Here is a 54217-nt window from a genome sequence, read left to right on the forward strand (position 1 = left end):
CCGCCGCCGGCTCCGATGCCTGGCGCGCCATTGGCACCCCCGCCGCCGCCTCCTCCGGCCGACCCGTTCGCGCCGCCGCCGCCGGCTCCGATGCCTCCGGCCTGAGCGTGACCCGCGCCCGGATAGCCTCTGCGGCGTGATCGTGCTTCTTCCGCCCTCGGAGACCAAACGGGTCGGAGGCGACGGGCCCCCACTGCAGCTGGAGTCGCTCAGTTCGCCTGAGCTCGGGCCCCTGCGCGCCGAACTGCTCGACGAGCTCGTAAAACTGGCCGCCGACCGGCCCGCATGCCGGCGCGCCCTGGGGCTCTCCGCATCACAGGACGCCGAGATCGAGCGCAACGCGGAGTTGCACGTCGCGCCGACGTTGCCAGCGATGAGCCGCTACACCGGCGTCCTCTACGACGCGCTGGACGTCGGATCGCTGCGCGGGGCCGCCGCAGCGCGGGCAAGGGCACGGCTGGCCGTCGGCTCTGCCTTGTTCGGACTGCTGCGCGCCGACGATCCGGTCCCGGCCTATCGGCTCTCGGCAACGTCGAAGCTACCCGGCCGGCCGTCGTTGGCGACGCGGTGGCGCCCACTGCTGGAACCTGTGCTGGCCGACTGGGCCGTCGACGACCTGGTCGTCGACCTCCGCTCCGGTTCGTATGCGGCGCTCGGCCGGTTGCCCAATGCGGTACGGGTGGACGTGGTCGCCGAGCATCCGGACGGGCGCCGCAGCGTGGTGACCCACTTCAACAAGGCGCACAAGGGGCGACTCGCGCGCGTACTGGCGGCCTCGCGATCCGAACCTGCCGATGCGGCCGCGGTCGCAGCCGTGGCGCGGCGCGCGGGTATGCGGGTGGAACGCCGCGGCGACGAGTTGACCGTCGTCGTCGCCGCCTGAGCGCACCGCCGTCAGATCTTGACGATCATGTCGCTGGTGTAGAACTCCTTGGGGTCCTGGGAGAACGGGTCGGGCCGCGTGATCCACACCCACGCCCCCGTCGCTCCCGGTTCGATGCTGTCGTGGAGGCTGACGGTGCCGTGACCGACACCGTTGGTCTGCAACGGAGCCATGGCGACACCGGGATCGCTGCCGAGGCACGGTGCCGACGACGGCCGCGGAACCTGAATGAGCCGGACGTCGTAGCGCGTGTTGGGTACGGCCACGTCGAGCGTGACATCCGCGGACAGATTCGACCCGCTCGACCTGATGACGCTCGTGCCCCGCCCATAGCCGGTCGGGCCGTTGTAGTCGGTCTCGCTGTAATCGCAACGCCGCGACACCTGGTTCATCGGGACGAAGGTGTCATTGGCCGCCGCGATGCTGGCGGTCAGCAACCCCAGGGGTGCCGCGGTCGTGAGCGCGGCGGCCGAGGCCATCAGTCGGATCGATCGGCGCATGTCTTCGTCCCCGTTCCTCATCCGCGGTGTCTAGCCACCGGATTGACCGTCGTCGCTACCGTAAACCACCCGCCACCCGCGCCGGAACGGTTCGCCGTGTGTTCGGCGCCTGGGCGATCAGTCCCGGCACTCGACGACGTCGTAGGCGCCGTCGGCGTACCGCGCCCTGATCAACTTCTTGTCGAACTTTCCGACGCTGGTCTTGGGCACCTCCTCGACGAATGCCCAACGCTCCGGCAACCAGAATCGGGGCACGTTGTCGCTCAGATGTTTCCGCAACTCGTCGGGGGTGACGGACGCGTCCTCGTCGAGGACCACCGCCGCCAACGGCCGCTCCTGCCAACGATCGTCGGGCACCGCGACGACCGCCGCCTCGTACACGGCGGGGTGGTCCATGATGCGCAGCTCCAACTCCACCGACGAGATCCACTCCCCACCGGACTTGATTACGTCCTTGGCCCTGTCGGTCAACGTGATGAAGCCCTGAGGATCGATTTTTCCGACGTCACCGGTGCGCAACCACCCCTCGTCGAACTTGCTCGAGTCGGCGTTGAGGTAGTACGAGCCGGTGATCCACGGGCCGCGAATCTCGATCTCGCCCACGGCTTTCCCGTCGCTGGGCAGGACTGCGCCCTGGTCGTCGACGATGCGGATCTCCACACCGCACAATGCGCGGCCGGCCGCGGCCCGCAACGTCCAGTGGTCCTCGCCGGTCACTTCCGGTGGCGGGACCGCAATCGCCGCGAGCGGAGAGGTTTCGGTCATACCCCAACCTTGCCGGATGACGACGCCGAAGCGCTCCTGGTACTCCTTCATCATCGCCAGTGGGACCGCCGATCCGCCGCAGCAGACGTTGCGCAGCGACGAGATGTCCCTGTCCGGGTTGGCGTGCAAGAAGTTGAGCACGTCGTTCCATATCGTCGGCACCGCCGCCGACACCGTCGGGCGGTGACGCTCGATCATGTCGACCAGCGGGGCGGCCTGCAGAAACCGGTCGGGCAGCAGCAGATCCGCGCCGGCCATCACCGACGCATACGGCTGACCCCACGCATTGGCGTGAAACATCGGAACGACCGTCAACACGCGGTCACCGTCGGCCAGACCGATGCCGTTGGCCGAGCACACGGCCATCGAGTGCAGATACGTCGACCGGTGGCTGTAGACGACGCCCTTCGGGTTGCCGGTCGTGCCGCTGGTGTAACACATTGCGGCGGCAATCTTTTCGTCAAGTTCCGGCCAGTCGTACTCGAGCGGCTGCTCGGTGATGAGGTCGTCGTACCGGATCACCGTGGGGCCCGCGTCGGCGAGTTCGGAGATGTCGCCCTCCCCCACCACGACCACGGTGTGCACGGTCGCCAGCTGCGGCAGGATCGGTGCGAACAACGCCACGAGCGACATATCCACCAGCACAACGGAATCCTCGGCCTGGTTGGCGATGAACGCGACCTGATCGCCGCCCAGGCGGATGTTGAGTGTGTGCAGCACCGCGCCCATGCACGGCGCGGCGAAGTAGGCCTCGAGGTGTTCCTGGTTGTTCCACATGAACGTGGCGACCCGTTGCCCCTCGGTCACTCCGAGCGCACGCAGCCCGTTGGCCAACTGGGCCACCCGGCTTCCGAGCTCGCCGTAGCTGATCTCCCGCGAACCGTCGGGCGTCGCGGTGATCACCTTGCGACCGGAGTGCCACCCCGTGCCGTGTCGCAGGATCGTGGTCAGAGTCAGTGGAAAGTCCTGCATCGTGCTGTCCATCGGCACCTCCCGTGCGGCTGGCTCGATAGCGCCATGATGGTCCATGTCCTGGCGTTTCGACAGGAAACCGGGTATCGCGTCGCTAGCATCTGCGGTCATGGTCCAACCGAGCTATCCGCCCGCCTACCCGATGCCGCGGCCCCCGAAGCGGCCGGTGTCCGGCGCGGACATCGCGGCTTCGATAGTCGCCCTGGTGATGACCGCCGCGATGCTCGTCGTCGGTGCGGTGTTCGGGCTCTTCTCCCTCGCGTTCCTGGATCACTGCCCTCCCGAAAGTTGTAGCGAGGCGGGCGCGGTCGGCGCGATCATCAACGCGCTGTTGATCGCGGCTGCCATCGGTGTAGCCGGGTTGATCGTCACGGTCGTGCAGCTGGTGCGACGTGAGCGGGGCTGGCCGTTCGCTCTGGGAACCTTCGGGCTCTGCCTGGCCACGCTCATCGTCGGCGGCTTCTTCTACACCTTGGCGGTCGGCTGAAACCCCCGAGCGCCGCGGTGACTTGGCCTACCGTTGGTCGCGTGGAGACACACCCGGCAAAAGCCCGCGGCCTGGTCGCGGTCGAGGCACTGCGCTCAGGGGACCCTGTCGTCGATGTCAACGGTGGCGGTCAGCATTACACGGTGTTGGAGGCCAAGGACCTCGGCGAGGGGTGTGTCGTCCTCGAACTCGAGTCGAAGGCCCACGACGAACTGCGGGTGATCGAGATGACGTTCCCCGCCGGTTATCAGATGGAAGTATCGCCGCGCCGACTGCAGTAGACCGCCGTCGGCGTTACCTCAGATGGGAGTACGCGTGCTGCGCGATATCCGCGAGTTGTCCGATTCACCCGAGGAGTATGCCGAGGAACTGCGCAGGCGCTGGGGCGGACTGCTGAGTTATCGCTACATCGGCCGCAGTTACGCGCAGATGGACCTCGTCGAGGAGGACAACACGGTCACCGTGCGCCGCGATATGCGCGACGCGGCCGGTGGGCTGCTGTTCGCCGTGCTGGGCATCTCGGCACCCGAGAGTGGCCACATGTCCGACCTGGAGGCGGTGCCGAACCCGGTCATCCATTCCTGCCAGATCCTCGATCCGGGCCTGGGCGTGCGACGCTTCGAGGTGGTATCCGAGGAACTGAGGGTCGGCCGCCAGATGGGCTACAGCCGCGCAAAGATCGTCGACGCCGACAAGCCGGACCGCGTGCTCGCGCTGATCGAGGGTCAGGGGGTCAGCATCGGCATCCCGCCCGAGGGACTGGAACGAATGGAGGCCAACCCCCTCGAGATCGTCGACTCCCCCGACCTGCCGCCGCTGTGGCAGGTGTTCGGCGGCCATCGCCGGCCAGACGGCCGCTGGGGGCTGCCCGAACTGTCGGTCGAGGTCGCATCGCCCGATGCGGCCCTGCACGTCGGACCGCAGTTCGTCATCCTCGAGACCGCCGCCATCGACGCCGCGGCCGCCGCCGCGGGAACCGGCCGTCTCCACGGCGTGTCCTGCCATGTGATGTTCATGGCGCGCGGAAAGGCCGGCCCATTCCGGGTGGACACCGAAGCGCTGCGCGGGTCCGACGACACGTTCGCGGTCCGGGTGCTGATGCATGACGAGGGCGTCGACGACCGAGTCACCACCGCCGCGTCGTACGTGTTTCAGGTGGCCTGATCGGAATGATCGGCCGGGCGTCGTGAGACACTCTCGCCATGGTTGTCGCAATCGCCCGCCCGAAGCTCGAGGGCAGCGTCGCTGTCGGTGAGGATCGACGTATCGGCTTCGCCGAGTTCGGTGCCCCGCAAGGCCGCGCCATCTTCTGGCTGCACGGCACCCCGGGTGCCCGCCGTCAGATACCGATGGAAGCGCGCATCTATGCGGAGAAGGCGAACATCCGCCTGATTGGCCTCGACCGGCCCGGGATCGGATCCTCGACCCCGCACCGGTACGAGCGGGTCGTCGACTTCGCCGATGACCTGCGCACCATCGCCGACACGCTTGGTATCGACAAGATGGCCGTGGTCGGCCTCTCCGGTGGCGGCCCGTACACGCTCGGGTGCGCCGCCGCGATGCCCGACCGCGTCGTCGTCGCGGGGGTAATCGGCGGCGTCGCGCCCACGGTCGGCCCCGACGCGATCCCCGGCGGGCTGATGGGCAACCTCGGCACACGCGTCGCACCGCTGCTCCAGTACGCGGGAATCCCGGTCGGGCTGCTGGCCTCGGCACTGATCCGGTTCATCAAGCCGGTCGCCTCCCCCATCACCGATCTCTACGGTCGCGTGTCACCCGAGGGCGATCGCCGGCTTCTGGCCCGGCCGGAGATCAAGGCGATGTTCCTCGACGACCTGCTCAATGGCAGCCGCAAGCAGTTGGCGGCCCCGTTCTCCGACATCGTGGTCTTCGCCCGCGACTGGGGCTTCCGGCTCGATGAGATCGCGGTGCCCGTCCGGTGGTGGCATGGCGACGCCGACCACATCGTCCCGTTCAAGCATGGCGAGCACGTCGTCTCGAAGCTTCGCGACGCCGAGCTGTACACGATGCCCGGCGAGAGTCACCTCGCTGGCCTCGGCCGCGCCGAGGAAATCCTGCAGACGATGTTGAAGGTGTGGGACGAACAGAAGCCTCAGCGTCCCTGACCGCTCAACTCAGCGCTACAGCTCAGCGTTTGAGCCAGCCGGACACCGTGGACAGGTCCCGGCTGTAGGCCATCAGGATGTCGTCGTGGTACAGCGCACCGCCGCTGATGGCGTCGTTGCCCTGCCAGATCACGTGGATACGCACCGGGCTACGCGTGTAGTAGTCGGTACGGTCCGCCTCCCTGCGGTCCCATCCGACCTCTACGGCGCGTTCAGACATCTGCTCGCGCGCGTTCTCCGCCATCGGTACTCCTCCTGTGTCGGACCCGTACGTTAGCCGATCCGCATGGCACCGCTGCAGGAGGCTGCGGACGCGCATCTCAGCTCAGCGCCCGACGCAGCAGGTGCATGGCCACGGTGGTGGACCGCTCGCGGATGTCGGCCCGGTCACCGGGCATCCGCATCGATCTGGTCACCGCGGTGCCGTCCGCCAGCTTCAGGCTGAAACACACTGTGCCGACCGGCTTGTCCTTCGTCCCACCGCCGGGCCCGGCGATGCCCGTGATCGCGATCGCGGTGTCTGCGCCGAACCGGGTCAGCGCCCCGTCGGCCATCGCTTCGGCGACGGGCTCGGAGACCGCGCCGTGCCGTTCGATCAGCGCGGGGTCGACGCCGAGCAGTTCGGACTTGGCGTCGTTCGCGTAGGCGACCACCCCGCCCGCGACATATGCCGACGACCCGGCGAGGTCGGTCAGTCGCGCGGCCAACAGCCCGCCGGTGCACGACTCCGCGGTCGCGATACGACGCCCGGCCAGCAGCCGAGCGATCTGGTCGTCGATGCGAGAGCCGTCCTCAGAGAACACTGCATCGCCATGGCGATCGCGCAGCAGCGCCATCAGCTTCGCGTACGTCTCGGCGGCGTCGGGCTCATATCGGGTGACGACCTCGAGTTCGCCGCGCCGCAGGCAGGTGGTGATCTCGAGCCGATCAAAGCCGTCGACCTCGCGTTCAGCGTCGCGCAGCGTGTCGGCCAGCCCGGATTCCGGAAGCCCGAACATCCGCACCATCTCCTGGCGATACACCGTGCGGCCCGCGATCGCCTTCTGCACCGCGGCGGTCTGCAACGCCAACGGCCACATGGGCTGCAGCTCCCGCGGCGGGCCGGGCAGCACGACGACCGTCGGTGAGCCGGGAACCACGACACCCGGCGCGGTGCCCACCGGATCGATGACGTCAGCGCCTTCGGGGATCAGGGCCTGTTTGCGGTTGGCCACCCGGATCGCTTCGGCGTCGACGTCCGGGAAGCGTGCCATCAGCCGCGACACGATGTCGGCGATCTTCTCCTCGAGTCGGTTGTCCAACACCAACTCTCGGCCGCTGAACCGAGCCACGGTATCGACGGTCATATCGTCGGCAGTGGGCCCCAGTCCGCCGGTGGTGATGATGAGGTCCACACCCTCGTCGGCCAGGAAACGCAGCTGGGCCTCGATGTCGCCGCGCCGGTCGCCGCACATCGTGATGTGTGCCAGTTCGACACCCAACTCCAGCAGCCGGTCGGCCAGCCAGGGTCCGTTGAGGTCTTGGATCCGGCCGGTGAGGACTTCCGTACCGGTGACGACGATGCCCGCGCGTGCGCTCACGATTGACGACATTACGCACCCGACACAGCGGCGGCGCACGGCGGTAATGTCGTTACCCATGACCGCGCCCAAGTCGCTTCGCGAGTTGTTCGACCAACTCGGCCTGACGGAGGTGCCGTCGCCCGAGGGCACCGTGACGATGGAGATGCCGGTCGACGAGCGGACCATTAACACCGCGGGCGGTCTGCAGGGCGGCTTGATCGCGACGATGGCCGACGTGACGGCGGGTCAACTCGCCTCTCGAGTCACCCCGTTCGGCCACGCCATCGCCACCACCGACCTGTTCATCCGCTACCTGCGGCCCATCAAGATCGGGCCGGCGAGGGCGGTCGCGCGGATTCTGCGTACCGGGAAACGTTCGGCGGTCGTGCAGGTCGACATCTACCGCGGCAACGACGACGAAGTCGGAGCGACCGCGACGGTGAACTTCGCCGCCGTCGACTGATCTGACCCGAACCGCGCCCGCCGACGGCGGACCCACCCCTGGCCGAGTGTGGGGCTATGTCACGCTCGCGGCACGGAAGACGTGCGGGTAACCCACGTTCGGCGCCCTCGGGAGGAGGTCGGCGCGCTCGGGAGGAGGTCGGCGCGCTCGGGAGGCGGCGCCAGATCTACTTGTGCGGGACGTCGTTGGTCAGGCCGCCGTCCATGACGTACTCGGCGCCGGTCGAGTATCGGGACTCGTCGCTGGCCAGGAACACCACGAACGTGGCGACCTCCTCGGGCTGACCGGGCCGGCCCAGCGGGATCCGCAGCATGTTGTCCGGGAAGTGTTTGGTCATCGGGGTGCGGATGAAGCCGGGATGCACCGAATTCACCCGAATGTTGTGCGACCCCAGCTCGAGTGCCGCCGACTTGGTCAGCCCGCGCACCGCCCACTTGGAGGCGACGTACGGGTGCACCATCACCGCGCCGCGCAATCCCTCGATCGACGAGATGTTGATGATCGATCCGCCGCCCGCGGCCTTCATCGCCTCAACCGAATGCTGCATGCCGAGGAAGGTGCCGGTGAGGTTGACGTCGATGACCTTCTGCCACTTGGCCATGTCGAACTGACCGATCTGCCCGAGCGCGACGGTGCCCGCGTTGTTCACCAACACGTTGAGCTTGCCGAACTCGTTGACGGCGGTGGCGACGGCGGCCTCCCACTGGTCGGCCTGGGTGACGTCGAGGTGCACGTAGCGGGCGGACTCGCCGATCTCCTCGGCCAGCGCCTTACCCTTCTCGTCGAGGATGTCGCCGATCACTACCTTGGCACCCTCGGCAACCAGTGCACGGGCATCGGCCGCGCCCATCCCCTGCGCTCCGCCACTGATCAGAGCCACCTTGTCGTCCACACGTCCCATGGGGCGTCAGGCTACCGCACCCCGCGCAGAACTAGAACCTGTTCCAATTTGGCTGGCCACCACGCATACTGCTGGCCATGGCTATTCGGGTGGCGCTCATCGGAACCGGCAACTGCGGCAGCCTCGCACTGAAGCAACTCATCGACGATGCGCGGTTCGATCTCACCGGCGTCTGGGTCTCGTCGGAGGCCAAGGTGGGCAAGGACGCCGGCGAGCTGGCTGGCCTCGACGTCACCACCGGAGTGACCGCGGTCGATGATCTCGACACGATCATCGCCGGCGCACCGGAGTGCGTCGTCTACTGCGCGATGGGCGACACCCGACTGCCCGACGCGATGGCCGACGTGCGGAAAATCCTCGCGGCGGGCATCGATGTGGTCGGCTCCGGTCTCGGCGTATTGCAGTACCCGTGGCAGGTGATCCCTGACAAGTACATTCAGCGAGTCGAAGACGCTGCGCGAGACGGGAATTCGACGGTCTTCATGACGGGCGTCGACCCGGGCTTCGTGACCGACCTGCTCCCCTTCGCGCTCGCCGGAACATGTCAGAGCATCGAACAGATCCGCACGATGGAGATCGCCGACTATGCGAGCTACGACGGCGCCACGGTGATGTTCGACGTGATGGGCTTCGGGAACGAGATCGGTGACCTCCCGATGCTGTACCAGCCTGGGGTGCTGAGCATCGCCTGGGGCACCGCGATCCGGCAGCTCGCCGCGGGTCTGGGCATCGAGGTCGACGAGATCAAGGACTCCGTCGAACAAGAGCCTGCCCCCGAGGACTTCGACGTCGCGGTCGGCACGATCAAGAAGGGCACCGTGGCGGCGGTGCGCTTCTTGATCGAGGGCATGGTCGGAGGACGGCCGGCGATCGTCGTCGAGCACGTCACGCGGTTGCGCGGTGACCTGCGACCGGACTGGGCCCAACCCGCACAGCCGGGCGGTTCGTACCGCGTCGAGATCACCGGCGAGCCGTCCTACGTCATGGACATCTGCCCGACCAGCCGCAACGGTGACCACAATTACGCGGCGATCCTGGCCGCGGCCGGCCGCATCGTCAACGCGATTCCGGACGTGGTGGCGGCCGCGCCGGGGATCCGGACCACTTTGGACATGCCGCTCGTGACGGGCAAGGGACTGTATTCGGCTCAGTAGGCTGACGAGGTTATGAGCCTGCAGCCGGCGATACCCGAACGCGTGGACGCGGTAGCCGAAGTCGCCGCGAGCCCGCAGGGTCCCCGCGTCGGAGCGTTCTTCGACCTCGACGGCACGCTGGTCGACGGCTTCACGGCCACGGCACACGCCGCCGACCGCATCCGTCGCAGACAGGCGCGCATCGGCGAGGTGCTCGGTGTGGTCGAAGCGTCGCTGCGATACCGGTTGGGCCGCATGCAATTCGAGCGACTTCTCACCCGCGCGGCCGGTTATCTGCGCGGCGAGTCCCTGGCCGAACTCGACGAGCTCGGCGAGCGGCTCTTCGTCGAACGGGTGGCGGCGCGCGTGTTCCCCTACATGCACGAGATCGTCCAAGCCCACCAGCAGCGCGGTCACACCGTCGTGCTCAGCAGTTCGGCGCTGACCATCCACGCCGAGCCCGTCGCCCGGTTCACCGGGATCGACCACGTGTTGTGCAACCACTTCGAGGTCGACGAAGCCGGCCTCCTCACCGGCCGGATCGCCAAGCCCGTCATCTGGGGAGCCAACAAATCGACCGCGGTGCAGCGTTTCTGCGAGGCCAATGATGTTGAGCTGCAACGCAGCTACTTCTACGCCGACGGCGACGAGGACTCGGTGTTGATGGCTCTTGTCGGCAATCCGCGGCCGGTGAACCCGCGGCCCGGGCTCGCCGCGATGGCGGCCGAGCGCGAATGGCCGGTGTTACGCGTCGAGGGGGCGAGCAACCGCAGGCGGGTGTCGTTCCGGAGGCTGATCGGTTACGACTGACCGCATGCGTTGAGACTGTCGTTTATGACGGATTTCGCTCGAATCCCGTCATAACGCTGAATCTCGGCGAAGGATTGGGGCCGTGGCTGGGAAGTTCAACGACATCGCCGCCGTCGTCGCCACCGGCGACTTTGTGGCCGCCCGGTCCTGGTACTGCGAGGTGATGGGGCGCGGCCCCGACCTCGAGCCGATCGAGGGCGTCGCCGAGTGGCAGATCACTGCGACGGCCTGGCTGCAGCTCATGGAGGACCACGCACGGGCCGGGCGATCGGCGGTCCGGATCGGTGTCGACGACCTCGACGCGCAGACCGCCGAGTTGGCGAAGCTGGGTGTCGAGACCGGAGAGGTCGTCGTGATCGCCGGCCTGGTGAAGGTCCTCGACGTCGCCGACCCGGACGGCAACGAGGTCTCTTTCGTGCAAGACCTCGGCGCGTACTAAACTAGAACACGTTTCAATTTGAGCGGTGACACCAAGGAGCAGGCATGCGCACCCCGATCTGTAACGACCTCGGCATCGAGTACCCGATCTTCGCGTTCACCCACTGCCGCGACGTGGTGGTCGCCGTGAGCAAGGCCGGCGGATTCGGCGTGCTCGGCGCCGTCGGATACACCCCGGAACAGCTCGAGATCGAGCTCAAGTGGATCGACGAGAACATCGGAGACCACCCGTACGGCGTGGACATCGTGATCCCGAACAAGTACGAGGGCATGGACTCCGCCGATATGGACCCGGAGGTGCTCAAGAAGACGCTCAACGATCTCGTCCCGCAGGAGCACATCGACTTCGCCAAGAAGATCCTCTCCGAGCACGGCGTCCCGGTCGACCACAGCGACGACGACGCGTTGCAACTGCTCGGCTGGACCGAGGCCACCGCCACCCCGCAGGTCGAGGTCGCGCTGCGGCATCCGAAGTGCACGCTGATCGCCAACGCGCTCGGCACTCCCCCCGCCGACATGATCAAGCACATCCACGACGAAGGCCGTAAGGTCGCCGCGCTGTGCGGGTCGCCGTCGCAGGCGCGCAAACACGCCGACGCCGGGGTGGACATCATCATCGCCCAGGGCGGCGAAGCCGGCGGGCACTGCGGCGAGATCGGCTCGATCGTGCTGTGGCCGCAGGTCGTCAAGGAGGTCGCACCGGTGCCCGTGCTGGCCGCCGGCGGCATCGGCAGCGGCGAGCAGATCGCTGCCGCGCTGGCGCTCGGGACGCAAGGCGCCTGGACGGGTTCGCAGTGGGTGATGGTCGAAGAGTCGGAGAACACCCCGGTTCAGCACGCCGCGTACGTCAAGGCCACCAGCAAGGACACCGTGCGCAGCCGGTCGTTCACCGGTAAGCCCGCGCGGATGCTGCGCAACGAGTGGACCGAGGCGTGGGAGGATCCCAACAACCCCAAGCCGCTCGGAATGCCGTTGCAGTACATGGTTTCCGGAATGGCCGTGGCCGCCACCCACAAGTACCCGAACGAGTCCGTCGACGTGGCATTCAACCCGATCGGTCAGGTTGTCGGGCAGTTCAGCAAGGTCGAGAAGACCGCGACGGTAATCGAGCGCTGGGTGCAGGAGTACCTCGAGGCGACCGGCAGGCTCGACGAGATCAACGAGGCCGCCTCGGTCTGATTTCGGTGCGGTTCGCTGCGCTGAGCGCGACAAGCGACACCGAAATCACTCGGTGAGAAGTCGCTGCGTGGCCCGTTCCAGCACTTCGCGTCTGGTCAGTGCGCCGTGGTCGGCGGCGATGAAGTGACCTCCGATCGCCAGTGAGAAGGCGAGCATGGCCCGGGCCTCGACGTCGGCATCGTCGTCGACGAAAGTGCCGATGAGAGTACGCAGATACTCCATCCGTCGGTTGTCGACACGACGAAGGCGCCGAGCCACCGCGCGATCGCGGCGGGCCCAGTCACGCACCGCTAGGTCGACCGGGAGAAGTTCCTTCGAGAACGTGAGCAGGCCGGCCTTGCGGACCTTTGCCCTGGCGTCTCCACCCTCGGACTCGACACGTGCGAGCACGTCGTCGGTGCTCCGCTGCTCCCACGACTCCAACAGGGCGTCGAGGAAGTCCTGTCGATTGGTGAAGTGCCAGTAGAACCCGCCACGCGTGACGCCCAACGCTTTGGCGAGTAGATCCACCCGAACGGCATCCGGCCCACCCGCTGCCAACGCCTCGAGTCCGGCGTCGATCCACCCGTTCCGTGGTGTGCGGATCTGAGCAACCATCGGGAACCCCCGTGCTAAGGCCTTGACGGCGTGACGGATTCAAGCATACAGTTATGTATGTTTGGTGGAGAGCGACTCGCCGACGCCGAGCACCTGGCCCGGCCTTGGCGCATCCACGAAATCGCGGGCGAGTTCGAGGTTCTCGACGTCTGGGCGCTTCCCACGCCCGGCAGCCGCGACGATTTCGGCGACCTCGTCGGCCTCTGGCGCGCGTTCGACCCCGGCAGAACCTCCCCCGTCGTACGCGCGCTGTTCGCTGCCCGTTGGGCGCTCGGAAGGTGGTTCGCGCTCGACACGCCGAAAGAAGGACTGGGCGTACGCGTCGCGACGCTGCGGGACCGGCTCGCGCCGGAATTGCGGTCTACGGCATCACAACTCGGCATCGAACACGATCACTTTGAACCCCTGTACCTCACCGACGACGAATTCGCGGTGGAGATCGCCAACCGAACCGTGCACGGGGTCCTGCATGTCGGCTGGATGGCCGACGCCACGGGTGTGCACCGCGGGCAGATGGCGGTTCTTGTCCGGCCCAACGGCGCGATGGGCCGGATGTATCTGACAGCGATCGCCCTCTTCCGTCACCTGATCGTCTATCCGCTGATGCTGCGCGACATCGGCCGACTGTGGCGCAGTGGGCCGAATGTGAACCGACACCATGAAAGGTAGGCAACCATGACGAAAACCCAAGCCTCCGAACACCGCGTTCGGCAGGTACACCCGGTGGATGCGCTGCTGTCAGTGAGCACGCTCGGGCGTATCGACTACGCCGACGCCTTCGAGGTCGGCATCGAGCATCCGCTCGAGCGCAGTGCCGAAGACTGGATGCGCACGATATTGGAAGGGGCACCGGTTCACATGCGCATCCGTCTGCTCTCGGCGTGGTCGGCGATCGGACTCAAGCTGCGGCCCCCCGGGTCGAATCGGACGATCCTCGGGTGGCCCATCCGCGACACCGTCGCCGATTCCGTCCTGCTCGGTGCACACTCACGTATCGGAATGCCCGGGGAGCTGTTGTTGCGCCGCCGGGACGGCGGGTTACTGTTCGCGACGTTCGTCCGTCAGGACAACCCGATCGCGCGCAGGCTGTGGTCGACGATCGAGGATTCGCACGTGCAAACGGTGCGATCGCTGCTGGAACGAGTCCGCCGCTAGGGCGTCGGCGCCGAAGGCGCGGGAACGGGCGCCGAAGGCGCGGGAACGGGCGCCGAAGGCGCGGGAACGGGCGGCGCTGGGGGCGCCGGCGCCACCTGCGCGGGAGCTGCCGGCGCGTTCGGCACGTAGGGTCCGGGCTTCTGCTCCGGAATCGGCGTGTTCATGCCGCGCTGTGCGAGACCCATGATCAACGCTTCCTTACCGCTGATCTCCTGCCTCTGGACGGCGTGCCACAAGTCCTTCAGGTAGCTGACGTTTGGACTCTCGTTTCCTCGGCCGGTCGGGTCCAGCACGGTCCCCGGCGGCAGCGTCTCCGGGCTCGCGAGGTGCGGGACGGGCTCGGGCGGGGTGGCCGGGGTTTCGGCTTCTTCAGGCGCGGGCGGTGGTGCCGCGGGCACAGGGCGCATCAACGCCAACGGATCCGGGGCGGTTGCCGGTGGCGGGGCGGGCGCCGGCGCAGCGGCTTCCAGAACCGGCGCGCTGCTGGGCGCCGCGGGCGGCGCTGGCGAAGGAACCGGCGCGGCAGGTTCGGCGAGGGTCTGCGGCGCAGCGGCCATGAGTGCCGCTGCCAATCCCGCGCCAAGCAGCGAAAGCTTCTTCGGGTTGATGACGATCCTCACCGCTGCCCCCTTTCCGGGCTACCGCCGTAAGACCGGAGCGCGGCCTTCGACGGCGTCACTGTTGGTTCGAACAGTTTCGCAGAATTGTTACAGGAGTGCTCGTCGTGACGAAGAGGTCAATTACCGCGACGCAGAGAACACGTTCCACTTCTCTTTTCGTCGGACTTTCCCGAACCCGCCTCACCAGCCCCTGACCGTGGTGTAGCAAGGCGGTGAGGGCACTAGACGACGTCATAGAGGAATGCAGCCATGCCGACCCCGAACCTTCCGCCCGGATTCGATTTCACCGATCCAGATATCTATGCCGAACGCCTGCCGGTCGACGAACTCGCCGAGCTGCGCAAGGTGGCGCCGATCTGGTGGAACGAACAGACGAAAGGAAACCTGGCCTTCGGCGACGACGGTTTCTGGGTGGTCACCAAGCACAAGGACGTCAAGGAGATCTCGCGACGCAGCGACGTCTTCTCCAGCAACAAGAAGACCGCGCTTCCCCGCTATCGCGACGAGGCCGATCCCGAATCGCTCGAGGGCGGCAAGGTGGTCCTGCTCAATCAGGACGCCCCGCACCATACGCATCTGCGCAAGATCGTCTCGCGTGCGTTCACCCCGCGCGCGGTCGAATCCCTGCGCGCCGAACTGCGCGAGCGCGCGGCCAAGATCGTCAGGGCGGCCGCCGCCGAGGGCTCCGGCGACTTCGTCGAGCAGGTGTCGGCCGAGCTTCCACTGCAGGCGATCGCGGGGCTGATGGGTGTGCCGCAGGAAGATCGGATGAAGCTGTTCCACTGGTCGAATCAGATGGTGGGCGATCAGGATCCGGAGTACACCCGCAACGACCCCACCGCCGCCTCGGTCGAGCTGATCATGTACGGCATGCAGATGGCCGCGGAGCGCAGCAAGAACCCGGGCGAGGATCTGGTCACCAAGCTCGTGCAGGCCGACGTCGAGGGGCACAAACTCACCGACGACGAGTTCGGCTTCTTCGTCATTCTGCTGGCGGTGGCGGGCAACGAGACGACGCGGAACTCGATCACCCAAGGCATGATGGCGTTCACCGAATTCCCCGACCAGTGGGAGCTTTTCAAGCGGGAACGGCCCGTCACCGCCGCCGACGAGATCGTGCGCTGGGCCACCCCCGTCACGTCGTTTCAGCGCACCGCACTCGAGGACACCGAGCTGTCCGGTGTGAGGATCAAGAAAGGCGACCGGGTCGTCATGTTCTACCGGTCGGCCAATTTCGACGAAGAGGTCTTCGACGACCCCTACACCTTCAACATCCTGCGAGATCCCAACCCGCACGTAGGATTCGGCGGCACGGGTGCGCACTACTGCATAGGCGCGAACCTGGCCCGTATGACGATCGACCTCATCTTCAACGCGATCGCCGACGAGATGCCGAACCTGCGGCCGCTGAGCCCGCCCGAACGGCTCCGGTCCGGATGGCTCAACGGCATCAAACACTGGCAGGTCGACTACGTCGGCGCCCGCAGCGAGCCCGCGCCGTGACGGCGTCCCCCGATCGGTGGACACCCCTTTCCACCGGGGAAGGGTCCGATCGGCGGACGCGCCGGGTGGCAGCGCATCGATACCTTCACTTCGGCACCTGAAAGAGACGGGTGTCTGGTTCCACCCGGACGGGATCGACTACCAAGCCGGGTCTTGTTCGCAAGACCGGACCGTGAGTTGTCCATCGGGGGCACGCCTTATCCCACGGTCTGTCCCGTCCGGGCCCCCACCGCGTATCAGTAGTCGATGATCGAGCGCCAGTACTCCTCCGGTATCTCGCCGTTCGACTTCAGCACCATGGCCAGACCGGTCGCCATCGCGATGCCGAGCAGGCCCAGCCATAACCCGAAGACGCCGATGACGATCCAGAGCGCGGTGGTGACGGCCGGCCACGGCGACAGCATCGCCAGCGCGGGCGCGAAGAAGAAGCCGGCACCGATGTACCACGCCGACCCGGCGCGGTCGGAGATCAGCACGAAACGCAGCCACCGGGGGATCGGCGTCGTCGCGGGTATCGCCCCCATGATTGCCTCCTTCTGTTCGATGGCACTGACAACGCTGCCCTCCTGAGGTAACCAGCGCAATTACCTGCCAGGTAGTGGCCCGGGCGCCCGTGGGCGGCCACACTGGCAACATGACCTTCGCGGCTGTGCAGACCCAGACATTCGGCGCGCTGTTGAAACAGTGGCGTGGCCGCCGTCGGCTCAGCCAGCTCGATCTCGCCGTCGCCGCCGATGTGTCGCCCCGGCACGTCAGCTTCATCGAGACCGGACGATCCACCCCGAGCCGGACGATGGTACTGCGGCTGGCCGAGGTGCTCGACGTGCCGCGTCGTGAGCAGAACCAGCTGTTGATGGCGGCAGGTTTGGCGCCGGTGCACCCCGAGCGGTCCCTCGATGACCCGGACATGGCTGCAGTCCGCGCCGGAATCGATCGAGTCCTGTTCGCCTACAACCCTTTTCCGTGTGTCGTGGTGGACCGCGGATGGCAGATCGTGCGGGCCAACGAGGGTGCCGGCGTGCTGATGGACGGTGTCGCACCAGAACTGCTCGAACGCCCGAACGCGCTGCGCATCGCCTTGCATCCCAACGGTCTGGCGCCGAGGATCAGAAACCTCGCGCAGTGGCGGCACCACCTCATCGAGCGCCTCCGGCGTGAGGTCGCCGTGAGCGGCTCCGATGAGCTGTCGTCGCTCTTGGCCGAAATCGACTCCTACCCCGGCGGTTCCGCCGGCTCATCGGATCTGGGCAGCGTGGCGGTACCGCTCGAGCTCGCCACACCCGACGGGCGCCTGCTGACCTTCCTGTCCACCGTGACGACGTTCGGCACCGCGCTCGACCTCACCGCCGCCGAGCTCTCGATCGAGGCTTTCCTGCCCGCCGATGACGCCACCGCCGCCGCCTTGCGGTGAGAGCCGGCGATCATCGGATCCTGGAGGGCATCTCGATCGCCGGGTTCATCGGCGCGACCAACCGGATCGGTATCGCGCTGTCGGCCCCACCCAATCCCGAGTACACGGGTATCCCCGGCCGCTGACCGCCGGAACACGCCGCACCGGTAGTCGACCGAACCACGCATATGCGGCCGCAAACACCAATAGAGTCTGGCGTCATGGACATCCGACTCGTTGCGGCGGCCGCGGTCATTCTCGGTGCCGGGGTCGCGGGCTGCTCCACACCGCCCGCGGCACTCGGTGGGACGACCGCGAAGGTAACCATCAACGGCGAGAGCACCGGTGGACCGCACGCCGTGTCGTGCACCCAGTCCGGGTGGCTGTGGACGATCGAGACACCCGACGAGAACAAAGGCTTCACGGCCAGCGTCGGCACCGGAGACAAGGTCACCGTCGAATCGGTGGCCTTCCACGACTTCGGCGGCTTCACCGGCAACTTCTGGCAGGGGAACATCGGCGAGGCCGAGGTCGAGGGCGACGGCGGCACGTTCACCATCACCGGGTCGGCGGATGGGTCGTTCACCGACAACCCGAGTAACGCGGTGACGGCCACCTTCCGCATCGAAGCCCACTGCTGAGGGTCTGCGTCGTGCATGAGTTTCGTCGGGCGGTCGAGTCCGGGGATCTCGATGCCGTCATCGCGCTGTGCCGCGACGACATCGTGTTCCGCAGCCCCGTCGTCTTCACCCCATACGAGGGGCGCGATGCGCTGCGAACGATCCTCGCGGCGGTGATGGAGGTCTTCGAGGACTTCCGTTACGTCCGTGAGATCGGAGCGGCCGACGTCCGGGACCACGCGCTGGTGTTCCAGGCGAAAGTCGGCGACAAGGACATCGAAGGATGCGACTTCGTTCGAACCGATGAGGACGGGGCCATCAGCGAGCTCACCGTGATGGTGCGCCCGTTATCGGCGACGCTGAGCCTGGCAGAGACCATGAAGGAGCGGCTGGCGGGAGCCTGATCCACTGGTCTGACCACTTGACCTCTGGCCTGTCCGGTGGCACGCTAACCACATGGCCCTGCAACCGGTTAATCGGCGCTCCGTGCCCGAGGACGTGTTCGAACAGATCGTGTCCGAGGTGCTCAGCGGGCAGATGCAACCCGGCGAGCACCTGCCCAGCGAGCGCAGACTGGCCGAGGTCCTCGGCGTCTCCCGGCCCGCGGTTCGGGAGGCGCTCAAGCGACTCACCGCAGCAGGCCTGGTCGAGGTGCGGCAGGGTGATGCGACCACCGTGCGCGACTTTCGGCGCCACGCGGGTCTGGATCTCCTTCCGCGGCTGCTCATCCGGGCCGGCGAACTCGACCTGTCCGTCGTCAGGAGCATCCTGGAGACGCGGTTGCACAACGGGCCCAAGGTCGCCGAACTGGCCGCCGAACGCAGCGGTCCCGCTCTGGCCGAAGCGCTCGATCAGACTCTGCGAGATCTGGACACCGAGGACGATCCCGTCGCGCAGCAACGCCATGCCCTGGCATTCTGGGACCACATCGTCGACGGGGCCGACTCGATCGCGTTCCGGCTGATGTACAACACGCTGCGAGCCACCTACGAACCCGCGCTTCCCGCCCTGGCCACCGTGATGGCCGCAGAAGTCGGAAGGCCACACGCATACCGCGAGTTGGCCGACGCGATCACCGCACACGATCCGGCGCGCGCCCGGCGGGCCGCCCAGGACCTCCTCGAACCGGCGACCGCAGCGCTACTGGACGCTCTCGACAATCTGAAGGATCAACGATGACCACGACCGCACGGCGCGCACGCAAGGACTTCACGCTCACCGATGCGCTGCGCCAATTCTGGAAACACCCCTCCCCCTGGATGATCGGCGCCACCCTCGTCGCCGCGGTGATAGCCCGTATCGCTGTCGGCGACTGGCAGCCCACCGATGCGATGGTACCGGTGGTGATGCTCGCGCTGTTTCCGTTCTTCGAGTGGATCATCCACGTCTTCGTTCTGCACTGGAAGCCGAAACGGCTGGGCCCGTTGACGGTCGACCCTCTGCTGGCGCGAGAGCACCGCGCGCACCACAGCGATCCGCGCGACGTCCCGTTGATCTTCATCCCATGGAAGTCGTTGGCCACGTGGGTGTTGCCGTTGACGGTCGCGGTCGGCCTCTTGGCGTTCCCGCGGTTGGGTATAGGGCTTACATACCTCGTCTGTATCGGAACGCTCGGGCTGGTCTACGAGTGGACGCACTACCTGATCCACAGCGACTACAAACCGAAAACCGCTCTGTATCGGGCGATCTGGCGCAACCACCGGCATCATCACTTCAAGAACGAGCACTACTGGTTCACCGTGACCAGTTCGGGAACTGCCGACAGGGTGCTCGGCACCTATCCCGACCCGGCCGAGGTGCAGAACTCACCGACGGTGAAGAACCTGCATGCCGATGCGCAACCGGTCGGCGCGCCCGGCGACTAAGCCTGGACGATGACCGGGTCGCCGATGCTCACCATGTCGTAGTACCACGCCGCGTTGTCCGGACTGAGGTTGATGCAGCCGTGGCTCACGTTCTCGTATCCCTGCGATCCCGTCGACCAGGGTGCCGAGTGCACGTACACGCCGCCCCAGTTGATGCGGACGGCGTAGTAGACGGTGAGCTTGTAGCCTTCGGGATCGTCCAGCGGAATTCCGATGGTGCGGGAATCCATGATCACCGGGCTCTGCTTCTCGAGCACCGTGAACGATCCCTTGGGTGTCGCGAAGCCCGGCTTGCCCATCGATGCGGGCATCTCGCGCATGGTTTCTCCGTCGACGCTGACGGTGAAGGTATGGGCGTCGATGTCGGCGACCGCGAGCACCTCCGAGCCGGTCTGAAAGTTGGCCTTGGCATCGCCCGCCATCACGGTGATGGTGGAATGCGCCGGAAAGTACTCCTCCGGAGTCCACTGCAGCACACGGTCATCGAGCCAGGCGAAGGTTCCCTTCTGGGTACCGGGCGGCATCGCCGGCGCGGAGACGCCGAACGTGCGCTCGGCGGCCGCCCGGTCGTCGATGGGCTGCTTGAACGTCACCGTGATCGGGTGCGCCACACCGACCGTCTGGCCGGCAGGCTGAATGCTGGCTACTGCGTTCGGCGTTGCGATGCCCGCTGAACTGGTCGGGGCGGAGACCACGGTGAGCACCGCGAGGCTCGCCACCGCGAGCATATTTCGTAGCTTCAGCACACTTTTATCCTAATTCGTCTCGTGGAGTTCCCCGGGCAATCGCAAGGCGGGCTCGCGCGCGCATGTCGCAGCACGGGCGGATACCCACTCCCCACGCTTATCGAACGCGCTGCTCAGAACGTTTCACACCGGATCGGCCTCAGACGAGGTCGTGATTCGGTTGGCGGCTGGCAAATCCCCGCCGACGACGGGTCCAGTGCCCCCAGCACACCATCGGTTCGCGATTCGCCCAACCGGCGCGGGCAGTACTGCGCTGCGATCGGGCTATGCGGGTCGCGTCCCGGATTGTGCCGCAGGCGGTCGGCGAGTCACCCAGGCGGCGGCAGCGGCGCGGGTTCGGAGGCCGGGGGTGCGACGTCCACGGGCGGTGGCGTGACGGCCGCCTCGGGCGGTGGCGGCGGCAGCGGCGCCCCCGGCGGTGGAGCCAGCGCGGGATCGACGGGCGGTGGTGCCGGTGCCTGTTGGAGCGCGGGGTCGTCGCCGCCGACGTCGGAGAACCGGTCCCTGATGCGCTGCAACCAGCCTCGGCGCTCGGGCACCGGAGTGGGCTCTGCAGGCACCAGACCGGGAGCCATCGACTCCGGCGGCAGCGCGGGCGGCACCGGCGCGACGGGTCCTTGAGGTGGCGGTGCGGCGGGCAGCGGATCCTCCACCGCTGCGGGGACGTCGACGACGGCCACGGGCGGTTCCTCCGGCGGCGCCGGAATCGCGGCCGGTGGCGGTGCGGGCGGTGCCGCGGGCACAGGCGTAACGGCCGGGCGGGGCGCGGGTGCTGCCGCGATATCGGGCGACGATTTGGCGGCCGGGCTCGGCTCGGCGGGCGTGGTGTCCTTGCCCGGCGCCAGCTGCATGCTGATCGCCGCCGAGACCGATACGACGAAAGTGACCGTCCCCGCGGCCAGCATGGCCAACGGCCCGGTATGGGCGGGCTGTCGTCGAGGCCGCCTGCCTGCGCGCTCGAGCGGCTGCTCGGCGTCGAACACCGACGGACCGCTGTCGGCCGCCGCGAGCGCAGCGCCGCGCGCCAAGGCCAACCCGGCTTCGGCGGGCGCGAACACCGGCACCGACAACACGGTCTCCAGCCGGGGCATGATCGCGTCCAGATCCGCGCCCGACCCCACCAGCACCAACGCCTCGGGCCGCCAGTCGACCCTGGTGAACACCGTGTTCAACCAGCGGATCAACGATTCTTCGCTGTCGATCGAGTGGCTGACCGCGGTCTGCACCGCCCCCTCGCGGGTGTTGACGACCAGCGCAATGACCGCGTCGTACTCGATCACGCACACCGCGGTGACCTCGTTGCCGATCAACTCGGCCACACCCCACGCCAAGGCCTCCGACGCCTCGGGCAGTTGCACCGCCACCGCGTTGTCGAATCCGCATTCGCGCAGCGATCGAAGGAGCAGCGACGCTTCGGTTTGGGCGTCGTCGCTCCACGTCACACCGATGGTGTGCAACCGGTGACCGCGGCTGGCGGCAAGCGCTTCGGTGCGCAGCACCGCGGCTGCGGCCTCGTCGGAGGCGTGTCGCGGAGACGACCGGCGGGTCGGCAGGATCTCAATGGCTTCGCGGTCGACGGTTGCGCCGTCGGCGTCTTGCCCTTCGACGAGGACAAGACCGACGGCCGACGGTGTCACCGACAAGCCGAGTACGGCGTCCACTCATACCCCTTCGGACGTCCACTTACCGGGGTGACCGTAACAGTACGACGCACCGCCGCCTCCCCGGGGAGTGGGCGCTGCGGTGAAAGCTGCTGCCACGGGCCGGAATCGAAATGTGCTGTGCCGCTGAACCTCCTGTAAGAGAAGGCCGAACAGCTTTGCCGGGTCGATTGTTCGCCATCGGGCGCGGCGCACGCGTCGCCGTGGCAATGTGAAGAACCATGGCAGGAGTCCAGCAGACGGAGGGCGGGCCAAGCGGTCGCACGGTGCTCGGTCACCCGATCGGTTTGGCGAACCTGTTCGGAGTGGAGCTGTGGGAGCGGTTCTCCTTCTACGGGATGCTGACGATCCTCGGCTACTACCTCTATTACTCGGTCACCGAGGGCGGTCTCGGGCTCCCGCAGAGCACCGCGACCGGCATCGTCGGCGCGTACGGCGGACTGGTCTATCTGTCGACCGTGCTCGGCGGTTGGATCGCCGACCGGGTGTTGGGCATGGAGCGCACCGTCTTCTACGGCGGCGTCGTGGTGATGTTCGGCCACATCGCCCTGGCCGTCATCCCCGACCTGGCGGGTGTGACCGTGGGGCTGGTGCTCGTCGCTCTCGGTTCGGGAGCGCTGAAGGCCAACGCGTCGTCCCTACTCGGCACGCTCTACGCCAAGGGCGACCCGCGCTGCGACGGCGGATTCACGTTGTTCTATCTCGGTATCAACCTCGGCGCCTTCGTCGGTCCGCTCATCACCGGATTGCTGCAGACCCACGTCGGCTTCCACTACGGATTCGGCGCCGCAGCAATCGGAATGGCCCTCGGCCTGACACAGTACGTCGTCTTCCGTCGCAATCTCGGCGACCACGGACGTCACGTACCGAATCCCCTGCCACGCAGCGCAATCGGTCGGTTGGTGGCCATTGCGCTGGCGGGGGCTGTGGTCATCGGAGTGGTGTTCGCGACGGGCGTGGTGACGCTGGCGAACCTGTCGCACGTCACCACCGGTGTCCTGGTTGCGGCATCGGTGACTTATTTCGTCGTGATGCTGAGAAGCGCCAACGTCACGACCGTCGAACGCGTCAGGGTGCGCGCGTTCATCCCGCTGTTCGTGGCGAACGCCGTGTTCTGGTCGCTGTTCCAGCAGATCTTCACCGTGCTCGCCGTGTACTCCGACGAGCGGATGAACTGGTCGATCTTCGGGTGGACCGCGCCGTCGAACTGGATCGGCTCCATCGAACCGGTGTGGATCATCACGCTGTCACCGCTGTTCGCGGCGATGTGGACCAGGCTCGGCAACCGCGCCCCGACCACCCCGCGCAAGTTCGCGTACGGCGTGATCGGAATGGGTGTGGCGTTCCTGCTGTTTCTGCCGATGGCGGGCACGACCGGCCGCGCGGTGCCCGCGCTGTACATCGTCGGTGTGATGGCGGTGTTCGCGATCAGCGAGCTGATGCTGTCACCGATTGGATTGTCGGCGACCACAAAGCTTGCGCCCGAGGCGTTCCGGGCCCAGATGATGGCGCTGTACTTCTTCTCGGTCGGTATCGGAACGGCGATGTCCGGTGTGTTGGCCGGTTACTACAAGGCGACGCACGAGTTCGCTTACTTCGGGATCATCGGTGCGGTCGCGGTAGCCGCCGGTGTGGTGGTGTTCGCGCTCGCGCCGTGGATCAGCCGCCATATGGAGGGAGTGCATTGATCGCGGCCTCCCCGTACGCCTAGCCGGCCAGAATCTCCTGCAGCAGGGCGGGTTCGATGTTGCCGCCGGAGAGGACGACGACCGTTCGGCCCGCCGGGCTCGGCCCTTTACGGTAGGCGGCCAGGGCGACCGCCCCGCTGGGTTCGCTCACCAGGTGTGCACGGTGAGCGAGTTCGCGTACCGCCGAACGAATTTCGTCTTCGGTCACGGTGACGACGTCATCGAGCACCCGTTGCAGGTGGGCGAACGTCAATTCGGAAGGTTGCGAGCGCAACCCGTCGGCGATGGTGCGGTTGCGGTCCTCGATGGACCAGTCGACGCGATGTCCGACGCTCAGGCTCTGGGCGGTGTCGGCGGCCAGTTCCGGTTCGACCCCGATCACCTTGGCATTCGGGCACATCGCCTTGATCGCCGTACCGATCCCCGAGGCGAGGCCGCCGCCGCTGACGGGTATCAGGACCGTGTCGACGCTCGGCATATCCTCGGCGATCTCCAACCCGATCGTGCCCTGGCCGGCGATGATGTCGGGGTGGTCGAACGGCGGTATCAGGACACCGCCGGTCTCCTCGACGACCTCGGCGGCGACCCGTTCCCGTTGTCCCGCACCGCACAACACCACCGTCGCCCCATGGCTTCGAGTCGCCGCCACCTTCACATCCGGCGTCTCCTGCGGCATCACGATGTGGGCGGGTATGGCGTACACCGCAGCCGCGTAGGCCACCGCCTGCGCGTGGTTCCCGCTCGAATATGCCACCACTCCCCTGGTGCGTACGGATTCGTCGAGGTGGCCGATCGCATTGAACGCACCCCGCACCTTGAAAGCCCCGATCGACTGCAGGCTCTCGGGCTTGACCCACAGCGGCCGGTCGTCGTCACCGGCCCACGGGGCGGGCAGCAGCGGTGTGCGCAGCACGAAGGCCCGGATCCGAGCGGCCGCCTGTTGGATGTCGTCGAGCGTCACCAATTCCACCCCACCAGTGTGCACCGCAGGGAAACCGGAGAGACAATGGCGATATGGCCGGAACCTTGTTCTTCGACGGCAACTGCGGGATGTGCACCCGCGCCGTCTACTTCGTCCTGAAGATGAACCGAACAGGTGATCTGCGAACCGCGCCGCTGCAGGGCGAGGGCGTCGCCGAGCGGTTGGGCATCCCGCAGTCACGGATCCTCGACGTCGCGCGATGGCACGACCAGTCCGGCGCTGTGTACGACGGCGCACAGGCGGTGAACGCCGCAGTGGCGGCCGCGCTGGGAACCCGGATCCCGCTTCTCGTGTACCGGATCCCCGGAATCCGTGCGTTGCAGGACGCGGTGTACCGCTATGTCGCCAGTCATCGCCACCGCTTCCCGGGTACGACGCCGTACTGCGAATCTCATCCTGTCGGCTGTTGACCCAGTGGCGGCCCTCTCGGCCGCGTTGCGCCGGGGCCGCGGCTTCCTCGAGGCCGGCCGGCTCACCGCGGTCGGATTCAAGCACGACCGATGGCTTGACACGCTGCTCCTTCAGCGAAGCCTCCTCGACTGAGGCGACTTCGGCGGCCTCCGGATGTTTTTCGACAAGTTGGGTACTCCCTAGCCGATTGGGCCACGGTCGAGGAGGCTGCCGATGAGTTCTGGGGTGCAAACCGGCACGATCACCACGCAGGTTCCGAGCCGGTTGGATCGGTTGCCCTGGTCGCGATTCCACTGGCGCGTCGTCATCGGACTCGGCGCGGTGTGGATCCTCGACGGCCTCGAGGTCACCATGGTCGGCAACGTCGCCTCTCGGTTGACGGAGAGCGGCAGCGGGATCGAGTTGACCGCAGGTGAAATCGGCATCGCCGCGGCGATTTACATCACCGGCGCGTGCCTGGGTGCCTTGTTCTTCGGACAGCTCACCGACCGGCTCGGCCGCAAGAAGCTGTTCCTGCTCACCCTCGCGGTCTACCTCGCCGCCACGGTGGCAACGGCTTTCGCGTTCGCGCCGTGGTACTTCTACATAGCGCGGTTCTTCACCGGCGCAGGTATCGGCGGTGAATACGCCGCGATCAACTCCGCGATCGACGAGTTGATCCCCGCGCGTGTCCGTGGCCGCGTCGACCTGATCATCAACGGCTCCTACTGGCTGGGCGCCGCCGGCGGTGCGGCAGGCGCACTGGTGCTGTTGAACACCGCGATCTTCCCGGCCGACATCGGTTGGCGTATCGCGTTCGGTATCGGCGCCGTCTTCGGTCTCGTGATTCTCGTCGTGCGGCGCAACGTCCCGGAAAGCCCGCGGTGGTTGTTCATTCACGGTCGCGAGGATGAAGCCGAACGGATCGTCGGCGAGATCGAGCGCGAGGTCGAACGCGAGACCGGGCAGACCCTTGAAGAACCAGAGGGCACGCTGACCGTGCGCCAGCGCAAGGCGATTCCGTTCCGGGAGATCGCCCACGTGGCGTTCACGAAGTATCCCCGCCGGGCCGTGCTCGGCCTCGCGCTGTTCATCGGGCAGGCGTTCCTCTACAACGCCTTCACGTTCAACCTGGGCACGCTGCTGAGCGGCTTCTACGATGTTGCGTCGGGCACCGTCCCGATCTTCTACGCACTGTGGGCGCTGAGCAACTTCGCCGGCCCGATCCTGCTCGGCCGGTTCTTCGACACAATCGGCCGAAAACCCATGATCGCGTTCGCATATCTGGGTTCGGCGGCCGTGGCGGTGGCGCTGACCGTGCTGTTCGTGTCTCAGTCGGGCGGCGTGTGGGTCTTCATGACCGTGCTCGGCGTGTGCTTCTTCCTCGCCTCTTCCGGAGCCAGCGCCGCATATCTCACCGTCAGCGAGATTTTCCCCATGGAGACGCGGGCTTTGGCGATCGCGTTCTTCTACGCGGTCGGCACGGCCATCGGCGGTATCACCGGACCACTACTGTTCGGCCAACTCATCGAATCCGGCGATCGCGGGCTCGTCGCGGTCAGCTTCCTGATCGGGGCGGCGGTGATGGCCGTCGGGGGCGTCGTCGAGCTGATGTTCGGTGTGAAGGCCGAGGGCCAGAAACTCGAAGATCTGGCCATGCCGCTGACGACCGCCGACGAAGACCAGGAGAAGTCCGAAGCGCCTTCGGAGCGTGACGAGGAACGCGCGGCCCGCCAGGCGCGCATCGCCGAGCGCACCGAACGTGCGCGGGCAGCCAGCCAGGCGCGGCGCTATCGGCCCGGCCCGGCGGCGGGCTGGTACGGGGCATGGCGTGAGCCGCCGACGCCCGGTGTGCCCGAGTCGGCGCTCGACCACGAGATCGAAACCATCGCGCGCGCGGTGAGCGAGCACGAACCGATGTCCGTACGTGAGCTGCACAGGGCGGTCGGTGCGCGGTACTGGGGACCCGGCGAGTTCCGCAAGGCGATGCGGGCGGCGTTGGCGGAGAACCGAATCGCCCGACACCCCCGTGGCAAGGTCGGTATGCCACTGGGAACACCACAGCAATGACGTTGGGCTGCAGCATATTCGGGCATAATCCGACGTTCCGCGCTGATGGCCGCATCATGCGGTGGAAGTGCGATCGGTGTGGCGAGGCGCAGGGTGCCAAGGAATACGCCACCGCCGAAGACGCGCGCAGATACGCCAAAGCGTTCAACAAACGCGATACCGACGACCTCGGGAAGCGCGCGCCTCTACTCGGCCTGTTGCCGTTGCGGCTGTGGCGGGCCCTGCGTCGGCGTTAGCTCTTGGTCAGGGTGAACTGACAGACGTCGGTGTAGCCCTCGCGGAACAGGTCGGCGCAGCCGGTCAGGTACTTCATGTACCGGTCGTACACCTCTTCGGACTGGATCGTGATCGCCTCGTCCTTGTGGGCCTGGAGCGCGGCGCTCCAGTGGTCCAACGTGCGGGCGTAATGCAACCGCAACGGCTGCACCAGGCCCACCTTGAATCCTGCTTGGGTCGCGTGCTTCTTGACCGCGACGGGCTGGGGCAGATCCCCGCCGGGAAAGATCTCGTCCATGATGAATTTGAAGAACCGGAGCTTGGTCATGGTCAGCGGCAGACCGCGCTCCGCGAACTCCTCATCGTCGGGCTTGACGATGGTGTGCAGCATCATCACTCCGTCGGCGGGCAGCGCGTCGTATGCCATCTTGAAGAACTCGGGGTAGCGGTCGCGGCCGAAGTGCTCGAACGCGCCGATCGACACGATGCGATCGACCGGTTCGTGGAACTGCTCCCAACCCTGGAGCAGGACCCGCTTGCTGCGGGGGCTGTCGATGCCGTCGAGCACCTTCTGGACGTGGGCCTGCTGGTTCTTGCTGAGCGTCAGGCCCACCACGTTGACGTCGTAGCGCTCCAACGCCCGCTTGATCGTCCCGCCCCAACCGCATCCGATGTCGAGCAGCGTCATACCCGGCTGCAGGCCAAGCTTGCCCAGCGATAGATCGATCTTGGCGAGCTGGGCTTCCTCGAGGGTCATGTCGTCGCGCTCGAAGAAGGCACAACTGTAGGTCTGCGTCGGGTCCAGGAACAGCCGGTAGAACTCGTCGGACAAGTCGTAATGCGACTGCACATCCTCGAAATGCGGCGTGAGGTCCTGGGCGGTATCGGTGGTTTTTTCTGGCACGGTCAGCCCCTGGCGTCGAATTGGGTCAGGTCGAAGCTCCGCACGGTTCGAGAGCCTCCCCCGTCGCAGGCAGTTTACGCACAACGCCTGGGTGCAGCCGTCATTGCCCTGGTCAAGCGTGTGTATCGCCGCACGGCTGCCGCCCGCACTAAAGTTGGACCCCATACGGGTAACCCTCAACGAGAACGGAGACCGATCATGAGCACACCTGACGGCCTCGCGTTCGGCGATGCCATTCCCGAAGCCGACGTGGCGGACCAGCGCACCCCGGTGTACCCGGACGACCAGGACACCTGGCAGGACACCTCGGCGATCTCCCGCGAACGCACGTGGGACGCCAACGAGGCTGATCTGGTCGATCAGGCGATCGAGGTGCCGATCCCCGACGACGACCTGCCGCTGGAATAACCCACCGCGTCGCGCCTCGTCGCGAGATCCGCTGCCTCGCTCGCCTGCGGGTAGTAAGCATGACGCATGGATCTACGTGCGGAACTGCTCGAGGGCCTCGACTTCGATCCCGACGCCTCGCGCGTCTTCGGAGAGCCCTACGCGACGGCCGACGGCACCACCGTCATCCCCGTCGCCGAAGTCCGCGGCCGAGCCCGGCGCGGCGGTGAGCCGAACGTCAAGGTGACGAGCAGGCCGGCCGGTGTGTTCGTCATCAAGGACGGCGACGCGGTATGGCGACCAGCGGTCGACGCGACCCGCATCACCCTGGCCGGGATCCTGGTCGGGCTGGTGACCTCAGCGCTCGCCGGGGTGGCGATGGTGCGACGGCCGCCCTGGCCCGACCTGTACGGCGACATCTCGTCGCGATGAGGCGGTCGCGGCGACGGTCAGTTCTGCCGTGGGAGCAGCTCAACGACGAACTGGTCGACGAATTCGGCCATCGCGATGCGCCCCGCTGGACGGATGACGAATTTGGTCAGGCCGGCGTCCAGATAGGCGTCGAGTTGCCGGTGCAGCTGCGGCCAGCCGTCGGCGATCAGCTCGGAGGGGTCGACATCGGGCCGGCGCCGGCTGATCGCCGCCAGCATCTGCGGCGACGCTGCGCCGTCGGCGACGGCCAGGTTGATGCCGAAGTGGTCCGGCTCGACCTCTCGCCCGGCGTCCTCGGCCGCGCGCTGAATCGCCTCTCGGGCTCGGCGCGCCTCGGCGGGAGTGACGAAGCTGCCGAGCCAACCGTCGCCCAGACGACCGATGCGCCGGAACGCGGCGGGGGCGGACCCGCCCAGCCAGATGTCGAGCGGCTTGACGGGCCGGGGTGCCACCGCCGCCGACGAGACCGTGTAATAGGCGCCGTCGAACGAGACGTCGTCGTGTTCGAGCACCGCACGAAGCAGCCGCAGCGCCTCGTCGAACACCGCGGCGCGCGCCCCGTCGGGCACCACGAAGATCTCGCGTTCTGCGGCGATGGCGGACCGCAACCCGAAGACCGGGAGCACCCGTTTGGGCGCCAACGCCGCGAGCGAGGCCAGCTGCTTGGCGACGAGCACTGGGTGCCGTCCCGGTAGCACCGCGACCGACGTACCGACCTTCAAGCTGCGGGTGCGGGCCAGAGCGAAAGCCATTCCGACGAACGGATCGACGGCCTCGGAGTACACGAGTTCGGAAAACCACAGCGAATCGACGCCGGTGTCTTCCAGCTGGTCGACGATGTCCGGCAGCTGTTGCGGCCCGATGTCAGCGCCGAGCCCGATCCCGAATCGAATTTTCACGTCGCCGCCATCGTACTTACTCGTGCTTTCGGGGCGGCTTCGGTCCACGGGGCGCTAGGGTTCTCGAAAACGCTTGCCAGAGAGCGAGGAAACGGTGGACGGAGCGGTGACGGTGTCGATGGCGGCGCCGGCGGAGCGGATCTGGGACCTGATCGCCGATGTGCGAAACACCGGCAAGTTCTCCCCCGAAGTCATGGAGGCCGAGTGGCTCGGTGGTGCCACCGGTCCCGCGCTGGGCGCCCGGTTCCGGGGCCACGTCAAACGCAACGAGATCGGGCCCGTCTACTGGACGACGTGTGAGGTGACGGCCTGCGAACCGAACAGGGAATTCGGCTTCGCGGTGCTCATCGGAGACAAGCCCGTAAACAACTGGCATTACCGGCTCACCCCCGTCGACGGCGGTACTGATGTCACCGAGTCTTTCCGGCTCAATGACTCGCTGCTGATGAAGCTGTTCTCAGTGTTCGGAGGCCAGCTTCGGCGCAGGCGCAACATCCGCGACATGCGCAAGACGCTCGAGCGCATCAAGGCGGTGGTCGAGACGCCCGAGGGCAGCTGACAGAAACGTTGTCCGCCAGCGGATTACAGGCTGCGCAGGCGCCGGACGCGATCGCTGATCGCCCGCTGCGAGACGCCGGCGTTTCTGGCCAGGGCCTCGAACGCGTGGGGGCAACCCGGGTACACATGCAGTTCGGTGGGCACTCCTGCGTCGGCCAGACGGGCCGCACCGTGTGTCAATCCGCCCCGGTGGGGCCGACACCTTTGATAGAACACATGCCAGGTACGCCGCGAGCCGAGGAGCCTGCAATGGGTCAGTGGTCACGTGAGGAGATCGACGAGGCGTTCCGCGCCTATCAAGACGCGGTCGTCGACATCGGGAAGACGTGGAACTGGTCGAGCTATGCCGATCACTTCACCGAGGACGCGACCTACATCGAGCACGCCCTGGGCGACATGTCCGGCCGAGAGAGCATCCGCGACTGGATCGTCTCGACGATGAACACATTCCCCGGCAGCGAGATGCCCTTCTATCCGGTCGAGTGGTATTCGATCGACGTCGACAAGGGCTGGGTGATCAACCGCAACGTCAACACGATGAAGGATCCGGGCGACGGCAGCGTGCACGGCACACCGGTCATCACGGTGCTCAGGTACGCCGGTGACGGGAAGTGGAGTTACGAGGAAGACGCCTACAACCCGATGAACTTCCTGGTGATGGTGCAGGGCTACATCCAGCGCTGTCACGAGCTGGGCACCATCTCCGACGAGGCCCGCGTGTTCGCCAAGAACATGAACTGGCAGTTGTCGTAATCAATTTGGCCACGCGGGCAGATCGGCCTTCCCCGGGCGAATATCGGCCTACCCTCGGACGAGTGGACACCGCGACACCGCCCACGTTTGGCGCGCACATGATCAGGGCCAACGGCACCCCGCCGCCCGAGGTGCCGTTGTCCGAGGTCGACCTGGGTTCCTGGAAGTTCTGGGTGCAACCCGACGACTTCCGTGACGGCGCTTTCGCCACGCTGCGCCGCGAAGCGCCGGTCTCGTTTCACGCACCGCTGGAAACCCCCGGTGTGGCCGAAGGTCCCGGCCACTGGGCGATCACCAAGTTCGACGACGTTTGGTACGCCAGCAGACATCCGCATATCTTCAGCTCGAGTCCGAGCATCACCATCAACGACGCGAACCCGGAGTTGTCCGAGTATTTCGGCTCGATGATCGTGACGGACGATCCGCGTCATCTTCGGCTGCGCAACATCGTCAGCCGGGCTTTCACGCCCAGGGTGGTCGCACGCACCGAGGCCTCGGTCAGAGACCGCGCCCGGCGCCTCGTCGAAGAGATGATCGCCGAACATCCCGACGGCCACGGTGAGGTCGTCGCGGAGTTGGCCGGACCGCTGCCGCTCCAGGTGATCTGCGACATGATGGGCCTCCCCGAGGACGACCATCAGCAGATCTTCCACTGGACCAACGTGATTCTCGGCTTCGGGGACAAAGACATCGCGCAGGACTACGAGGAGTTCGTCAAGGTCGCGATGGACATCGGCGCCTACGCGACCGCACATGCCGAAGATCGTCGCGCCCACCCGCAGGAGGATCTGACGACCGCGCTGGTCGAAGCCGAAGTCGACGGGGAACGTTTGACATCGGCCGAGATCGCATCGTTCTTCATCCTGTTGGTGGTGGCCGGCAACGAGACCACCCGCAACGCGATCAGCCACGGCGTGCTCGCGCTCACCCGCTACCCGCGCGAACGCGAGCGGTGGTGGGCGGACTACGAGACCGTCGCCCCCACCGCCGTCGAGGAGATCGTTCGGTGGGCGTTCCCGGTGAACTACATGCGCCGCACCCTGACCGAAGACTGCGAACTCAGCGGCGTCACGATGTCTGCCGGAGACAAGGCCACGCTGTGGTACTGCTCGGCGAACCGCGACGAGGACAAGTTCGCCGACCCCTGGACGTTCGACGTGACACGAAGCCCCAATCCGCACGCCGGATTCGGCGGCGGTGGAGCGCATTTCTGTCTAGGCGCCAACCTCGCCCGGCGCGAGATCAGCGTCGTCTTCGAGGAACTGCACCGGCAGATACCCGACATCTCCGCCACCGAGGAACCGGCGCGGTTACTGTCGCCGTTCATCCACGGCATCAAGCGCCTGCCGGTGTCCTGGACACCGCCTCGCTGAGCTCGTCACGGCTGGGTCGCGCCGCAGGCGGTGACATGGTTCGCGGGTTGGCCGATCGCTTGTGTCGTCAGGCGCTCCATGGGTAACCAACGGCTATGCATCCCGAACACTTTCGTACCCTGCTGACTTCGAACGGCCCGTATGCGTCGGTGTATTTCGACGATTCCCACAACACCGCCGACGCGGCGGCCCAGATGGACCTGAAGTGGCGGGCGCTGCGTGAACAGCTCGAGGAGCAGGGCGCTGATCCGGCGGTGACGGAGAGCATCGAGCAGGCCATCACGGATGCGGCTCCCCCCGTCGGGCCCAGCGGTCGCGCGGTCGTGGCCAGCGCCGACGGTGTCCTGGTCAACGAACACCTCATTCGGCCCATCGAGCCTGTCGTCCGGGTGTCGGCACTGCCCTACATCGTCCCGGTCGTCGAGCACGGCCTCGACCGGCCGACGTACGCCGTGGTGATCGTGGACTACGAGGGCGGCGACATCACGCTGTATCGCGAGGGCACCGCGGTCTCGGACACCGTCGACGGGCACGCCTACCCGGTGCACAAGGCTTCGGGCGCCGACACACCGGGTTATGGCGATCCGCAGCGGACCAGCGATGAGGCGCGCCAACAGAACATCCGGGCGGTCGCAAGCCAGCTGACCACGCTGGTCGACGACGCCAGACCCGAAGTCGTATTCGTCGTCGGCGAGGTCCAGTCGCGCACCGACCTGATCGCGGAACTACCCGAGCGGGCCGCTTCGCTGGTGGTCGACGTGGGCGTCGGGGCGCGGCACAGCGGTTTCGACGACGCCGACCTGCAGGACGAGATCGACCAGGAGTTTCAGCGTCGCCGCGCGGCGGCAATCGACGACGCCGCACAACGCTTCACCGCCGAGCTCGGGCGCGGCGAGGGCATGGCGACCGAAGGGCTGGACGGCGTGACGGCGGCCTTGCGGGCGGGCGCGGTCGACACCCTGATCATCGGTGACGTCGGCGACGCGACCGTCGTGGCCGGCGATGACCTGACCACGATCGCGCCGAACGCCAACGTCCTCTCCGAGCTCGGCACGGCCCCGAGCCAGACCCTGCGGGTCGACGAGGCGCTGCCGATGGCGGCGATCAACACCGGAGCTGCGTTGATCCGCACCGACGAGCGCATCGATCCGGCCGACGGCGTCGCCGCGATCTTGCGCTACGCGCTGCCCCGCTGACGCCGGGCGAGGCTCAGCGGGCGCCGACGATGTTGGCCAGCGCGGCGATCGGTGTGTCGTCGAGATGTTGGCAGAGCTCCAGCGCGTGCCCGAAAACCCGCTGCGCTCCGGCCTTTTCGAGCTCACTGCGGGAGACTCCCCCGCTGAGCACTGCGATGCTGTCGACACCTGCGCGTTTACAGGCTTCCACGTCCCAAATGGTGTCGCCGACGAAGACGGCATGCGAGGCCGGCACCCCTGCGCGTTCGAGAGCGACCTCGACGATGTCGGGCTCGGGTTTGGCGGTGTCCACATCCTCCGAGGAGGTCACTGCATATACGAGGTGGTCGCTGTCGAGCACCTCGCGCAGCACCGACAGCTCCTCTTCCGGTGCCGAGGTCGCCAACACGACCCGGATGTCGAGCTTGTGCACCGCTTCGAGCAGTCCGCGTGCGCCCGGCAGTTGCCTCAGGTGCGGCGCCAACTCCTTGTAGTAGCGCGAATGCAAATCCTCGGCCTGGCTACGGGTCTCCTCGTCAGCCTCTGCTCCCAGCGTGTTGACCAGCGTCGTGCCATCCATCCCGATGGAGCGGTGGATGCGCCAGGCCTCGACCGGGTGACCGACCTCCTCGAACGCCCGATACCAGGCATGCACGTGCAGGTAGTTCGAGTCGACCAGCGTCCCGTCGATATCGAAGAGGACGGCCGATGCGGTCTTGGCTTCTTCGGTCACGAGCGGTGGTGCTGCTCGGGGGCCCGGTTCGGGTCGGGACGCGTGGTTCGATCGTCTCGCACACCATCGGTCTTGGTGGTCGACGGATCGGCGACCGAGTCGGACGTTCGCGTCTCCGGGTCCAGGGCGTCGGCGCGGGCGCGTTGTTCGTCGAGTTCGTCGCGCTTGGTGTTGACCGCATTGCGGTGCGTGTGGGCAGCATCCTGCAGCCGGGCCGCCTCGGCGGCTTTCGCCTCTGCTTCGGCTTGTGCGGCACGGGCGCGTGCCTCGGTTTCCTGCGCGACGGTCTCGCGCTTGCGGAGATGATGCGACTTTTCGTCGACCTCCGTGCGGAGCCGATCGGCTTCCATGCGGCGTCGCTTGTTGCGCGCGTTGCGCGCCAGGAGCGCCACCGCCACGATCGCGGCGATCAGAACGATGGCGACGATGATCCACACGATGGCGTTGTTATCCATGTCGGCTCCTCTGGTCTGTCGAGCCGGCTCGTTGACGAACCCGCTAATTCTGCGTGTGCCCGGGCAGCCATCCGGCTAAACGGCCGATGGTCAGACAGTTAGGGGCGGCCATGAAGGGAGCGCTTGCTGATTCGATGTCGGCGCGGTCGCGGATGTCTGGCAGGAAATTCGGCCTCGTCGGCCGACGAATCCACCCGTTCGGGCAACGAAAAGCGTTGTTGCGGAGCGGAACTCAGGATTCCCGTTGGGCGATGCTAGAGCGTCGCGGTCAACGGTCCGGACGGCTCGCAGACCGGCTCGGGCGGATTGCCCGACGTCGAGCAACCCCGACCCGTCGCCACGTACGTCGCGCCCGGTTGATACGGCGAGTAGTACGCTCGCGCTGTCAACAGCCCGTTGTTCTGCACACAGTTCTCCGGCCCCGCATTGCCTTGGAGCTCGACGCAGGCGATCGACTGATACGGCGTGCCGCCATCGCAGTTCGACGGCGACATCGTCACCGCCACCATGTCCGTTCCTGACACGTGCACGACGTGCGGAGCGGAAAGGGTGAAGGAGCAGGGCGGCTCGTCCGGGTCCGCGGCTGCCGTCGCGGTGACCGACGCACAGCTCAGGGCGACGGTGAAGACCCCGACCATCAGCGACCTGATCATCTCCGGATCGTAGGCCAAGGCCACACGTTCGCGTGCCCCCTTTCGGCGAGCGTGCACCATCCTCTTGCCTTACCCACCTACCCACTTACCCACTCATGCGCGAGCGTGCGGGTCTGCACACGACACGCCGCGTTCGGTCCGCACTTTGTGCACCGTCGCGGGCCGACGAGCGTGCGGTACTCGGCGCCGAGGCGATCGACCGGTGTGCGCATGCCACCCGAGCGCGGACCGTAGGAATTGGCGATCTGCACGTCGCGCGTGCGCTGAATGTGACCGTGGGCCGTGTGCTGGCGTTGACGAGTCGTTGGCGGGCAGACGAACTACCGGTGAATGTGCGGACTGTGGCGGGGTTTGCGCACACTCGTCGGCCGGCGACGGTGCGCAAACGGCTGCTTTTCCGCGGCGTGTCGTGTGCAGACGCGCACGGTCGCGGGAATGGGATCAGGCGACGTAGCGGGTGAACCAGTCCTGCACACGACGCCACGCGTCGGCAGCGGCGGTCGCGTTGTAACGCTCGCCGGTGTCGTTGAAGAACGCGTGGTTGGAGTCGGGTTCAGTGACCAACTCGAACACCAGACCGGCTTTTTCGAGTGCCGCCCGTGCGACGGGTTCGGTGGCGTTCACTCGCTGATCCTGAGCCGCGTAGATTCCCAGCACGGCAACGTCTTTCGACCCGGAGAAGTCGGGGTTGTCGGGTGTGGGTCCGTAGAACGGGACTGCTGCCGACAGCCTGGGCTCGCCGGAGGCCAGCAGCCGCCACACATACCCGCCGCCCATGCAGAAGCCGACGGCCGCGACTCTTTTCCCGGGCACTCGGCGTTGCAGTTCGTCGATGCCCGATTTCAGATCCGCGACCCCTTCCTCTGGCGGGATCTTGCCCAGCGCCGCGGTCGCCTCCGCGGGATCGGCGAACGTCGATGTCCCGCCCTGCGCCGAGAGCAGGTCGATCGCCAGCGCTGAGTAGCCGATTCCGGCGAAGCGACCCGCCACCGAACGGATGTAGTCGTTGAGTCCCTTGTTCTCGTGGATGACGAGCACGCCGCCGCGGACGTCCGGCGCCTGGGCCCAAGCGGCCTGCAATTCACCGCGAGGCCCGGCCCACGTCACCGGTGTGGTCGCCACCGCTGTCTCGCTGCCGGGCGGCGGGGCGCTGGCCGTGGCGGCGCCGCTCGACGTGGCCGGGGCGTCGGCCGTCGGCTCCCGGTTCTGGCCGCATGCGGCGAACAACGCGGTGGCGCCCGCGGTGCCGACGCCGAGCAGCGCCAGCCGGCGCAGCGCCTCCCGCCGGGACAGCAGACCGTCGACGTGGTCGGTGGCGATCTCTTCGGCGATGTACCGCTGGATGGGGGTCATCCCAGCGAGTATGCCCCGATACGGACACCGCCGGAACCCTCGCACGGGCCGCAACATCGCGGATACATGCACGTCAGCAAGCAAAGTAGACAAGTTCACGAATCTGTTCACACATTTCGTTGACATGGCAACCGCTGGGCTGTTCTATGGCGGGGTGACCTACGACACGATCATCCGCAACGGCCGCTGGTTCGACGGCACCGGCGCTCCGTCGGCGATCCGCAACCTCGGTATCCGCGCGGGTCGTGTGGTGGCGGCCAGCGAAAACGATCTCGACGCGACCGGGTGCCCGCAAGTCATTGACGCGACGGGTAAGTGGGTCCTGCCCGGCATGCTCGACATCCACACCCACTACGACGTCGAAGTGCTCAACGGTCCCGCCCTCGCGGAGTCGCTGCGGCACGGTGTGACCACTGTGATGCTCGGGTCCTGCTCGCTGTCGACGGTGCGCGTCGACGCCAGCGACGCCGGTGACATCTTCGGTCGGGTCGAGGCGATTCCCCGCGACCACGTGATCGCCGCGGTCGAAGACCACAAGACCTGGTCGAACTGCGAGCAATACATCCAGGCGCTGGAATCCCGGCCGCTCGGCCCCAACATCGCGGCATTCATCGGTCACTCCGACATGCGCGCGGCGACCATGGGACTCGACCGCGCCACGCGTAAGGACCAGCGCCCCACCAAGGCCGAGCAAGCTCAGATGGAGCGCTGGCTGTCCGAGGCGCTGGAAGCCGGATTCGTCGGAATGTCCTCGCAGCAGCTGCTTTTCGACAAGCTCGACGGTGACGTGTGCCGGTCGAGGACCCTGCCGTCGACCTACGCCAAACCACGCGAGCTGCGTAGGTTGAAGGCGTTGTTGCGACGCGCAGGCCGGGTTCTGCAGTCCGGCCCCGACATCGAGAACCCGCTCAACCTCGGCTCGCAGCTGGCGCAGTCGCTGGGCCTCATCCGCAATCCGCTCAAAACCAGCTTGTTGTCGGCCGCGGATGTGAAATCGAACCCGTACAGCATCCACGCGCTCGGTCCGGCCGCGCGGCTGGTCAACAGGCTCGGCGGCAACTTCCGTTGGCAGCATCTGCCGGTCCCTTTCGAGGTCTACGCCGACGGCATCGATCTGGTGGTCTTCGAGGAATTCGGCGCGGGCGCGGCGGCGCTGCATCTTCGCGACGAGGTCGAGCGCAACGAGCTCATGCGCGATGCGGCCTACCGGCGCCGGTTCCGCAAGGAGTACGAGAGCAAGCTCGGTATCCGGGTGTGGCAGCGTGACTTCTTCGACGCCGAGATCGTCGCGTGCCCGGACGCATCGATCGTCGGCAAGTCGTTCGGACAGGTCGGTCAAGAGCGCGGCGGCGTGCATCCCGTCGACGCCTTCCTCGACCTGGTGCTCGAACACGGCGCGGCGCTGCGTTGGCGCACCACGATTTCCAACCATCGCCCCGAGGTGCTCAGGAAGCTCGCCGGAGATTCCGGTATCCAGATGGGCTTCTCGGATGCCGGTGCGCACCTGCGCAACATGGCGTTCTACAACATGGGTCTGCGGTTGCTGCGCCACGTGTACAGCGCCGAACGCGCCGGGAAGCCGTTCATGACGGTCGAACACGCGGTGCACCGACTCACCGGTGAGCTCGCCGACTGGTATCGCCTGGACGCCGGGCACCTGCGTATCGGCGACCGCGCCGACATCGTGATCGTCGACCCCGCGCACCTCGACGACTCGCTGGACCGCTACGCCGAAGAGCGCGTCGACCATTACGGCGGGCTGTCGCGAATGGTCAACCGCAACGACGACACTGTCTCGGGTGTATTCGTCGGCGGCCGCGCGGTCTTCCTCGACGGCAAGCCGACCGATCTCGTCGGCAAACGGCGGACCGGACGGTTCCTGCGCGCAGCGCACAAGGCGCCCGCGCTCGTCGAGCAGGAAGGGGAATTGGCCAGTGTCGGTTGAGGATACGGTTCTGGGCATGTGGAAGGCGCTGTCGGCGCGTGACTGGGAGGCGGTCAAGACCTTTCTGTCGGAGGACTGCATCTACCTCGACGTGCCCGTAGGTCCGGCTGCCGCGGCGCGTGGGCCGGAGGACATCGTCAAGCGGCTCAAGATCGGCTTGGAGCCGTTGGCCTCCTACGAGAACTTCACGGGGTTGCTGGTCGACAACGGTGCGGACGTGATGTACGAGCATTCCGAGGAATGGCATTGGGCCACAGGCGAATCAGCCGTACTGAAATTCGTCAGTGTGCATCGGGTCGAGGACGGCAAGATCACGCTGTGGAAGGACTACTGGGACATGGGCGCGCTGGCCAACAACGCGCCGCCCACGTGGATGGAAGACTTCGCCAACGCCGACATGTCATGGGTGTTCGACGCGACCGGACTGGTCTGACGCAAGCCTACGGCTGCGCACAATAGCGCGCCCCGCTTGGACCTACAGCGTGATCTTGCAGCTTTGGCCGATGTCGAGCGTGCGCAGCATGCGGCCCATGCCCAGCCACATCGCGCACGACAGCGCCAGATCGGTGAGCAACTCGTCGGAGAAGTGCTCGCGGCAGCGCTGCCAGAAGTCCTCGTCGTCGCGAAGGCCGGTGTGGTCGCTGGCGAACCGTTCGGCGAACTCTGCGGCGATCCGCTCCTCCGTGGTGTAGCCCGGCCAGGTTCGCCATTCGGCGGCGTGGTTGTAGAGGTCCTCGTCGACGCCTGCCGCCAGACCTTCAGAGTCGCGGGTGTTCTGGCACACCACGCATTCGTTGTCCAGAGCGATGACCATGCGCGCGAGTTCGCGAACCCGCATCGGCAGCCGGTTCTTCGTGTAAACCGCATTGGTGAAGCCGGCCATCGCGATGCCGATATCCGGCGACATCGTCACCCAGGCGGCAGCGTCATCGTCGGCGAAATCCCCAATTCGACTCATGGCCGCATCGTACGCTCGCCGCCGTCGAATTGGAACGCGTTCTAGTTTTGGACCCGCAGAGTCAGCCGGTGGTGACCAATTGGGCGCGGTCGTCGGTCCAGTCGCGCTGCAGAAGCATTCGGTGCGCAATGCGCTCCAGTGCGGCCTCGACCTGGAACCGGTCCGGGCGCCCCTCGAAGGACGGCGAGGTGCCCAACTTCTCGACGATGCGGCCCACGATCGCCGTCGAGATGGCGTCGACCTGCCGGATCCCGTTCTGCGTCAGCCAGAGCCGTTCGTCGGTGCGAAGCGCCAGACCGCGTCGCACGAGATCGTCGAACGTCGGCTCGATGATCTCGTGCGGCACCCGGAGCCGTTCGGCGATGTCGGTCAGCGTCGCCGAGCCGAATACCTGGTTTTGCCGGTAGATCTGAAGGAGCGCCCACATCTGGCTGACGTCGAGGTTGCATCCGGGTTCCCGAGCCAGGCTGCGCAGCCGGATCTCCGGCGAGTCGCGGAACAACCGGCCGACGGCCACTTCGAGGATCTTCTCGGGCGATTCGGTGCTCGGCATCCCGAACCCCTCACCCAGATCCGAGGCCGACACCGTCTCGACCTCACGCAGCTGCGCCTCTTTGAGGAACAGCGAGACGACGAAGCCGACGACCGCCACGGGTACCGCGAACAGGAACACGCGACCCAGCGAGTCGGCGTAGGCCTCGACGATCGGCGCGGCCATCTGCGGGCTCAGCGTGTGAAGCAGCTGTGGTGACTCCGCTGCGCGCGCCGGCGCACCGCTGGTGGCCAGCGCCGGTCCGATCCGGTCGGCGAGGAAGTTGGCGAACAAGCTGCCGAAAATCGCTGCGCCGAACGAACTTCCGATGGTCCGGAAGAAGGTGACCCCAGAGGTGGCCACGCCGAGGTCGCTGAAGCTCGAGGTGTTCTGCACGACGAGGACGAGCACCTGCATGCACAGGCCGATCCCGGTGCCGAGGATGAACAGATACAGCGACTGCTGCCAGGTCGGTGTCGCCGCATCCATACCGGAGAGCAACAGGAACGCCACCGCCATGGTCGCGGTGCCAGCGATCGGGAAGATCCGGTATCTGCCGGTGCGCCCGACGATCTGGCCGCTTCCGATGGAGGTGATCAGCATCCCGGCGACCATCGGCAGCGTGCGCAGACCCGACGTCGTCGCCGAGACGCCGTTGACGAACTGCATGAAGGTCGGCAGGAACGTCAACGCGCCCAGCATCGCGAACCCGACGATGAACCCGAGGATGCAGCACACGGTGAAGACCGGGCTGGCGAACAACCGGATCGGCAGGATCGGTTCGGCGGTGTGAAGTTCGACCCACACAAAGACGGCCAGGCCCGCGAAGGAGCCAACGAACAACGCGATGATGGGCGTCGAGGACCACGGATACGTGCTGCCGCCCCAACTCGTGGCCAACGTCAACCCGGAGGCGCCCAGTCCGACGAACACGATGCCCGCATAGTCGATGACGGCCTTCCCGGATTTGGCCAGCGGCGGGATTGCCACCGCCGCGACAGCGAGCACCACGAGCGCGACCGGCACGTTGATCCAGAACGCCCACCGCCAGGTGAGGTGGTCGGTGAAGAACCCGCCGAGCAGCGGCCCGATCACGGTGGTGACACCGAACACCGCGCCGAGGGCACCCTGGTAGCGACCGCGATCGCGCAGCGGGATGACCTCGCCGATCAACGCCATCGCGGTGACCATGATGGCTCCACCGCCGACGCCCTGCAGCGCCCGGGAGGCGACGAGCATGGTCATCGAACCGGCCATCCCGCACAGCACTGAACCGGCCAAGAAGAACAGCACGGCGACGCCGAAGACGTTCTTGCGGCCGAACAGGTCGCCGAGCTTGCCGACGACGGCCGTGACGATGGTGGACGCCAGCAGGTAGCTCGTCACCACCCACGACTGGTGGCCCGCGCCGCCGAGGTCGGCGACCACGGTCGGCAGTGCGGTCGCCACGATCGTCTGGTCCAGTGCGGCCAGCAGCATCCCGAGCAGCACCGCGACGAAGATGGCGTTGCGGCGCCGCGGGCCGATCTCCGTGCCGCCGGCGGCGGGATCGGCGGCCGTTGTCGTGGCGTGCCTCGTCACTGCTTCCCTTCCGATGCGAACCCTCCAGCCATATCGTTAGGAAGGCTATGAAAGTTACGCACGGGGTGAGGGTTGCCGCCGCGAGCGTGCACAAAACGCTGCAAAAGCGCGGTGTGTCCTGTGCAGACGCGCACGTTCGCGCCATTTAGGAGACAGTGCGCGGGAGTGGGCGGGTGCGCTACAAGGCGGTCGGCGGACGCGACACACACTGGGCCGCGTAGAGCTCGTCGCCCAGCTTGTCCATCAGTTGCAGTTGGGTCTCGAGGTAGTCGATGTGCTCCTCCTCGTTGGAGAGGATCTTCTCGAGCAGCGTCGCCGAGATCGCGTCGCCCTTCTCGCGGCACATGATGATGCCCGGGCGCAGGCGCTCGAGCACCTCATACTCGATCGCGAGATCGGCCTCGAACTGCTCACGCAGGGTCTGGCCGATCCGCAGCGAGAACAGTCGCTGATAGTTGGGCAGCCCGTCGAGGAGGAGAATTCGGTTGGTTATGTCCTCCGCGTGATTCATTTCTTCGAAGGACTCTTTGCGCGTGTATTCGGCGAGTTCGGTGAAGCCCCAATTCGCCTGCATCTTGGAATGCAGGAAATACTGGTTAATGGCCGTCAGTTCGCTCGTCAATTGCTCATTGAGCAGTTTGAGGACGTCCGGATCGCCTTGCATGATCGCTCCTAGGCACTTGAGGGCTGGTCAAGACTCGCTGTCGGTCGTGCACCTTCAACGCTAGTGCAGTTACGCCGCGCAAGCGCGCTTTAAAACCTGCGCAACGCGTGTTTTTGTGTGGATTCTCAACCGCTCCGGCGACTCGAGGCGCAGATCCGGGGCCTAGTCTGGACTGCCTAGGCTAAGTAAGGTTAGACTGCGCTAACCATTGGCGAGGGTACGAGCGAGACGGGAAGAATCGATGGGTCAGATCGATCTGCACTCATTGATTTTGGCGTGCGATTTTCGCGTCGCTGATGTCGAGCGAATGTGGAAATGGCTCAAAAAGCGTCGCGATAATCTGCAGTCAATCGGCGCCCATCATGTCGTCGTATACGAGTCGATCTGGGAGCCCAACCGCGTCCTGGTGACAATTGGAATCCGCAATGCGCGATCAATTCGTGACGTTCTTCGGTCATCGGCGGTTTTCGAATGGTTCGACATCGCCGGCGTCGATGACATCCCGCCGATCTTCGGTGGCGAAGTGGTCGAGAAGATCGACCTCTACCCGCCCTCGCCCGCCGATCACGTCGGCCGGGTGGTCGTGGGCGTCATGTCGTCGGTCGAGGACGTGTCGGCCCTGATGGTCAAGATCCACGACGGCGTCGAACGCTTCAAGCGCGGCGGGGTGCGCAAGATCTGGGTCTACCGTGCCCTCGACGACGGGCAGGAAGTCATGATCCTGCAGGAGATCGAGGATGAAGCCGCCGCCCGGCAGTGGATCGATCACCCGGACGCGGCCGCGGAGTGGATGACCAACTCGGGACTGGGTCCGTATCCGAGCCACTTCATCGGTCGGTTCGCCCACCTGATGAGCATCGACGGGCAGGGGTGACGGGGGCGCGATGTTTGTCTGCCTGTGTATGGGAATCACGAGCCACGACGTGACCGAATGCGTGGCCAACGGCGCACGGACGTCGAAGCAGGTCGCCGAGGCCTGCGGCGCCGGCGGCGACTGCGGGAGGTGCCGGCGCACCCTGCGGGCGATCATCGCGGCGCACTGCGAAGCCGACGACACGGCGCCCAGAGCGGTGAATCACTAGCCTCGCGTCACTGGTCGCGTTTGCCGGTGAAGTCGGCCAGCGCACTCGCGTTCGCCGCCGCGCCCATCAACACCGCGAAATGTTCGTTCTCCCTTGCCGTCGCGGCGTCGATTCCCTCGCGGGTTGGCGCCGTCATCGTCTGCTTGACCGCCATGAGGCTGGCGATGGGCCGCGAAGCGAGGACTTCGGCGTGCCTGCGCGCCTCGGCCAACAACTCCTCGGGTGGACACACCTTCCAGGCCAGACCCATCCGGTGCGCCTCGGCCGCGTCCACCCATTCCGACGACATCAGCAGCCATGCGGCGTTCTGCCGACCGATCAGCCGCGGCAACAGAAACGACGACGCCGCCTCGGGCGCCACACCCAGGCTCGTGAACGGCGTCTTGAGCCGCGCGTCGGCCGACATGAAGACCAAGTCGGCGTAGCCGAGGATCGTCGCCCCGATGCCGACGCCGACGCCGTTGACGGCACAGATCAGCGGTTTGGGGAAATCGGCGAGCGCGTCGATCATCGTGGTGAAGTGGCTGCCCTGTTCGTTGAACGCGGGATCGGTGATGCGCCTTTGCATCTCGTTGAGATCGTTGCCCGCGCTGAACGCGCGTCCCTCCCCGGTCAGCAGGACGACCGCGACCTCGTCGTCGGCGGCCGCGTCCCTCAGCGCGGTCGCGGTCGCGAGGTACAACTCCTCGTTGAACGCGTTGAGCACGTCCGGCCGGTTCAGAGTAAGCGTGCGAATCCGGTTGTCGTCGGCGATCCGCAGGGTCGTTTCAGCCACCGCAGCAGATTAAGCGTTAGCCGTTGCTGTAGACCCGGGTGGGTGCGACGAGTACCACGGTGCGGCGCTGCTCTGCCATCACGCGGTCGTATTCCGCCCAGTCGTCGTGGGTTCCGCCCGCGGCTTGGAACACCTCCCGGAGTAGCAGTCGCAACCTGTCGGGGTCGGTGAGCCACGGTCGAGGATCGTCCGGCCCGGCGAGCTCGGCGTTGCCCTCGACGGTCGCCCACTGCCACCCGAGGCGGAAGGTGACCGCCAGCTGCGGGCGCGCGCGAAGGTTGGCCAGCTTGACCTTGCCGTAGGTGACGAAGCCGAGCACCGGTGCCCCGGTGTCCGGATGTGTCAGCTTGCCGACGTTGACCAGTGAGGCCTGAATGGTGCCGTCGGCGCGCAACGTCGACACCACGGCCAGCCCGCTCTCGCCCGCAGCCAGCGCAACGGCATCGTCGAGTGTGGTCATGACTCTCCTTGCACCGTAGAGGAGTTCGCGAAGGGCGTCCGGTACACGTAGCGGCTGGTCGGGACCGTGTCGACGTCGCGGTTCGCGCCGAATGCCGACGTGCTGGCCACCATGCGCTCCATGCGTCTGCGCAACTCGTCGTCATCGTCCGCGCCGAAGAACGCGTGCAGATCGGACAGCGCGGCGGAGGGGAACAGCTCCTCGACGATCGCCGAGACCGGCGGTGCGCCCGGCGTGAGGGCCCGCACGACGGCGTTCTGCGTATAGCCGAACGTGGACTGGGTTTCGATGGCCACGGGTGTGTGGTCGATGTGCCAGCGGGTCAACCAGGTCGCCTCGTCCAGGTCGGCGGGCCTGCGCAGCAGCGCGACGTTGGCGAATCCCTCCGTCCGCTCCCCCGGCGCGCTGTCCGGCGGGGCTATCGGGACCGATTCGGTGACCAGGTAAGCCGCCACGTCCTCGACCTCCTGCCGGAGTCTGGCCAGGGCTGCGGTGACCTGATCGCCGTAATGCTGCTGGGCCCAGAGGCTGACGAAGCCGACCACCGGTGGATCCAGCGTGGTGAGGGTCATCAGCGAGTCGCGGACCACCCCGTCGCGCACGTTCAGCGTCAGACCCGGAGGGTCAAGGCTCAGCAGATCCGGGACGACCTGGCCGTGCAGACGCGCACACCAGGCGTCGTCGGCGTTGGCCCGGCGCAGCGTGATGACGACTTTCTCCACGACGGGAACCTACCGCGTCTCAGCCGTCAGGCTTCCAACCGCTCGCGGATGCGGGTCAGTCGCTGCCTCAGCTCGTTCTCGTCGATAACACCTCGGGCGACCAGCGAGTGCGCCAGCGCCACCAGTTGGCTCTCGGGATAGGGCAACTGGGCGTAGCGCGTCGCCGTCAAGACGTCCTCTTCGTCTCGGCGCGCTTTGAAGTCGGGAATGTCGGCCTCGTATGCGGCCCGGTCGAGCGCGTCGCAGAGCCCGTCCAGGCTGGTCTTCCACGGCGGCACAGGGTTTTCCACCCCGTACTTCGCCGCCATCCGGGACCAGACCTGATTGCGTTCGACGATCTCTTCGAGCGGTGCGACCGTGGTCTGTTCGATACCGGGATCCGGTGTGCCGCTCATGCTTCCGAGGCCGGGTGGACGGCCGGACGGGTGTCCGTGATGACGTTGGTGGTGACGCCCGGCTTGGGCAGGGCGACGCCGATCAGACAGTCCCGCGTGACGATTTCGGCGAGTTGCTCCTCGGTCCAATCCTCGGTGCCCTCTGGACGCATGGGCATCACCATGAAGCGGTGCTTCTGATTGGAATCCTGCACGCGAACGGTCACCTCGTCGGGCAGATACAAACCGAACTCCGCCAGCACCTGACGCGGCCAGCGCACCATCCGTCTGCGGTAGTTGGGTGTGCGGTACCACTCCGGTGAGTTGCCCAGGATCGGGCGCGGATAGCAGGAGCACAGCGCGCACACGATCACGTTGTGCACGTCGGGTGTGTCGGCGAGGATCTCGAAAGCCGTGAAGTCGCTGGGTGTTCCGAACCCGGTCGGCTCCATCCAGTCCACTCCGACCTCCTTGCTGGCGGTCATGGGTTCGGCCAGCGCGAGCTCTTTGAACTCGGGATCCAGCCACGCCCTGGCGACGAGCGTAGCCGCGGGCGTCGGGCCGATCTGTTCGGCGAACTCGGTGAAGCGGCGATGCTCCTCGGCGGTGAAGATGCCCTTCTCGATGCACAGTTCGCGCAACGCGATCTCGAGGACCTCGAAGTCGGTGATCTCGTCGACCATCGGCGCCACGGTGCGATCGTGATCGTGATCGTGGTGTGTCATGAAGCGGCCTCCAGCCAGTGCTCGGGGATCTCGGTCTGTATGACGTCGTCGCCGGTGCCGGTGTAGCCGTGCCACAACTCCGACATGTTGAACCGCACGACGTAGAACCATTCCGGTTGGGCAGGGCGGTCCCAGGTTTCGTCCTCGGCCGCCGGACTTTCGTAGGCGACGGTCGCGATCTCACCGCGTGCGCCGCGTACGTATTCGGGTGTGCGGGTGTAGAAGATCACCGGTAATTCACGCACGACCACCGCATCGCCGACCTTGAACTTGGGTCCATCGGCCTGCCCGGCATAGACCTGCGGGTCGCCTTTGCCCACCGCGTGTTTGTGGTGGGCATTGCGCTTGACGTCTGCTCCGTCGCCTTCGAACTTCGGCTTGGCTTCCAGCTTCTTGCCCGCCAGCCCACCCTCGTAGCGGGCCTTGACCTCTGCCATCCGCTCACTTAACTCGGTCAGGCCGATGTGGTGCTTCTCGACGAGCACGCGGGCGACGGCCAACAGCCAGCGGCCGTAGTACGGCAGCCCCAAATACTCGGCTCGGCCCACATCGACGTTGCCGATGCGGCGGCGCTCCTCGGAAAGCCAGATGCCGCGCCAGGCCAGCACTTCGCAGATGACATAGGTCATGTGCTCCCAGAGTTCGTACTGCTTGTTCTCGTACTTCATGGGCGCATCCGGTTCCCCGCCGACATCGTGGACGGGTTTCAGATATGCGGTGATCCGGTTGTGATCGAGCAGATCCGGCGTCGGCGCATCCGGTAGTTCGGGATAGGCCGATTTCAACCGGGCCACCAGATCGAGTTGTGCTGCTCGCTCGGCCGCGGTGCTCATGACGATCCCCTTCGTTGCCCTGGCCGAGCCACCGTCGACGTGCACGGATCAACTCGGTGGTTCTCATGAGACGGGGTGCTCGTAATACGGAACGGCGGGCCGGCATCGGTTGTCGATTCGCGCGCGACAGCGGTATGCGCCACCGGCACCTCCGATGCTGTCGCCCCACCCCGTCGGCTGACTCTAACGCCCCACCCGCGTCGGCGCAGGCGAATCGACGACACCGACCACGTCTCGCCGGTAACGGGTTTGTGCTGTGGCACATGAGGTTTGAGCTCGCGGTGCCGGGCTGCCCGGCGGTGGCCGGTTACATCCCCGCAACATCGATAAATTGACGCGTGCGATGTCCCTGCGATGCCGCGCGGAAGCGTCAGAATGAGTACGTGAGCACCCGCAGCAGGGTCATCGATGCCCTCCGTCCGACCATGCCCGAACCGTGGGCGGTGGTCAGGAGCCTGCTCGGGGTGTTGGCGATGGCCTCGATCGCGCTGCTGTGGGACTCCGGGGCCACCGCGGTCTGGGCCGCCGGCGCGGGTGCGGTCGCCGGCGCCGTGGCCCTGCAGGACAGTCCCGGCGGGCGGATCGCCCGAGTGCTCATCGTCGCCGTGCAAATGGACGCGGCCGTTTTCTTCGGGTCCTTGCTCTCCTCGTTCGACGTCGTGTTCATCGTCGTGCTGGCGCTGTGGTGCTTCGGGGCCGGTCTGCAGTGGGCCGTCGGGAACAACGCGGGCATGGTGGCGGCCGCGGGCGGAGCGCTGTTCGTGATCGCGCCGCCGCTGTCTCCGTCGGTGTCGTCCGTCCTCGTCCCGACCGCCCTGACGATCGTCGCCGGTGCCCTGCAGGCGGGGTTGATCGCGCTCTGGCCGCCGCAGCGATGGCGCACTCAACGCGAGGCGCTCGCCGACGCATACGGCGCGTTGGCCACGGATGCGCGTCAGCTCGCCCACGATGCGGAGACACCTGCCGGTGCGACGCTGAAGCCGTCGTTGCGCGATGCGTTCATCGACACCCAGGCGGGCCGACGACCCGAGGCGTACCGAGGTGGGCACCGGTTGCCCGAACGGATCATGGCGACGCTGCGCATGCTGCGCGGCACCCCGGTCGGCGACCGCGACGACGTCTCCCGGGTGCTGGCGGCAGCGGCCGAGGTCCTCGACGCGATCGCCGATCACACCCACGTCGCGCGGCGTAACGCCGAGCACGGTCTGGTCCGGCTGGACGCCGCGGCGGCCGCACTGGACGAGCCGGAAAGCCCTGAGGTAAAACGGCTTTCCCAGCAACTGCATGAAGCGGCGGAGTTGCGGTTTCCCGATCTGTATCGGCCCGACCTGATCAGCCCCGCGCGCGGGGCGCTGACCTCCGTCCGTTCCCACATGAGCTTGACGTCACCGCTGTTCCGTCACGCCGTCCGGCTGTCCTCGGCGGTCGCACTCGCCGCGTGCGCGGACCGACTCGCTCCCGTGGCGCACGGCTACTGGATCGCGCTGACTGTGCTCATGGTGCTGCGCCCGGAGACCGCTCACACCTATACGCGCTGCATCGGTCGGCTTGCGGGCATCGCGACGGGGGTCGTCGTCGCGTCGGTGATCGTGATGGTGGCCCATCCCACCGGTCTGGTCGCCGCCGCACTTGCCACGCTGGGCCTCGCCGCGACGTATGCCGCGACCAGGACGGGATACATCGCCACCAGCGCGGCCGTGGCTGCTTCTGTCGTGTTCTTCCTCGAAATCGACGCCATCACCTCCGGTGCGACGCTCGAGGACCGGTTGTTCTCGATCGTCGTCGGCGGCGGGCTCGCGGTCCTGGCGCACGTCGCGTTGCCCGACCACGCGCTGACCCGGCTGCATCACCGCGCCGGGGAGCTCCTCAAAACCGAAATCGATTACGCCGCAACGGTGGTCAGGGCTTATGTCCATCCCCTCGATCGTCCGGCCGACGCGGTGTCATCGGCGTGGCAACACGCGTACCGCGCCCGCGCCGGCTTCGAAGCCGCGTCGGGTGCGACCCGGATGGAGTCCCGCGAGCTGCGCCGGTGGCTGCGGTCGTACCGCACCGCGCTGAACGCCGTCACCATTTCGTGCACCGCGCTGGAGGCCAACCTGCCGAACCGGCCGCCACCCACGTTGACTCCTGAGTTCGTCGCCGCTGTCGACGATTTCGTCGATGCGCTGCGAGGGGCGCCGCCCAATCCGGGGACACCGTGGACGGTGGACATCGCGGCCGTGACGGCCGCCTATCAGCAGGTCCGCGAGAAGGCCGAGGGGCTACCCGGTGACAACGGGGCCGCCCGCGTGCTGGTCGCCGAGATCGGCGCGATCACCCGTGCCTTGTCGGGGATCGCCGCTATCCGCGAGCCCACTTCGGCTCGATGAACACACCCTCGGCTTCCACTGTCACACCCTCGTCGTCGGCGAGATAGCCCGTCGCATAGGACTTGATGCCTTCGGACCTCGTGGTCGTCGCCTCGGCGTGCAACCGCCCGAGGCGCGTCGGGCGCAGATACCGCAGGGTGATGGTTCCGGTGAACCGGGGGTTGATCGAGTTGGCGGCGACCTCGCCGAGGATGTGGTCGAGGATCAGCGCCGAGATCCCGCCGTGCACATGTCCCGGCGGGCCCTCGTAGGCGGCGCCGAGTTCGAAGTCGGCGTACACGGTTCCGTCCTCAGCGTGCTCGATGGTCAACGGTGGTGCGATCGGGTTGCGCAGTCCGATCACCGGGTTCCCCCACGGCAGCCGGTCTCCGCCGGTGGTGAAGCGCACGCCGAAGGGTCCGTCGATCTGCCGTGATCGCAGAGCAGCTGTCGCGCCGTCGATCTTCTCGCGGATCGCCGCGACCGTGTCGGCGTCCATTTCGGTGCGGATCGTCGCGTCGATCAACTGTCGGACCGATTCGGCGAGCGGGCCGTAGACACCACGCAGCCGGTCGATATCCGCTGCGGACACGTCGCCGATGTCGGTGAACTCCACCACGCAAGAACTAGAACACGTTGCAGTGCGGGTTGTCGAATCACTCGTCGCCTTGCGCTGGAGCCGCAGAAGATGCTCGGGAGCTGCGCGGGTGAATTATCGTGCCGTTCATGAGCATCTCGCTCGGCGACGAGACCTACTACGACCTCGGGTCGTATCACCGGCCGATTGACACCCCGTCGCCGCAGGCGCAGGTATGGTTCGACCGCGGAATGGTATGGAGTTACGCGTTCAACCACGAGGAAGCGATCCGCTGCTTCGAGCGGGCACTCGCACTGGACCCGGGGTTGGGGATCGCCCGCTGGGGCATCGCGTACGCGGTAGGGCCGAACTACAACAAGGGTTGGGATGCCTTCGATCCCGTCGATGCGGCCGCGTCGCTGGCACGCGCGAGGATGGAGTTGCGACTGGCCGGCGACCATCGCGCATCACCGGTCGAGCGCGGGCTGATCGCCGCGCTGCAGACCCGTTTTCCCACCGACGACCCCGACGACACCCAGGCGCTCGAAGCCGGTGGCGCACAGTACGCCGACTCGATGGCGGCGCTGGCGCAGGCCCACCCCGACGACGTCGATGTGCAGGCACTGGCTGCCGACGCACTGGTGAACGTGACGGCATGGGCGTTGTGGGACACCAGAACCGGTGAGCCCGCGCCGGGCTCGCGTGTGGTGGCGGCCAAACGGATCCTCGACGGCGCGTTGGCCACCGCGGCGGGCCGTAGCCATCCTGGCGTCTTGCACCTCTACGTGCACACGATGGAGATGTCGGCGGCCCCGCAGGATGCGCTGCCCGCCGCGGACCTGCTGCGCGATCTGGTGCCTGACGCCGGCCACCTGCAGCACATGCCCAGCCACATCGACGTGCTGTGCGGCAACTACCGCGACTCGGTGGTGGCCAATCAGGCGGCCATACACGTGGACCGAAGGTTCGTCGAACACGAGGGGCCACTGAACTTCTACTCCCTGTACCGGGCGCACAACCTGCACTTCGTGGTGTATTCGGCGATGTTCGAAGGCAATTCACGCGCCGCGTTCGCCGCCGCCGATGAGCTGGCCGCCCAGCTCAGCCCCGAGCTGCTGGCGATCGAGTCTCCGCCGATGGCCGACTGGCTCGAAGCGTTCGTGCCGTTGCGCACCCATGTGATGGTGAGGTTCGGCCGCTGGGCCGACCTGATAGCCCAACCCCTGCCCGAGGACGCGCAGCTGTACTGCAGCACCGTCGCAACGATCCACTACGGACGCGGCGTCGCGCACGCCGCCACGGGCAACCTGGAACAAGCCCGCGCCGAACGCGAGGCGTTCGCCGAAGCTTACGACCGCATACCCGAGAGCCGATACCTGTTCAACAACACCGTGATCGACATCCTGGCGATCGCCGCCGAGATGCTTGACGGTGAGATCGCTTACCGCACCGAAGATTACGAGACCGCATTCGCGCATCTGCGGCGGGCGATCGAACTCGACGATGCGCTGCCGTACGACGAACCCTGGGGCTGGATGCAGCCGACCCGCCACGCCTACGGTGCGCTGCTGCTCGAACAGGGTCGCGTCGAGGAGGCCGCCGCGGTCTATGCCGCCGACCTCGGACTCGATCCCACGCTGCCCCGGCCGTGCCAGCATCCGAACAACGTGTGGAGCCTGCACGGCTATCACGAATGCCTGCAGCGGCTGGGCCGAGAGGCCGAGGCGGCGATCATCGGTCAACAGCTCACCCTCGCCGCAGGACGCGCCGACGTCGTTGTCCGCGCGTCCTGCGCCTGTCGGCTGGACGTGCCCCCGGCCTGCTGCGACTGATCCGTAGACTCCGACGTGTGGCCATCAGCGATGACGATCTCGCCCGCCTCGGCCGCTGCGTAGAGCTGGCGCGGGAAGCGCTGGAAGGCGGTGACGAGCCGTTCGGCTCCCTTCTCGTCGACGACGCAGGACGCACACTGTTCGAGGACCGCAACCGCGTCAAGGACGGGGACCGCACGCGCCATCCGGAGTTCGCGATCGCGCGCTGGGCGGCGGCCAACCTGACACCGCAGGAGCGGGCCGCCGCCACCGTCTACACCTCCGGCGAGCACTGCCCGATGTGCGCGGCGGCCCACGCCTGGGTCGGGCTCGGCCGCATCGTGTACGCCGCTTCGTCGGAGCAGTTGACCAGATGGCTGGCCGAATGGGGGGCGCCGCCACCGCCGGTGGTGTCGCTGCCGATCACCACGATCGCCCCCGACGCCGAGGTGGACGGGCCCGCCGAGCAGTTCAGCGAGGCGATGAAGACCCTCTACGAAGCGAAGTTCAAGCCATGACGGATTTCTCGCACTCCGCGGCCGTCTCCGAACCGGGCTGGGTCGAGCACGTGATCTGGTGGCATGTCTACCCGCTCGGTTTCGTCGGCGCGCATCCCGCCGACCCGCCGCCGGGGCCGGACGAGCATCGGCTGCTGCGCATCCTCGACTGGCTCGACCACGCGATCGAACTCGGCGCCTCCGGGCTCGCGCTGGGGCCGATCTTCTCCTCACGAACCCACGGCTACGACACCACCGACCACCTCCATATCGACCCGCGACTCGGCGGCGACGACGACTTCGACACGGTGGTCGAAGAGGCACGCCGCCGCGGACTTCGGATCCTGCTCGACGGCGTCTTCAACCATGTCGGAACCGATTTCGCCCACACCGAGTGGCTGCGCACGCGAGGCGACGGCGTCGACGTGTTCGAGGGACACGGCGACCTCTTGGCGCTGGACCACGACAACCCGGCGGTGGCCGACTACGTCGTCGACGTGATGACGCACTGGCTGCGGCGCGGCGCCGACGGATGGCGCCTCGACGCGGCCTACGCGGTCCCCGACCAGTTCTGGGCCGGAGTGCTCCCACGCGTTCGCGAACAGTTCCCCGACGCGTACTTCCTCGCCGAGATCATCCACGGCGACTACGCGCACCGGGTGCGTGAATCCGGCTTCGACTCGGTGACCCAGTACGAACTGTGGAAGGCCGCGTGGAGCGCGCTCAACGACGGCAACTTTCACGAGCTGGACTGGGCGCTGGTGCGGCACAACGAGTTTCTGGACACCTTCGTGCCCACGACCTTCATCGGCAACCACGATGTCACCCGGATCGCCAGCCAACTCGACGACATCCGCCACCTCGACCACGCCTTGGTGCTGCAGATGACGACCGGTGGTACGCCGAGTATCTACGCCGGGGACGAGTTCGCGT

At 66.9% G+C, this 54217-nt stretch carries 63 protein-coding genes and 1 pseudogene (1 of these 64 cut by a window edge); 37 read left to right on the forward strand and 27 right to left on the reverse strand.

Annotated elements, in window-relative coordinates; all coding sequences use genetic code 11:
- Positions 1 to 136: 136 nt before the first annotated feature.
- Positions 137 to 883, forward strand: a complete 747-nt coding sequence (yaaA, locus tag A5790_RS11260) for a peroxide stress protein YaaA (RefSeq protein ID WP_066843701.1) — start codon at positions 137 to 139, stop codon at positions 881 to 883.
- 11 nt (positions 884 to 894) lie between these two features.
- Here yaaA and A5790_RS11265 read toward each other — a convergent pair whose 3' ends face one another.
- Together A5790_RS11265 and A5790_RS11270 are read right to left on the reverse strand one after the other, a co-directional pair.
- A complete protein-coding gene (locus A5790_RS11265; RefSeq protein WP_082961682.1) occupies positions 895 to 1404 on the reverse strand; it encodes a hypothetical protein in 510 nt (169 codons plus the stop codon).
- A 96-nt stretch (positions 1405 to 1500) separates the two neighbouring features.
- Positions 1501 to 3132 (reverse strand): fatty acid--CoA ligase, encoded by a 1632-nt coding sequence (locus A5790_RS11270; RefSeq protein ID WP_066844142.1) that lies wholly within the window; start codon positions 3130 to 3132, stop codon positions 1501 to 1503.
- Between the two features lie 97 nt (positions 3133 to 3229).
- On the opposite strand from A5790_RS11270, the gene A5790_RS11275 reads away from it, so the two are divergent.
- From A5790_RS11275 to A5790_RS11290, 4 genes are read left to right on the forward strand one after another with little or no spacing between them, the layout of a single operon-like run.
- A complete protein-coding gene (locus A5790_RS11275) occupies positions 3230 to 3607 on the forward strand; it encodes a hypothetical protein (protein ID WP_082961689.1) in 378 nt (125 codons plus the stop codon).
- Positions 3608 to 3648: 41 nt separating this feature from the next.
- The gene (locus A5790_RS11280; RefSeq protein ID WP_066843704.1) at positions 3649 to 3888 is read left to right on the forward strand and encodes a hypothetical protein; all 240 of its coding nucleotides are present in this window, start codon (positions 3649 to 3651) and stop codon (positions 3886 to 3888) included.
- A gap of 34 nt (positions 3889 to 3922) precedes the next feature.
- Complete coding sequence (locus A5790_RS11285; RefSeq protein WP_066843707.1) at positions 3923 to 4771, forward strand: hypothetical protein; 849 nt, start codon at positions 3923 to 3925, stop codon at positions 4769 to 4771.
- A gap of 38 nt (positions 4772 to 4809) precedes the next feature.
- On the forward strand, positions 4810 to 5733 hold the full coding sequence (locus A5790_RS11290) for an alpha/beta fold hydrolase (RefSeq protein ID WP_066843710.1): 924 nt from the start codon (positions 4810 to 4812) through the stop codon (positions 5731 to 5733).
- Positions 5734 to 5755: 22 nt separating this feature from the next.
- Here A5790_RS11290 and A5790_RS11295 read toward each other — a convergent pair whose 3' ends face one another.
- Positions 5756 to 5977: a hypothetical protein gene (locus tag A5790_RS11295; protein ID WP_064393793.1), complete on the reverse strand. Its 222-nt coding sequence runs from the start codon at positions 5975 to 5977 to the stop codon at positions 5756 to 5758.
- A 76-nt stretch (positions 5978 to 6053) separates the two neighbouring features.
- Positions 6054 to 7313, reverse strand: coding sequence for a competence/damage-inducible protein A (locus A5790_RS11300; protein ID WP_066844153.1), 1260 nt, complete (start codon positions 7311 to 7313; stop codon positions 6054 to 6056).
- Between the two features lie 58 nt (positions 7314 to 7371).
- Here A5790_RS11300 and A5790_RS11305 point away from each other — a divergent pair, with 58 nt between their 5' ends.
- Complete coding sequence (locus A5790_RS11305) at positions 7372 to 7758, forward strand: PaaI family thioesterase (RefSeq protein WP_066843714.1); 387 nt, start codon at positions 7372 to 7374, stop codon at positions 7756 to 7758.
- 166 nt (positions 7759 to 7924) lie between these two features.
- Here A5790_RS11305 and A5790_RS11310 read toward each other — a convergent pair whose 3' ends face one another.
- The gene (locus A5790_RS11310; protein ID WP_064393791.1) at positions 7925 to 8659 is read right to left on the reverse strand and encodes a glucose 1-dehydrogenase; all 735 of its coding nucleotides are present in this window, start codon (positions 8657 to 8659) and stop codon (positions 7925 to 7927) included.
- 77 nt (positions 8660 to 8736) lie between these two features.
- Here A5790_RS11310 and A5790_RS11315 point away from each other — a divergent pair, with 77 nt between their 5' ends.
- The 4 genes from A5790_RS11315 (at position 8737) to A5790_RS11330 (ending at position 12219) form a co-directional block, all read left to right on the forward strand.
- Positions 8737 to 9813 (forward strand): diacylglycerol kinase, encoded by a 1077-nt coding sequence (locus A5790_RS11315; RefSeq protein WP_066843717.1) that lies wholly within the window; start codon positions 8737 to 8739, stop codon positions 9811 to 9813.
- 12 nt (positions 9814 to 9825) lie between these two features.
- The gene (locus A5790_RS11320) at positions 9826 to 10602 is read left to right on the forward strand and encodes an HAD family phosphatase (protein WP_066843720.1); all 777 of its coding nucleotides are present in this window, start codon (positions 9826 to 9828) and stop codon (positions 10600 to 10602) included.
- An 82-nt stretch (positions 10603 to 10684) separates the two neighbouring features.
- Positions 10685 to 11041, forward strand: coding sequence for a VOC family protein (locus A5790_RS11325; protein ID WP_231987752.1), 357 nt, complete (start codon positions 10685 to 10687; stop codon positions 11039 to 11041).
- A gap of 44 nt (positions 11042 to 11085) precedes the next feature.
- Complete coding sequence (locus A5790_RS11330; protein ID WP_064425504.1) at positions 11086 to 12219, forward strand: nitronate monooxygenase; 1134 nt, start codon at positions 11086 to 11088, stop codon at positions 12217 to 12219.
- 45 nt (positions 12220 to 12264) lie between these two features.
- On the opposite strand, the gene A5790_RS11335 is transcribed toward A5790_RS11330, so the two are convergent.
- Positions 12265 to 12816, reverse strand: coding sequence for a TetR/AcrR family transcriptional regulator (locus tag A5790_RS11335; protein WP_066843726.1), 552 nt, complete (start codon positions 12814 to 12816; stop codon positions 12265 to 12267).
- Positions 12817 to 12873: 57 nt separating this feature from the next.
- Between A5790_RS11335 and A5790_RS11340 the strand changes: the two genes are divergently transcribed.
- Together A5790_RS11340 and A5790_RS11345 are read left to right on the forward strand one after the other, a co-directional pair.
- The gene (locus A5790_RS11340) at positions 12874 to 13485 is read left to right on the forward strand and encodes a DUF2867 domain-containing protein (protein ID WP_066843729.1); all 612 of its coding nucleotides are present in this window, start codon (positions 12874 to 12876) and stop codon (positions 13483 to 13485) included.
- A gap of 6 nt (positions 13486 to 13491) precedes the next feature.
- The gene (locus tag A5790_RS11345; RefSeq protein WP_066843731.1) at positions 13492 to 13971 is read left to right on the forward strand and encodes a hypothetical protein; all 480 of its coding nucleotides are present in this window, start codon (positions 13492 to 13494) and stop codon (positions 13969 to 13971) included.
- Here A5790_RS11345 and A5790_RS11350 read toward each other — a convergent pair.
- The gene (locus tag A5790_RS11350; protein ID WP_156656365.1) at positions 13968 to 14591 is read right to left on the reverse strand and encodes a hypothetical protein; all 624 of its coding nucleotides are present in this window, start codon (positions 14589 to 14591) and stop codon (positions 13968 to 13970) included. The two genes, A5790_RS11345 and A5790_RS11350, sit on opposite strands and share 4 nt — an antisense overlap.
- Before the next feature lie 249 nt (positions 14592 to 14840).
- Between A5790_RS11350 and A5790_RS11355 the strand changes: the two genes are divergently transcribed.
- On the forward strand, positions 14841 to 16094 hold the full coding sequence (locus A5790_RS11355) for a cytochrome P450 (RefSeq protein ID WP_066843734.1): 1254 nt from the start codon (positions 14841 to 14843) through the stop codon (positions 16092 to 16094).
- A gap of 236 nt (positions 16095 to 16330) precedes the next feature.
- Here A5790_RS11355 and A5790_RS11360 read toward each other — a convergent pair whose 3' ends face one another.
- Positions 16331 to 16618 carry a hypothetical protein gene (locus A5790_RS11360; RefSeq protein WP_066843737.1) on the reverse strand — a complete coding sequence of 96 codons (288 nt, stop codon included), beginning with the start codon at positions 16616 to 16618 and terminating at the stop codon, positions 16331 to 16333.
- A gap of 110 nt (positions 16619 to 16728) precedes the next feature.
- Here A5790_RS11360 and A5790_RS11365 point away from each other — a divergent pair, with 110 nt between their 5' ends.
- From A5790_RS11365 to A5790_RS11385, 6 genes and pseudogenes are all read left to right on the forward strand, one after another.
- Positions 16729 to 17505, forward strand: a complete 777-nt coding sequence (locus tag A5790_RS11365; protein WP_066843740.1) for a helix-turn-helix transcriptional regulator — start codon at positions 16729 to 16731, stop codon at positions 17503 to 17505.
- Positions 17506 to 17513: 8 nt separating this feature from the next.
- A pseudogene (locus A5790_RS25430) lies at positions 17514 to 17630 on the forward strand (peroxidase); the annotation flags it as partial.
- Between the two features lie 75 nt (positions 17631 to 17705).
- The gene (locus tag A5790_RS11370; protein ID WP_064418639.1) at positions 17706 to 18125 is read left to right on the forward strand and encodes a lipoprotein LpqH; all 420 of its coding nucleotides are present in this window, start codon (positions 17706 to 17708) and stop codon (positions 18123 to 18125) included.
- Positions 18126 to 18136: 11 nt separating this feature from the next.
- Positions 18137 to 18508, forward strand: coding sequence for a nuclear transport factor 2 family protein (locus A5790_RS11375; protein WP_066843743.1), 372 nt, complete (start codon positions 18137 to 18139; stop codon positions 18506 to 18508).
- Positions 18509 to 18560: 52 nt separating this feature from the next.
- Positions 18561 to 19283 carry a FadR/GntR family transcriptional regulator gene (locus tag A5790_RS11380; RefSeq protein ID WP_066843749.1) on the forward strand — a complete coding sequence of 241 codons (723 nt, stop codon included), beginning with the start codon at positions 18561 to 18563 and terminating at the stop codon, positions 19281 to 19283.
- The gene (locus A5790_RS11385) at positions 19280 to 19969 is read left to right on the forward strand and encodes a sterol desaturase family protein (RefSeq protein WP_066843752.1); all 690 of its coding nucleotides are present in this window, start codon (positions 19280 to 19282) and stop codon (positions 19967 to 19969) included. Before A5790_RS11380 ends, A5790_RS11385 begins: the two co-directional genes overlap by 4 nt.
- Here the strand turns inward: A5790_RS11385 and A5790_RS11390 are convergent.
- Positions 19966 to 20697, reverse strand: coding sequence for a L,D-transpeptidase family protein (locus tag A5790_RS11390; protein WP_066843755.1), 732 nt, complete (start codon positions 20695 to 20697; stop codon positions 19966 to 19968). The genes A5790_RS11385 and A5790_RS11390 overlap by 4 nt on opposite strands.
- A 326-nt stretch (positions 20698 to 21023) precedes the next feature.
- Complete coding sequence (locus tag A5790_RS11395) at positions 21024 to 22376, reverse strand: hypothetical protein (protein ID WP_066843758.1); 1353 nt, start codon at positions 22374 to 22376, stop codon at positions 21024 to 21026.
- Between the two features lie 221 nt (positions 22377 to 22597).
- Here A5790_RS11395 and A5790_RS11400 point away from each other — a divergent pair, with 221 nt between their 5' ends.
- Positions 22598 to 24064 (forward strand): peptide MFS transporter, encoded by a 1467-nt coding sequence (locus tag A5790_RS11400; protein ID WP_066843761.1) that lies wholly within the window; start codon positions 22598 to 22600, stop codon positions 24062 to 24064.
- A gap of 19 nt (positions 24065 to 24083) precedes the next feature.
- Here the strand turns inward: A5790_RS11400 and A5790_RS11405 are convergent, their stop codons facing one another.
- The gene (locus A5790_RS11405) at positions 24084 to 25034 is read right to left on the reverse strand and encodes a threonine/serine dehydratase (protein WP_066843764.1); all 951 of its coding nucleotides are present in this window, start codon (positions 25032 to 25034) and stop codon (positions 24084 to 24086) included.
- 44 nt (positions 25035 to 25078) lie between these two features.
- Between A5790_RS11405 and A5790_RS11410 the strand changes: the two genes are divergently transcribed.
- The 3 genes from A5790_RS11410 to A5790_RS11420 all read left to right on the forward strand — a co-directional run bounded on the left by A5790_RS11410 (position 25079) and on the right by A5790_RS11420 (position 27742).
- Positions 25079 to 25456, forward strand: coding sequence for a thiol-disulfide oxidoreductase DCC family protein (locus A5790_RS11410; protein ID WP_066843767.1), 378 nt, complete (start codon positions 25079 to 25081; stop codon positions 25454 to 25456).
- Positions 25457 to 25670: 214 nt separating this feature from the next.
- The gene (locus tag A5790_RS11415) at positions 25671 to 27506 is read left to right on the forward strand and encodes an MFS transporter (protein ID WP_066843770.1); all 1836 of its coding nucleotides are present in this window, start codon (positions 25671 to 25673) and stop codon (positions 27504 to 27506) included.
- Positions 27507 to 27562: 56 nt separating this feature from the next.
- Positions 27563 to 27742 carry a hypothetical protein gene (locus tag A5790_RS11420; protein ID WP_231987754.1) on the forward strand — a complete coding sequence of 60 codons (180 nt, stop codon included), beginning with the start codon at positions 27563 to 27565 and terminating at the stop codon, positions 27740 to 27742.
- Here the strand turns inward: A5790_RS11420 and A5790_RS11425 are convergent.
- A complete protein-coding gene (locus A5790_RS11425; RefSeq protein ID WP_066843774.1) occupies positions 27739 to 28626 on the reverse strand; it encodes a cyclopropane mycolic acid synthase family methyltransferase in 888 nt (295 codons plus the stop codon). The genes A5790_RS11420 and A5790_RS11425 overlap by 4 nt on opposite strands.
- A 198-nt stretch (positions 28627 to 28824) precedes the next feature.
- Between A5790_RS11425 and A5790_RS11430 the strand changes: the two genes are divergently transcribed.
- A complete protein-coding gene (locus tag A5790_RS11430) occupies positions 28825 to 29034 on the forward strand; it encodes a hypothetical protein (RefSeq protein ID WP_066843777.1) in 210 nt (69 codons plus the stop codon).
- Positions 29035 to 29100: 66 nt separating this feature from the next.
- The gene (locus A5790_RS11435) at positions 29101 to 29445 is read left to right on the forward strand and encodes a hypothetical protein (RefSeq protein WP_066843780.1); all 345 of its coding nucleotides are present in this window, start codon (positions 29101 to 29103) and stop codon (positions 29443 to 29445) included.
- A gap of 17 nt (positions 29446 to 29462) precedes the next feature.
- Here A5790_RS11435 and A5790_RS11440 read toward each other — a convergent pair whose 3' ends face one another.
- Positions 29463 to 30344 (reverse strand): TIGR03854 family LLM class F420-dependent oxidoreductase, encoded by an 882-nt coding sequence (locus A5790_RS11440; protein ID WP_066844159.1) that lies wholly within the window; start codon positions 30342 to 30344, stop codon positions 29463 to 29465.
- Positions 30345 to 30462: 118 nt separating this feature from the next.
- Between A5790_RS11440 and A5790_RS11445 the strand changes: the two genes are divergently transcribed.
- From A5790_RS11445 to A5790_RS11460, 4 genes are all read left to right on the forward strand, one after another.
- Positions 30463 to 30903, forward strand: coding sequence for an SRPBCC family protein (locus A5790_RS11445; RefSeq protein WP_369829784.1), 441 nt, complete (start codon positions 30463 to 30465; stop codon positions 30901 to 30903).
- Between the two features lie 248 nt (positions 30904 to 31151).
- Complete coding sequence (locus A5790_RS11450) at positions 31152 to 31655, forward strand: nuclear transport factor 2 family protein (RefSeq protein ID WP_066843785.1); 504 nt, start codon at positions 31152 to 31154, stop codon at positions 31653 to 31655.
- A 98-nt stretch (positions 31656 to 31753) separates the two neighbouring features.
- Positions 31754 to 33028 carry a cytochrome P450 gene (locus A5790_RS11455; protein ID WP_066844161.1) on the forward strand — a complete coding sequence of 425 codons (1275 nt, stop codon included), beginning with the start codon at positions 31754 to 31756 and terminating at the stop codon, positions 33026 to 33028.
- A 95-nt stretch (positions 33029 to 33123) separates the two neighbouring features.
- The gene (locus A5790_RS11460; RefSeq protein ID WP_066843787.1) at positions 33124 to 34224 is read left to right on the forward strand and encodes a hypothetical protein; all 1101 of its coding nucleotides are present in this window, start codon (positions 33124 to 33126) and stop codon (positions 34222 to 34224) included.
- Between the two features lie 13 nt (positions 34225 to 34237).
- Here the strand turns inward: A5790_RS11460 and A5790_RS11465 are convergent, their stop codons facing one another.
- From A5790_RS11465 to A5790_RS11480, 4 genes are all read right to left on the reverse strand, one after another.
- Positions 34238 to 34936 (reverse strand): HAD family hydrolase, encoded by a 699-nt coding sequence (locus tag A5790_RS11465; protein WP_066843789.1) that lies wholly within the window; start codon positions 34934 to 34936, stop codon positions 34238 to 34240.
- On the reverse strand, positions 34933 to 35391 hold the full coding sequence (locus A5790_RS11470) for a hypothetical protein (protein ID WP_066843797.1): 459 nt from the start codon (positions 35389 to 35391) through the stop codon (positions 34933 to 34935). Before A5790_RS11470 ends, A5790_RS11465 begins: the two co-directional genes overlap by 4 nt.
- A gap of 254 nt (positions 35392 to 35645) precedes the next feature.
- Positions 35646 to 36044: a hypothetical protein gene (locus A5790_RS11475; RefSeq protein ID WP_064394150.1), complete on the reverse strand. Its 399-nt coding sequence runs from the start codon at positions 36042 to 36044 to the stop codon at positions 35646 to 35648.
- A 441-nt stretch (positions 36045 to 36485) separates the two neighbouring features.
- A complete protein-coding gene (locus A5790_RS11480; protein WP_066843799.1) occupies positions 36486 to 37397 on the reverse strand; it encodes a dienelactone hydrolase family protein in 912 nt (303 codons plus the stop codon).
- A gap of 124 nt (positions 37398 to 37521) precedes the next feature.
- Here A5790_RS11480 and A5790_RS11485 point away from each other — a divergent pair, with 124 nt between their 5' ends.
- Positions 37522 to 39342, forward strand: a complete 1821-nt coding sequence (locus A5790_RS11485) for an amidohydrolase family protein (RefSeq protein ID WP_066843802.1) — start codon at positions 37522 to 37524, stop codon at positions 39340 to 39342.
- 16 nt (positions 39343 to 39358) lie between these two features.
- The gene (locus A5790_RS11490; RefSeq protein ID WP_197696770.1) at positions 39359 to 39775 is read left to right on the forward strand and encodes a nuclear transport factor 2 family protein; all 417 of its coding nucleotides are present in this window, start codon (positions 39359 to 39361) and stop codon (positions 39773 to 39775) included.
- Between the two features lie 42 nt (positions 39776 to 39817).
- Here the strand turns inward: A5790_RS11490 and A5790_RS11495 are convergent, their stop codons facing one another.
- The 3 genes from A5790_RS11495 to bfr form a co-directional block, all read right to left on the reverse strand.
- Complete coding sequence (locus A5790_RS11495; RefSeq protein ID WP_066843810.1) at positions 39818 to 40300, reverse strand: carboxymuconolactone decarboxylase family protein; 483 nt, start codon at positions 40298 to 40300, stop codon at positions 39818 to 39820.
- A gap of 61 nt (positions 40301 to 40361) precedes the next feature.
- Positions 40362 to 42413, reverse strand: a complete 2052-nt coding sequence (locus tag A5790_RS11500; RefSeq protein ID WP_066843813.1) for an MDR family MFS transporter — start codon at positions 42411 to 42413, stop codon at positions 40362 to 40364.
- A 178-nt stretch (positions 42414 to 42591) separates the two neighbouring features.
- Complete coding sequence (bfr, locus tag A5790_RS11505; protein ID WP_064418619.1) at positions 42592 to 43077, reverse strand: bacterioferritin; 486 nt, start codon at positions 43075 to 43077, stop codon at positions 42592 to 42594.
- Positions 43078 to 43318: 241 nt separating this feature from the next.
- Between bfr and A5790_RS11510 the strand changes: the two genes are divergently transcribed.
- Together A5790_RS11510 and A5790_RS11515 are read left to right on the forward strand one after the other, a co-directional pair.
- Positions 43319 to 43951 carry a fatty-acid--CoA ligase gene (locus tag A5790_RS11510; protein WP_066843816.1) on the forward strand — a complete coding sequence of 211 codons (633 nt, stop codon included), beginning with the start codon at positions 43319 to 43321 and terminating at the stop codon, positions 43949 to 43951.
- Positions 43952 to 43961: 10 nt separating this feature from the next.
- Complete coding sequence (locus A5790_RS11515) at positions 43962 to 44159, forward strand: bacterioferritin-associated ferredoxin (RefSeq protein WP_066843819.1); 198 nt, start codon at positions 43962 to 43964, stop codon at positions 44157 to 44159.
- A 7-nt stretch (positions 44160 to 44166) separates the two neighbouring features.
- Here A5790_RS11515 and A5790_RS11520 read toward each other — a convergent pair whose 3' ends face one another.
- The 6 genes from A5790_RS11520 to A5790_RS11545 are packed head-to-tail and all read right to left on the reverse strand — an operon-like array spanning position 44167 to position 48048.
- Entirely contained in the window at positions 44167 to 44934 is a 768-nt protein-coding gene (locus A5790_RS11520; RefSeq protein WP_066843825.1) for an enoyl-CoA hydratase/isomerase family protein, read from the reverse strand.
- 16 nt (positions 44935 to 44950) lie between these two features.
- Positions 44951 to 45394 carry a TIGR03618 family F420-dependent PPOX class oxidoreductase gene (locus A5790_RS11525; protein WP_066843828.1) on the reverse strand — a complete coding sequence of 148 codons (444 nt, stop codon included), beginning with the start codon at positions 45392 to 45394 and terminating at the stop codon, positions 44951 to 44953.
- Positions 45391 to 46116: an EthD domain-containing protein gene (locus A5790_RS11530; protein WP_066843830.1), complete on the reverse strand. Its 726-nt coding sequence runs from the start codon at positions 46114 to 46116 to the stop codon at positions 45391 to 45393. The genes A5790_RS11525 and A5790_RS11530 overlap by 4 nt, the downstream gene beginning before the upstream one ends.
- 26 nt (positions 46117 to 46142) lie before the next feature.
- Positions 46143 to 46511, reverse strand: coding sequence for a thiocyanate hydrolase (locus tag A5790_RS11535; protein WP_066843832.1), 369 nt, complete (start codon positions 46509 to 46511; stop codon positions 46143 to 46145).
- A complete protein-coding gene (gene scnC / locus A5790_RS11540) occupies positions 46508 to 47215 on the reverse strand; it encodes a thiocyanate hydrolase subunit gamma (protein WP_066843834.1) in 708 nt (235 codons plus the stop codon). The genes A5790_RS11535 and scnC overlap by 4 nt, the downstream gene beginning before the upstream one ends.
- Entirely contained in the window at positions 47212 to 48048 is an 837-nt protein-coding gene (locus A5790_RS11545; protein WP_066844164.1) for an SH3-like domain-containing protein, read from the reverse strand. Before A5790_RS11545 ends, scnC begins: the two co-directional genes overlap by 4 nt.
- A 425-nt stretch (positions 48049 to 48473) precedes the next feature.
- Between A5790_RS11545 and A5790_RS11550 the strand changes: the two genes are divergently transcribed.
- Positions 48474 to 50420, forward strand: coding sequence for an FUSC family protein (locus tag A5790_RS11550; protein ID WP_156656369.1), 1947 nt, complete (start codon positions 48474 to 48476; stop codon positions 50418 to 50420).
- On the opposite strand, the gene A5790_RS11555 is transcribed toward A5790_RS11550, so the two are convergent.
- On the reverse strand, positions 50392 to 51018 hold the full coding sequence (locus A5790_RS11555) for a PaaI family thioesterase (RefSeq protein WP_066843836.1): 627 nt from the start codon (positions 51016 to 51018) through the stop codon (positions 50392 to 50394). The two genes, A5790_RS11550 and A5790_RS11555, sit on opposite strands and share 29 nt — an antisense overlap.
- Before the next feature lie 107 nt (positions 51019 to 51125).
- Between A5790_RS11555 and A5790_RS11560 the strand changes: the two genes are divergently transcribed.
- The 3 genes in view from A5790_RS11560 to A5790_RS11570 are tightly spaced (at most 17 nt apart) and all read left to right on the forward strand, a layout consistent with a single transcriptional unit that may run on beyond the window.
- Positions 51126 to 52808: a tetratricopeptide repeat protein gene (locus A5790_RS11560; protein WP_066843839.1), complete on the forward strand. Its 1683-nt coding sequence runs from the start codon at positions 51126 to 51128 to the stop codon at positions 52806 to 52808.
- Positions 52809 to 52825: 17 nt separating this feature from the next.
- On the forward strand, positions 52826 to 53305 hold the full coding sequence (locus tag A5790_RS11565) for a nucleoside deaminase (RefSeq protein WP_066843842.1): 480 nt from the start codon (positions 52826 to 52828) through the stop codon (positions 53303 to 53305).
- Positions 53302 to 54217, forward strand: partial view of an alpha-amylase family protein gene (locus A5790_RS11570; protein ID WP_066843845.1) — the 5' portion only. It continues 389 nt past the right edge of the window; only the first 916 of its 1305 coding nucleotides appear in the window; the start codon lies at positions 53302 to 53304; its stop codon lies beyond the right edge, outside the window. Before A5790_RS11565 ends, A5790_RS11570 begins: the two co-directional genes overlap by 4 nt.

This window comes from Mycobacterium sp. 852002-51152_SCH6134967 (assembly GCF_001667105.1).
In the GTDB taxonomy this organism is placed as follows: domain Bacteria; phylum Actinomycetota; class Actinomycetes; order Mycobacteriales; family Mycobacteriaceae; genus Mycobacterium; species Mycobacterium neumannii_A.

Excerpts from the sequence above, each read along its gene's own strand:
- A5790_RS11265 (WP_082961682.1), bottom strand. The coding sequence starts at position 1,404 with ATGAGGAACGGGGACGAAGACATGCGCCGATCGATCCGACTGATGGCC.
- A5790_RS11270 (WP_066844142.1), bottom strand. The coding sequence starts at position 3,132 with ATGGACAGCACGATGCAGGACTTTCCACTGACTCTGACCACGATCCTG.
- A5790_RS11275 (WP_082961689.1), top strand. The coding sequence starts at position 3,230 with ATGGTCCAACCGAGCTATCCGCCCGCCTACCCGATGCCGCGGCCCCCG.
- A5790_RS11290 (WP_066843710.1), top strand. The coding sequence starts at position 4,810 with ATGGTTGTCGCAATCGCCCGCCCGAAGCTCGAGGGCAGCGTCGCTGTC.
- A5790_RS11295 (WP_064393793.1), bottom strand. The coding sequence starts at position 5,977 with ATGGCGGAGAACGCGCGCGAGCAGATGTCTGAACGCGCCGTAGAGGTC.
- A5790_RS11305 (WP_066843714.1), top strand. The coding sequence starts at position 7,372 with ATGACCGCGCCCAAGTCGCTTCGCGAGTTGTTCGACCAACTCGGCCTG.
- A5790_RS11310 (WP_064393791.1), bottom strand. The coding sequence starts at position 8,659 with ATGGGACGTGTGGACGACAAGGTGGCTCTGATCAGTGGCGGAGCGCAG.
- A5790_RS11315 (WP_066843717.1), top strand. The coding sequence starts at position 8,737 with ATGGCTATTCGGGTGGCGCTCATCGGAACCGGCAACTGCGGCAGCCTC.
- A5790_RS11320 (WP_066843720.1), top strand. The coding sequence starts at position 9,826 with ATGAGCCTGCAGCCGGCGATACCCGAACGCGTGGACGCGGTAGCCGAA.
- A5790_RS11330 (WP_064425504.1), top strand. The coding sequence starts at position 11,086 with ATGCGCACCCCGATCTGTAACGACCTCGGCATCGAGTACCCGATCTTC.
- A5790_RS11335 (WP_066843726.1), bottom strand. The coding sequence starts at position 12,816 with ATGGTTGCTCAGATCCGCACACCACGGAACGGGTGGATCGACGCCGGA.
- A5790_RS11340 (WP_066843729.1), top strand. The coding sequence starts at position 12,874 with ATGTTTGGTGGAGAGCGACTCGCCGACGCCGAGCACCTGGCCCGGCCT.
- A5790_RS11345 (WP_066843731.1), top strand. The coding sequence starts at position 13,492 with ATGACGAAAACCCAAGCCTCCGAACACCGCGTTCGGCAGGTACACCCG.
- A5790_RS11355 (WP_066843734.1), top strand. The coding sequence starts at position 14,841 with ATGCCGACCCCGAACCTTCCGCCCGGATTCGATTTCACCGATCCAGAT.
- A5790_RS11360 (WP_066843737.1), bottom strand. The coding sequence starts at position 16,618 with ATGGGGGCGATACCCGCGACGACGCCGATCCCCCGGTGGCTGCGTTTC.
- A5790_RS11365 (WP_066843740.1), top strand. The coding sequence starts at position 16,729 with ATGACCTTCGCGGCTGTGCAGACCCAGACATTCGGCGCGCTGTTGAAA.
- A5790_RS11370 (WP_064418639.1), top strand. The coding sequence starts at position 17,706 with ATGGACATCCGACTCGTTGCGGCGGCCGCGGTCATTCTCGGTGCCGGG.
- A5790_RS11380 (WP_066843749.1), top strand. The coding sequence starts at position 18,561 with ATGGCCCTGCAACCGGTTAATCGGCGCTCCGTGCCCGAGGACGTGTTC.
- A5790_RS11385 (WP_066843752.1), top strand. The coding sequence starts at position 19,280 with ATGACCACGACCGCACGGCGCGCACGCAAGGACTTCACGCTCACCGAT.
- A5790_RS11390 (WP_066843755.1), bottom strand. The coding sequence starts at position 20,697 with ATGCTCGCGGTGGCGAGCCTCGCGGTGCTCACCGTGGTCTCCGCCCCG.
- A5790_RS11400 (WP_066843761.1), top strand. The coding sequence starts at position 22,598 with ATGGCAGGAGTCCAGCAGACGGAGGGCGGGCCAAGCGGTCGCACGGTG.
- A5790_RS11410 (WP_066843767.1), top strand. The coding sequence starts at position 25,079 with ATGGCCGGAACCTTGTTCTTCGACGGCAACTGCGGGATGTGCACCCGC.
- A5790_RS11415 (WP_066843770.1), top strand. The coding sequence starts at position 25,671 with ATGAGTTCTGGGGTGCAAACCGGCACGATCACCACGCAGGTTCCGAGC.
- A5790_RS11420 (WP_231987754.1), top strand. The coding sequence starts at position 27,563 with ATGCGGTGGAAGTGCGATCGGTGTGGCGAGGCGCAGGGTGCCAAGGAA.
- A5790_RS11430 (WP_066843777.1), top strand. The coding sequence starts at position 28,825 with ATGAGCACACCTGACGGCCTCGCGTTCGGCGATGCCATTCCCGAAGCC.
- A5790_RS11435 (WP_066843780.1), top strand. The coding sequence starts at position 29,101 with ATGGATCTACGTGCGGAACTGCTCGAGGGCCTCGACTTCGATCCCGAC.
- A5790_RS11445 (WP_369829784.1), top strand. The coding sequence starts at position 30,463 with ATGGCGGCGCCGGCGGAGCGGATCTGGGACCTGATCGCCGATGTGCGA.
- A5790_RS11450 (WP_066843785.1), top strand. The coding sequence starts at position 31,152 with ATGGGTCAGTGGTCACGTGAGGAGATCGACGAGGCGTTCCGCGCCTAT.
- A5790_RS11455 (WP_066844161.1), top strand. The coding sequence starts at position 31,754 with ATGATCAGGGCCAACGGCACCCCGCCGCCCGAGGTGCCGTTGTCCGAG.
- A5790_RS11460 (WP_066843787.1), top strand. The coding sequence starts at position 33,124 with ATGCATCCCGAACACTTTCGTACCCTGCTGACTTCGAACGGCCCGTAT.
- A5790_RS11470 (WP_066843797.1), bottom strand. The coding sequence starts at position 35,391 with ATGGATAACAACGCCATCGTGTGGATCATCGTCGCCATCGTTCTGATC.
- A5790_RS11475 (WP_064394150.1), bottom strand. The coding sequence starts at position 36,044 with ATGATCAGGTCGCTGATGGTCGGGGTCTTCACCGTCGCCCTGAGCTGT.
- A5790_RS11480 (WP_066843799.1), bottom strand. The coding sequence starts at position 37,397 with ATGACCCCCATCCAGCGGTACATCGCCGAAGAGATCGCCACCGACCAC.
- A5790_RS11485 (WP_066843802.1), top strand. The coding sequence starts at position 37,522 with ATGGCAACCGCTGGGCTGTTCTATGGCGGGGTGACCTACGACACGATC.
- A5790_RS11490 (WP_197696770.1), top strand. The coding sequence starts at position 39,359 with ATGTGGAAGGCGCTGTCGGCGCGTGACTGGGAGGCGGTCAAGACCTTT.
- A5790_RS11495 (WP_066843810.1), bottom strand. The coding sequence starts at position 40,300 with ATGAGTCGAATTGGGGATTTCGCCGACGATGACGCTGCCGCCTGGGTG.
- bfr (WP_064418619.1), bottom strand. The coding sequence starts at position 43,077 with ATGCAAGGCGATCCGGACGTCCTCAAACTGCTCAATGAGCAATTGACG.
- A5790_RS11510 (WP_066843816.1), top strand. The coding sequence starts at position 43,319 with ATGGGTCAGATCGATCTGCACTCATTGATTTTGGCGTGCGATTTTCGC.
- A5790_RS11515 (WP_066843819.1), top strand. The coding sequence starts at position 43,962 with ATGTTTGTCTGCCTGTGTATGGGAATCACGAGCCACGACGTGACCGAA.
- A5790_RS11525 (WP_066843828.1), bottom strand. The coding sequence starts at position 45,394 with ATGACCACACTCGACGATGCCGTTGCGCTGGCTGCGGGCGAGAGCGGG.
- A5790_RS11535 (WP_066843832.1), bottom strand. The coding sequence starts at position 46,511 with ATGAGCGGCACACCGGATCCCGGTATCGAACAGACCACGGTCGCACCG.
- scnC (WP_066843834.1), bottom strand. The coding sequence starts at position 47,215 with ATGACACACCACGATCACGATCACGATCGCACCGTGGCGCCGATGGTC.
- A5790_RS11545 (WP_066844164.1), bottom strand. The coding sequence starts at position 48,048 with ATGAGCACCGCGGCCGAGCGAGCAGCACAACTCGATCTGGTGGCCCGG.
- A5790_RS11550 (WP_156656369.1), top strand. The coding sequence starts at position 48,474 with ATGCCCGAACCGTGGGCGGTGGTCAGGAGCCTGCTCGGGGTGTTGGCG.
- A5790_RS11560 (WP_066843839.1), top strand. The coding sequence starts at position 51,126 with ATGAGCATCTCGCTCGGCGACGAGACCTACTACGACCTCGGGTCGTAT.